Origin of the sequence: Spirulina subsalsa PCC 9445 (genome assembly GCF_000314005.1) — a bacterium.
In the GTDB taxonomy this organism is placed as follows: Bacteria; Cyanobacteriota; Cyanobacteriia; order Cyanobacteriales; family Spirulinaceae; genus Spirulina_A; species Spirulina_A subsalsa.
In genome coordinates, this window is the sequence record NZ_JH980292.1 from 2935652 (window position 1) to 2993322 (window position 57671).

The 57671-nt window shown below is 48.1% G+C and carries 41 protein-coding genes and 2 pseudogenes (2 of these 43 running past the window's edge); 16 read left to right on the top strand and 27 right to left on the bottom strand.

What is annotated here, in order from left to right; genetic code table 11:
• Window positions 1–549, bottom strand: the 5' portion of a protein-coding gene (locus tag SPI9445_RS25530) for a PRC-barrel domain-containing protein (RefSeq protein ID WP_017305269.1). It extends 225 nt beyond the left edge of the window; 549 of the gene's 774 nt are visible here — the first part of the coding sequence; it begins with the start codon at window positions 547–549; its stop codon lies off the left edge, out of view.
• 137 nt (window positions 550–686) lie between these two features.
• On the opposite strand from SPI9445_RS25530, the gene cobN reads away from it, so the two are divergent.
• Complete coding sequence (gene cobN, locus SPI9445_RS0113410; protein WP_017305270.1) at window positions 687–4430, top strand: cobaltochelatase subunit CobN; 3744 nt, start codon at window positions 687–689, stop codon at window positions 4428–4430.
• A 211-nt stretch (window positions 4431–4641) separates the two neighbouring features.
• Here cobN and SPI9445_RS0113415 read toward each other — a convergent pair whose 3' ends face one another.
• Together SPI9445_RS0113415 and SPI9445_RS0113420 are read right to left on the bottom strand one after the other, a co-directional pair.
• Window positions 4642–6168 (bottom strand): bifunctional ADP-dependent NAD(P)H-hydrate dehydratase/NAD(P)H-hydrate epimerase, encoded by a 1527-nt coding sequence (locus SPI9445_RS0113415; RefSeq protein WP_033374723.1) that lies wholly within the window; start codon window positions 6166–6168, stop codon window positions 4642–4644.
• A 50-nt stretch (window positions 6169–6218) separates the two neighbouring features.
• Entirely contained in the window at window positions 6219–7013 is a 795-nt protein-coding gene (locus SPI9445_RS0113420) for a hypothetical protein (protein ID WP_164674524.1), read from the bottom strand.
• A 128-nt stretch (window positions 7014–7141) separates the two neighbouring features.
• Here SPI9445_RS0113420 and mnmA point away from each other — a divergent pair, with 128 nt between their 5' ends.
• Window positions 7142–8197, top strand: a complete 1056-nt coding sequence (mnmA, locus tag SPI9445_RS0113425) for a tRNA 2-thiouridine(34) synthase MnmA (protein ID WP_017305273.1) — start codon at window positions 7142–7144, stop codon at window positions 8195–8197.
• 399 nt (window positions 8198–8596) lie between these two features.
• Here mnmA and SPI9445_RS0113430 read toward each other — a convergent pair whose 3' ends face one another.
• Window positions 8597–9325, bottom strand: a complete 729-nt coding sequence (locus SPI9445_RS0113430; protein ID WP_017305274.1) for a THxN family PEP-CTERM protein — start codon at window positions 9323–9325, stop codon at window positions 8597–8599.
• A gap of 61 nt (window positions 9326–9386) precedes the next feature.
• Window positions 9387–13238, bottom strand: coding sequence for a CHAT domain-containing protein (locus SPI9445_RS27650; RefSeq protein ID WP_017305275.1), 3852 nt, complete (start codon window positions 13236–13238; stop codon window positions 9387–9389).
• A gap of 290 nt (window positions 13239–13528) precedes the next feature.
• Here SPI9445_RS27650 and SPI9445_RS25540 point away from each other — a divergent pair.
• The 3 genes and pseudogenes from SPI9445_RS25540 to SPI9445_RS0113450 all read left to right on the top strand — a co-directional run.
• A pseudogene (locus SPI9445_RS25540) lies at window positions 13529–14071 on the top strand (Uma2 family endonuclease); the annotation flags it as partial.
• A gap of 119 nt (window positions 14072–14190) precedes the next feature.
• Window positions 14191–15375, top strand: coding sequence for an RNA-guided endonuclease InsQ/TnpB family protein (locus SPI9445_RS0113445; protein WP_017305277.1), 1185 nt, complete (start codon window positions 14191–14193; stop codon window positions 15373–15375).
• A gap of 61 nt (window positions 15376–15436) precedes the next feature.
• The gene (locus tag SPI9445_RS0113450) at window positions 15437–15694 is read left to right on the top strand and encodes a hypothetical protein (RefSeq protein WP_017305278.1); all 258 of its coding nucleotides are present in this window, start codon (window positions 15437–15439) and stop codon (window positions 15692–15694) included.
• 164 nt (window positions 15695–15858) lie between these two features.
• Here SPI9445_RS0113450 and gyrA read toward each other — a convergent pair whose 3' ends face one another.
• On the bottom strand, window positions 15859–18444 hold the full coding sequence (gene gyrA / locus SPI9445_RS0113455; RefSeq protein WP_026079775.1) for a DNA topoisomerase (ATP-hydrolyzing) subunit A: 2586 nt from the start codon (window positions 18442–18444) through the stop codon (window positions 15859–15861).
• 537 nt (window positions 18445–18981) lie between these two features.
• On the opposite strand from gyrA, the gene SPI9445_RS0113460 reads away from it, so the two are divergent.
• Window positions 18982–19878 (top strand): hypothetical protein, encoded by an 897-nt coding sequence (locus tag SPI9445_RS0113460; protein ID WP_017305280.1) that lies wholly within the window; start codon window positions 18982–18984, stop codon window positions 19876–19878.
• Between the two features lie 171 nt (window positions 19879–20049).
• On the opposite strand, the gene SPI9445_RS0113465 is transcribed toward SPI9445_RS0113460, so the two are convergent.
• The 7 genes from SPI9445_RS0113465 to SPI9445_RS0113495 all read right to left on the bottom strand — a co-directional run bounded on the left by SPI9445_RS0113465 (window position 20050) and on the right by SPI9445_RS0113495 (window position 27425).
• Window positions 20050–21120 carry a saccharopine dehydrogenase family protein gene (locus SPI9445_RS0113465; RefSeq protein WP_017305281.1) on the bottom strand — a complete coding sequence of 357 codons (1071 nt, stop codon included), beginning with the start codon at window positions 21118–21120 and terminating at the stop codon, window positions 20050–20052.
• The gene (locus SPI9445_RS25545; protein ID WP_017305282.1) at window positions 21120–21800 is read right to left on the bottom strand and encodes a DUF305 domain-containing protein; all 681 of its coding nucleotides are present in this window, start codon (window positions 21798–21800) and stop codon (window positions 21120–21122) included. The genes SPI9445_RS0113465 and SPI9445_RS25545 overlap by 1 nt, the downstream gene beginning before the upstream one ends.
• 163 nt (window positions 21801–21963) lie before the next feature.
• Window positions 21964–22350, bottom strand: coding sequence for a TMEM165/GDT1 family protein (locus tag SPI9445_RS0113475; protein ID WP_017305283.1), 387 nt, complete (start codon window positions 22348–22350; stop codon window positions 21964–21966).
• A 90-nt stretch (window positions 22351–22440) separates the two neighbouring features.
• Window positions 22441–22944 carry a DUF2062 domain-containing protein gene (locus SPI9445_RS0113480; RefSeq protein WP_202803694.1) on the bottom strand — a complete coding sequence of 168 codons (504 nt, stop codon included), beginning with the start codon at window positions 22942–22944 and terminating at the stop codon, window positions 22441–22443.
• Between the two features lie 109 nt (window positions 22945–23053).
• A complete protein-coding gene (locus SPI9445_RS0113485; protein WP_017305285.1) occupies window positions 23054–24160 on the bottom strand; it encodes a mechanosensitive ion channel family protein in 1107 nt (368 codons plus the stop codon).
• A gap of 5 nt (window positions 24161–24165) precedes the next feature.
• Window positions 24166–25263 carry a mechanosensitive ion channel family protein gene (locus SPI9445_RS0113490; protein WP_017305286.1) on the bottom strand — a complete coding sequence of 366 codons (1098 nt, stop codon included), beginning with the start codon at window positions 25261–25263 and terminating at the stop codon, window positions 24166–24168.
• An 893-nt stretch (window positions 25264–26156) separates the two neighbouring features.
• The gene (locus tag SPI9445_RS0113495; protein WP_026079777.1) at window positions 26157–27425 is read right to left on the bottom strand and encodes an aspartate aminotransferase family protein; all 1269 of its coding nucleotides are present in this window, start codon (window positions 27423–27425) and stop codon (window positions 26157–26159) included.
• A 115-nt stretch (window positions 27426–27540) separates the two neighbouring features.
• Between SPI9445_RS0113495 and SPI9445_RS0113500 the strand changes: the two genes are divergently transcribed.
• Window positions 27541–28596: a potassium channel family protein gene (locus tag SPI9445_RS0113500; protein ID WP_017305288.1), complete on the top strand. Its 1056-nt coding sequence runs from the start codon at window positions 27541–27543 to the stop codon at window positions 28594–28596.
• Here the strand turns inward: SPI9445_RS0113500 and SPI9445_RS0113505 are convergent.
• Window positions 28586–31720 (bottom strand): HEAT repeat domain-containing protein, encoded by a 3135-nt coding sequence (locus SPI9445_RS0113505; protein WP_017305289.1) that lies wholly within the window; start codon window positions 31718–31720, stop codon window positions 28586–28588. The two genes, SPI9445_RS0113500 and SPI9445_RS0113505, sit on opposite strands and share 11 nt — an antisense overlap.
• On the bottom strand, window positions 31701–32291 hold the full coding sequence (gene panD, locus SPI9445_RS25550) for an aspartate 1-decarboxylase (RefSeq protein ID WP_017305290.1): 591 nt from the start codon (window positions 32289–32291) through the stop codon (window positions 31701–31703). Before panD ends, SPI9445_RS0113505 begins: the two co-directional genes overlap by 20 nt.
• Before the next feature lie 73 nt (window positions 32292–32364).
• Here panD and SPI9445_RS0113515 point away from each other — a divergent pair, with 73 nt between their 5' ends.
• Complete coding sequence (locus tag SPI9445_RS0113515; RefSeq protein ID WP_017305291.1) at window positions 32365–33297, top strand: histone deacetylase family protein; 933 nt, start codon at window positions 32365–32367, stop codon at window positions 33295–33297.
• Window positions 33298–33534: 237 nt separating this feature from the next.
• The gene (locus tag SPI9445_RS31665) at window positions 33535–33660 is read left to right on the top strand and encodes a hypothetical protein (protein ID WP_017305292.1); all 126 of its coding nucleotides are present in this window, start codon (window positions 33535–33537) and stop codon (window positions 33658–33660) included.
• A gap of 137 nt (window positions 33661–33797) precedes the next feature.
• Here the strand turns inward: SPI9445_RS31665 and SPI9445_RS25555 are convergent, their stop codons facing one another.
• From SPI9445_RS25555 to SPI9445_RS0113540, 4 genes are all read right to left on the bottom strand, one after another.
• Complete coding sequence (locus tag SPI9445_RS25555) at window positions 33798–35672, bottom strand: adenylate/guanylate cyclase domain-containing protein (protein WP_017305293.1); 1875 nt, start codon at window positions 35670–35672, stop codon at window positions 33798–33800.
• A gap of 103 nt (window positions 35673–35775) precedes the next feature.
• Window positions 35776–39525, bottom strand: a complete 3750-nt coding sequence (locus SPI9445_RS28575) for a PAS domain S-box protein (RefSeq protein WP_017305294.1) — start codon at window positions 39523–39525, stop codon at window positions 35776–35778.
• Between the two features lie 151 nt (window positions 39526–39676).
• Complete coding sequence (locus SPI9445_RS0113535) at window positions 39677–40513, bottom strand: GGDEF domain-containing protein (RefSeq protein ID WP_026079778.1); 837 nt, start codon at window positions 40511–40513, stop codon at window positions 39677–39679.
• 406 nt (window positions 40514–40919) lie between these two features.
• Window positions 40920–41912 carry a ribose-phosphate pyrophosphokinase gene (locus SPI9445_RS0113540; RefSeq protein ID WP_026079779.1) on the bottom strand — a complete coding sequence of 331 codons (993 nt, stop codon included), beginning with the start codon at window positions 41910–41912 and terminating at the stop codon, window positions 40920–40922.
• Between the two features lie 78 nt (window positions 41913–41990).
• On the opposite strand from SPI9445_RS0113540, the gene SPI9445_RS0113545 reads away from it, so the two are divergent.
• The 3 genes from SPI9445_RS0113545 to SPI9445_RS0113555 all read left to right on the top strand — a co-directional run bounded on the left by SPI9445_RS0113545 (window position 41991) and on the right by SPI9445_RS0113555 (window position 45236).
• Window positions 41991–43943 carry a serine/threonine-protein kinase gene (locus SPI9445_RS0113545; RefSeq protein ID WP_017305297.1) on the top strand — a complete coding sequence of 651 codons (1953 nt, stop codon included), beginning with the start codon at window positions 41991–41993 and terminating at the stop codon, window positions 43941–43943.
• A gap of 8 nt (window positions 43944–43951) precedes the next feature.
• Entirely contained in the window at window positions 43952–44266 is a 315-nt protein-coding gene (locus SPI9445_RS0113550) for an aldo-keto reductase family protein (RefSeq protein WP_017305298.1), read from the top strand.
• A gap of 142 nt (window positions 44267–44408) precedes the next feature.
• Window positions 44409–45236 carry a Uma2 family endonuclease gene (locus SPI9445_RS0113555; protein WP_017305299.1) on the top strand — a complete coding sequence of 276 codons (828 nt, stop codon included), beginning with the start codon at window positions 44409–44411 and terminating at the stop codon, window positions 45234–45236.
• A gap of 24 nt (window positions 45237–45260) precedes the next feature.
• Here the strand turns inward: SPI9445_RS0113555 and SPI9445_RS0113560 are convergent, their stop codons facing one another.
• Both SPI9445_RS0113560 and SPI9445_RS0113565 read right to left on the bottom strand, forming a co-directional pair.
• The gene (locus tag SPI9445_RS0113560) at window positions 45261–45836 is read right to left on the bottom strand and encodes a Uma2 family endonuclease (RefSeq protein WP_017305300.1); all 576 of its coding nucleotides are present in this window, start codon (window positions 45834–45836) and stop codon (window positions 45261–45263) included.
• 194 nt (window positions 45837–46030) lie between these two features.
• A complete protein-coding gene (locus SPI9445_RS0113565; RefSeq protein ID WP_017305301.1) occupies window positions 46031–47344 on the bottom strand; it encodes a dihydroorotase in 1314 nt (437 codons plus the stop codon).
• A 220-nt stretch (window positions 47345–47564) separates the two neighbouring features.
• Here SPI9445_RS0113565 and SPI9445_RS0113570 point away from each other — a divergent pair, with 220 nt between their 5' ends.
• A complete protein-coding gene (locus SPI9445_RS0113570) occupies window positions 47565–48227 on the top strand; it encodes a dual OB domain-containing protein (RefSeq protein ID WP_017305302.1) in 663 nt (220 codons plus the stop codon).
• On the opposite strand, the gene SPI9445_RS0113575 is transcribed toward SPI9445_RS0113570, so the two are convergent.
• Window positions 48208–49923 (bottom strand): glycoside hydrolase family protein, encoded by a 1716-nt coding sequence (locus SPI9445_RS0113575; protein ID WP_017305303.1) that lies wholly within the window; start codon window positions 49921–49923, stop codon window positions 48208–48210. The genes SPI9445_RS0113570 and SPI9445_RS0113575 overlap by 20 nt on opposite strands.
• Before the next feature lie 444 nt (window positions 49924–50367).
• Between SPI9445_RS0113575 and SPI9445_RS0113580 the strand changes: the two genes are divergently transcribed.
• Together SPI9445_RS0113580 and SPI9445_RS0113585 are read left to right on the top strand one after the other, a co-directional pair.
• Window positions 50368–51276, top strand: coding sequence for an XDD3 family exosortase-dependent surface protein (locus tag SPI9445_RS0113580; protein WP_017305304.1), 909 nt, complete (start codon window positions 50368–50370; stop codon window positions 51274–51276).
• A gap of 191 nt (window positions 51277–51467) precedes the next feature.
• Window positions 51468–51974, top strand: coding sequence for a M67 family metallopeptidase (locus tag SPI9445_RS0113585; protein ID WP_017305305.1), 507 nt, complete (start codon window positions 51468–51470; stop codon window positions 51972–51974).
• A gap of 50 nt (window positions 51975–52024) precedes the next feature.
• On the opposite strand, the gene SPI9445_RS0113590 is transcribed toward SPI9445_RS0113585, so the two are convergent.
• The 5 genes and pseudogenes from SPI9445_RS0113590 to thrC form a co-directional block, all read right to left on the bottom strand.
• The gene (locus tag SPI9445_RS0113590) at window positions 52025–52819 is read right to left on the bottom strand and encodes a nuclear transport factor 2 family protein (protein ID WP_071525352.1); all 795 of its coding nucleotides are present in this window, start codon (window positions 52817–52819) and stop codon (window positions 52025–52027) included.
• Window positions 52820–52978: 159 nt separating this feature from the next.
• Window positions 52979–53143, bottom strand: a pseudogene (locus tag SPI9445_RS32130) (transposase); the annotation flags it as partial.
• 624 nt (window positions 53144–53767) lie between these two features.
• Window positions 53768–54199: a DUF2996 domain-containing protein gene (locus SPI9445_RS0113595; RefSeq protein WP_017305307.1), complete on the bottom strand. Its 432-nt coding sequence runs from the start codon at window positions 54197–54199 to the stop codon at window positions 53768–53770.
• A gap of 91 nt (window positions 54200–54290) precedes the next feature.
• Window positions 54291–54566: a MoaD/ThiS family protein gene (locus SPI9445_RS0113600; RefSeq protein ID WP_017305308.1), complete on the bottom strand. Its 276-nt coding sequence runs from the start codon at window positions 54564–54566 to the stop codon at window positions 54291–54293.
• 201 nt (window positions 54567–54767) lie between these two features.
• Entirely contained in the window at window positions 54768–56081 is a 1314-nt protein-coding gene (gene thrC, locus SPI9445_RS0113605) for a threonine synthase (protein WP_017305309.1), read from the bottom strand.
• 544 nt (window positions 56082–56625) lie between these two features.
• On the opposite strand from thrC, the gene SPI9445_RS0113615 reads away from it, so the two are divergent.
• Window positions 56626–57671: the 5' portion of a dolichyl-phosphate-mannose--protein mannosyltransferase gene (locus tag SPI9445_RS0113615; protein ID WP_017305311.1), read on the top strand. It continues 532 nt past the right edge of the window; the window shows 1046 of its 1578 coding nt (coding positions 1–1046); the start codon lies at window positions 56626–56628; the stop codon falls past the right edge of the window.

Consider the following 57671-nt stretch of genomic DNA (forward strand, 5'->3'; position numbering starts at 1 on the left):
ATCTTCCTGTAAAAACTGCATCGCCTGTTCAAATTTGCTTCCCAATCCTTCTTGATATTTTTCGGCTTTATCTAAGGCTGCTTGTAAAACCATCACGCGCTTATCTCCCACCCTCGATATACCGAGAGGAGATAAGATATGCACCCCTTCAAATAACGCCCCTTTCCAGCCCTCTTTAACAAATAAGTAGCCTTTGATGTCTCCCGTCTCTCGATGAAAGATAAAATCAACCAACTTCCCGATCTTATTGCCTTGAGAACTCCAGAGTTCATGACCAATGATTAACGAACATTTCCCGGGTTTTTGCTTGCTTTTTTCGCTACAATCAACTAGAATGCTATCTTCGCCAATGGTTTCAACTTGTGACCAAGGAATATATTTTTTTTGCTGATTTAAAAAGCCATGTCTACAGATTAAGCCATCCACAACATGACCTTGAGGGTCAATCCAAAACTGATCAAATGTACCGATTTTGACCGTAGTATTTCGATCTAAAATAAGTCGCTCAATCAGTTGGCTTTGCTGTATAATGATATCAAGTTTTTTCATGGATTTTAAGCTTTATTCTGTGAGACACTTTTTTTGTGAGATAAGTAGATTATCTAATCAATGAAATCACTAAAATAAATACAGGTTCTAGAGACTTCAAAAGTTTTAGAGAATTCACAAGGAGTGAATAACGAATTATGCACCGCATCGCTGCCACACCCGGAGGATGGAGTCCTGACACTGAGGGGGTGATTCTGATTGAACAAACCCCTGCCCCTATTATATTCCTTACCGCCGCCGATACAGATATTCAAACTTTGGGGGGGGCGATTGCTCATTTACCTGTAGGTTTTCCGGCAATCCGCGCTGTAAATATCCTGCAATTACAGCAACAATTGAGTATTGATCATTATGGGGAACAGGTGTTAAGTCAGGCCAAAGTGATCATTTTGCGCTTGTTAGGTGGACAATCCTATTGGTCTTATGGTTTGGAAGTGGTGCAAGATTGGGTTGAGCAAGAGGGGATTGAGTTATGGTTAATTCCGGGGGATGATCGTCCTGATCCGGAGTTAATGAGTCATTCTAGCGTATCTCTGGCAGATGTTAATCAACTCTGGAGTTATTTGTTAGCGGGTGGGGTGGATAATTTCGTGCAAGGTTTACAGTTTGTTGCGGATGTTTCTCTGGGAACAAACTATCAGCCTGATTTGCCAAAAACGGTCGAAAATGTGGGGATATATGCTCCTGTTTTGACTCACAATCATTTACCCAAGGTGGGGATTTTATTTTACCGTTCCCACTACCTCGCGGGGAATCTTGCCCCGATTGATGGATTGATTGAGGCTTTATCTCAACTGGAGTTATGTCCGGTAGCTGTATTTGTTTCCTCGTTACGAGATGAGTCGTTACATGGGAAATTATTGGGCTATTTGTCCGGGATTGAATTGTTATTGAATACTACTAGCTTTTCTCTGGCAAAAATGGGAGAAGCGGAACAGTTAGGGTTATGGAAACGCTTAAATGTTCCGGTGATGCAGGTGATTTTGAGTGGAGGAACGGAGGCACAATGGGAACAAAGTGATCAGGGATTAACGCCTCGGGATGTGGCCATGAATGTGGCACTGCCGGAGGTGGATGGACGGGTGATTACTCGGGCGATTTCGTTTAAGTCTGTGGCCAGTTGGAATGCTGATTTGGAAACGGATGTGGTGGTTTATCAGTCTCGATGCGATCGCCTGCAATTTGTCGCCCATTGTGCGAAACGTTGGGTAGACTTGAAACAAACCCCTCCCCAGAACCGCAAAATTGCCCTCATTTTAGCCAATTATCCCAACAAAGATGGTCGAATAGCCAATGGAGTGGGGTTAGATACTCCAGCCAGTTGTGTGGGCATTTTAAGGGCATTACAGGACGCTGGCTATGAGGTGGGGTGTCATCCCTTACCAACCTCTGGCGATGATCTCATTCAGCAACTGATTTCTTTTAGCACAAATGACCTCGAAAGTCAAGGGTTAAGACCGGTTCAACAAACCCTTTCTCGGGACGTTTATGAGGCTTATTTTGCCACCTTACCCCCATCAATACAAGGGGCTATTTTAGAACGGTGGGGGGCCATTCCCGACACTGATTTTTCCTTACCCGGTATCCAATGGGGCAATATTTTTGTGGGGATTCAACCCTCCCGAGGGTATGATTTAGACCCTAGTTTAAATTACCACGCCCCAGATTTAGAACCCACTCATCACTATTTAGCCTATTATTTTTGGCTGCGGGAGGTGTTCCAATCTCAGGCCATTGTTCATGTGGGGAAACATGGAAATTTAGAGTGGCTACCGGGGAAAAGTCTCGCCCTGTCAGAGACTTGTTATCCTGAAATTGCCCTAGGCACGATTCCCAATTTTTACCCCTTTATTGTCAACGATCCGGGGGAAGGTTCACAAGCTAAACGACGGGGACAAGCCATTATTTTAGACCATTTAACCCCTCCCCTGACTCGGGCAGAATTATATGGCCCCCTGCAACAATTAGAGGCCTTAATTGATGAATATTACGAAGCCCAAACTCTAGATCCTTCCCGCTTGAAGTTAATCGGCGATCGCATTACCCAATTAGTCCAGCAGGAAAATCTGGCGCAAGACTTGGGGATTGGGCAATTCAGCCCCGAGGATTTAGCTCAATTTCTCACCCTAGCCGATGGCTACCTCTGCGAATTAAAAGAAGCCCAAATCCGCGACGGACTGCATATTTTTGGACAATGCCCCCAAGGGGAACAACTGCGAGATTTAATGATTTCCATTGCCCGACATTCTAGCTTAGGCCGTAAGGGCTTAATTCCCGCCCTCGCCCAAGATTTGGGCTATGATTTCGACCCCTTCGCCGTTGAACCAACGGTCATTATTTACCACACCAATGGTAGCACAAAAGCGGGTAAAATAGTAGAAGAATTGGAACAAAAAGCCATTTTTTTGGTCGAGGAAATGCTGAATAATCCTCAGGCTCAATTCCCCGACTGGGTGGGGGAAAAAACCCAAATCGAACTAAACTGGATGGGAGGATTTCTTTACCCCAGTTTAAAAGAAACCGAGCAAGAAATTCAGAACTTACTGACTGGATTAAACGGCGAATATATCCCCAGTGGGGCATCAGGCGCCCCCACCCGAGGACGGCCGGAAGTATTACCCACCGGGCGTAACTTTTACTCCGTTGATATTCGGAGCATTCCCACCGAAACCGCTTGGGATGTCGGGCGAAAAGCGGCTGAATTAGTCATTGAACGTTACACCCAAGAAAATGGGGAATATCCCCAATCTTTAGCCCTTTCCGTGTGGGGAACATCTACCATGAGAACAGGGGGAGATGATATTGCTCAAGTGTTAGCATTATTAGGGGTGCGTCCAGTGTGGGATGGGTTATCCCGTCGGGTGGTAGACTTTGAAATCCTGCCCCTTTCCGTGTTAAATCGCCCTCGCGTCGATGTCACCTTACGGATTTCTGGCTTTTTCCGGGATGCCTTCCCCAATCTGATTGATCTGGTTTATCATGCGATCGCCGCCGTTGCCAACCTGTCCGAATCTCCAGAGGACAATCCCCTAGCCCATCAGGTGCAGCAGGAAACCCACTTTTGGCAAGAAAACGGCCTAGAAGTCGAACAGGCCCAAACTCGTGCCTTACATCGCATTTTCGGGTCAAAACCGGGAGCTTATGGAGCCGGATTGCAGGGGTTAATTGAATCTCAAAACTGGACGAGTGACGAAGACTTAGCCCGGGCTTATTTAAACTGGAGTAGTTACGCTTATTCGCCCCAAAAACTCGGCGATTCTGCTCCAGAAGCCTTTGCAAAACGACTGGCAAACTTACAGATTGTTCTGCACAATCAAGACAACCGAGAACATGATTTATTAGACTCCGATGATTACTACCAATTCCAAGGGGGATTAACAGCCGCCGTGCGGGCGATTACGGGGCAAAATCCTACAACGTATTTCGGTGATAATTCCCTGCCCAGTCATCCCAAAATTCGCCATTTAAAAGAAGAAATTGCCCGGGTGTATCGTTCCCGAGTGGTCAATCCCAAATGGATAGCGGGAGCCATGCGTCATGGCTATAAAGGGGCTTTTGAAATGGCCGCCACCGTCGATTATTTATTTGCCTATGATGCCACTGCCCAATGTGTAGAAGATTTTATGTATGAAGGGGTAGCCAAGGCTTATTTATTAGAGGAAAACGTTCAGGCTTTTATTCAGGCTAAAAACCCTTGGGCTTTACGGGATATGGCCGAACGTTTATTAGAAGCCAATCAACGGGGATTATGGCAATCTGCACCCGGAGAAGTATTGGAACAGTTGAAACTTTTGGCTAATCAAGCGGAGGGTGAGATTGAGTCCAATTTAGGTTTAACGTTTCAAGGGAATAGGGAACGGGGAACGGGGAATCGGGAATAGGGAATCGGGAATCTGTGTAGGGGCGCAATGCTTGCGCCCTAGGGAGTCGGGGGGAGGGGGAGAGAGGGAGACAAGGAATTAAGACTTATTACCTATTACCTCACCCCTGTTCCCTGTTCCCTGTTCCCCGTTCCCTAAAATAAAAGAGTTTTGGCTATTCCCCTGCCCCCCTGCTCCCTTGCTTCCCCCCTGTTCTCACAAACAGACTCATTCAGCCAGCCCCAGAGAGCAAAACCCGCCCTAAATACTGAGATAAGGTAAAGGCATCAACGCCCAATTCTGTACGCTCCCGGGCGGCTAAAATCCCCGCTTGGGCGTGCCACCAGGCCGCACCCGCTACCCGTTGCTCTAGAGGGCGTTCTAAGGCCGTGGTTTGGGCAATTAACCCCCCGATTAATCCCGTTAACACATCCCCACTCCCCCCTCTCGCCAGCGCTGGTGTACTCTCCCCAATCACCCATTGAGAACCGTGGGGGGCTGCAATACAAGTTCTCGCCCCTTTGAGCAAAACTATAGTACCACTTTGTTCTGCCGCTTGTTGCGTAGCACTTAAGGCATTTTGGGGAGGAATATCTGGAAACAAGCGCTTAAACTCGCCCAGATGGGGGGTGAGAATCGTCGGGGAAGTCCGTTGAGAAAGCATAGCTAGGGTATGGGATACCGCCAAGATATTTAAGCCATCAGCATCCAGAATCAGGGGGGATTGGGCGGCTAATACCCCTTGCACCGCGTTCTCCGCCTCCACACTCACGCCCGGACCACAGGCGATCGCGCTATAATCTTCTAAAGGGATATTGGGCAATTCTGCGATCGCACCCGTTTCCGTTTCCGGGCAATCCAAAATCAACGCCTCCGGTAACATACTAACCAAAATAGGCTTTAAAGAACTCGGAATGGCAATCGACAACATCCCCACTCCACTCGCCCTCGCCCCCAAACCACTCAACAGCGCCGCCCCCGCAAAGCGTTTAGACCCACAAATTAACAACAAATGCCCCTGTTTATACTTATGCGTCACCACCGGACGCGGCAACGGTAAACTCTCCACAAACACCTCTCGCGTCATCCGTTGAATCAGCACCGGATGGGGTAAAACCGCCTCAATATCCGCCCCCGGAATTCCAAACTCCACTAACTCCACCTCCCCCAAATGACCCAGCGCCGCATCCTGAAAACAGGCCATCTTCCACAGCCCCAAACACAGCGTCCGACTCGCCCGAATCGCCACCCCTAAAACCTCCCCCGTATCCGTATGAATCCCCGACGGTAAATCAATACTTAAAACAGGCTTTCCCCATTGATTAATCCGCTCAAACGTCGTCGCAATTTCCCCCCGTAATTCCCGAGTTAAACCAAAACCAAAAATCCCATCAATTAAAACATCACACTCATATAAACTCTCAATCTCCCGACTAATCGAAATCCCCAAACTTTGAACATACTTAAAATGACAATCCGTTAACTCTTTCTTCTTTTCAAACGGACAAAAACCTGCTATAATATAGCCCTTTAAATGTAACTCCCGCGCCACCACCAGCGCATCTCCCCCATTGTGTCCCGGCCCAATTAAAACCCCCACTTTGGGATAACGAGACAGAGGATAAAGCTCCACAAAACGCCTTGTAATTAACCCCGCCACCTTCTCCATCAAAGCCGGAACAGGCATCCCCGCTTCAAAAATTCGCCCCTCAATTTGGCGCATTTGGTCAGCCGTGACCATAATTGAATGAATATTCATAACATCTACTAAAAAAAACCATCCCCTTGTGGGTGGGGGAATTAACCACACTAGCGATTGTAAAATACTCGGGCATTCGTCAACCCTTCAGACTGTAAACGACTTTGCCAATATTGGGCTTCCTCCAAACGTCGAAAGAACCCCACCGCAATATGTAATCCTCGCGGTTGGTCACGAATCACCACAAAACGGTTTAAATCAACAATACGCCGCACATTTTGACAGAGACTTAAAACCTGTTCTTCCCCCGTCGGAATCACCACCAAATACCCCCGAGACGACAAATCCACCGTCGGGCTACTTCTGGAATCAGGACAGACCCGATAGGCGGGAGGAGTTGGCGGTACAACGACCGGAGGCAACACCCCAACAGGAGGCGGAAAACCTGCCCCCGTCTCATACACCACCCGGCTAAAATTCCTATCCTCCTCCAAAATCCTCACCCGTAACCCTTCCCGTTCCAACTCCCGCGTCCGATTCAAGGCATTATCCCCATAGGAAAAACGCCCCACTTGGATCATTTGATCTGATCGCAAAAACGCCTCTCGGTCTACCCGACGCGCCCTTTCCAACGACCAAGGCCCCTCATAGGGAACCTGCACCGAAAAGCGACTATTGGGGGATAAACGGGGCGGAAAATCAACATTATCGTAGGAATACCCCCCAAAAAATTGACTTTCCTCCACCACAGGCACAGACCCCGGAGATTGCTGGGGTATGGCCGGGGGAAAAAACGTAGGAATTTGAGCCAAAGTCGCCACCTGGAACGCCCCCCACCCCAAGAGGACTCCCGGCAAGAATCCAAGAGACTTAATCCATTGTGGCCATCTGAGACAGTTCTTCATACCCACCCTATAGACTGTGTTTCCAACAAATACGCCATAATAGTAAAGCGATTATTCTCATTTTAATTTTTTCTTCGCTTAGGTTGACTAACCGTTAACCCTTGTGTCCCGCATTCCCTAAACCTGTTATGAGCAAAGTAGTTGTCGGTTTATCGGGTGGTGTTGATAGTTCAACAGCCGCCGCCATCCTCCATCATCAAGGCCATCAAGTCGTTGGTTTAACCCTTTGGTTAATGAAAGGGAAAGGTCAATGCTGTTCCGAAGGCATGGTTGACGCGGCAATGATTTGTGAACAGTTAGAAGTCCCCCATCATGTGGTTGATAGTCGGGACTTGTTTCAAGAACATATTGTAGACTATCTGGTTTCGGGCTATGAATCGGGCGTTACACCCTTACCTTGTTCTCAATGTAATCGCACGGTCAAATTTGGTCCGATGTTGAATTATGCCCAAGCTGAGTTAGGAATTGATTACATTGCCACAGGCCACTATGCGCGCATTCGCTACGATGAAGCCAGTGGGCGTTATCAGTTGCTTTGTGCGGTGGATAAACACAAAGATCAGTCTTATTTTTTGTATGATCTCTGTCAAGAGTTTTTAGCTCATACTTTGTTTCCTTTGGGGGAAATGACTAAGGAAGAAACCCGGAAAATTGCCGCTCAATATAATCTAAAAACGGCCGATAAACCGGAAAGTCAGGATTTATGTTTGGTGGAGTCTCATGGCTCCATGCGGGATTTTTTAGACCGTTATATTGACCGCAAAATGGGAGATATCGTCAACAAAGAGGGTAAGGTTTTAGGACAACACCAAGGCATTCACCACTACACCATCGGACAACGGAAAGGGATTGGGATTGCTGCGCCAGAACCCTTGTATGTGATGGCTTTGGACCCGGTGATGAATCGGGTTGTGGTGGGCAGTCGGGAAGATGCCACCCAACCGGATTGTACGGTACAACGGCTCAATTGGCTGTCGATTCCGGCTCCGGAAACTCCCATCCGTTGTCAAGCGCGGGTTCGTTATCGCACTCCTCCGGTTCCTGTTGATGTGATTCCTTTAGGGGATGGTCGGGTTAAGGTGGTGTTTGATGAACCTCAGTTTGGGATTACTCCCGGACAAGCGGCGGTTTTTTATGATGGGGAATTGTTGTTAGGAGGGGGAATTATTGAACGGTCTGTGTGACTTGCTGACAGAAAAACAAAAATAACATCGAGCGAGAGTTAGCTATATTTTTCAAAGCATGGAGGCTTCAAATGGATTGTTATTTCGGTTTGAGTCTTGACTTTTGACTTGACAGGTGATATCCTTGACAATGGGAGTGGTTGCGTTTTTGAAAATGCTGCAACCACTCCAATTATGAAACATTTTTTCTAAAATAATCCTCTCAAAATACCTGCTCCCTGTCTAGCAAAATTTACATTTTTTAATATTTTTTTTTATAATCTTAGACTTCGCGGCCATCGTTCGCGTAGGGTAGCAAGCAAAGTCTAGATGCAGTAACCGGAATCGGGAGTTGATTAGTATTACCTATTACCTATTCCCTATTACCTATTCCCTTGTTGAGTCTAGCATCTAGTTTTCTCACCTAAAAACTCGTCGTTTAATCCCTACGCTTGCTAATACAATGAATAGCATTCCTAAGAGAGACGTGGGTTCAGGAACGGAGGTCGGATCTTTAATTACCCGAGCGACTAAAAAGGCGGAAGAGGCTTTATATTCTTCGGTAATGAAGGAAGAAACGGGCGCAAATCCGGTCATCGTGCTGCTAAATCCTAACAATTCCAAAGTATATTTAAACCCATCCTTATTAAGTGTCGTGCTGCTAAAAGGATTGGTGAAATCAATTTTATCATCACAAGGGGTGCTACTGATTTGAAAAGCTGGACAGAGGCCAGCAACATTGGGCGTTTCATCAATCGTAAAGGTGTAGTTAAAAGCATAATTCACCCCATCAATCGCCATTGAAAGTAACAAATCGACTTCAGAGGCTGCCGTTCCACCCCACACCGGAAAGTTAAAATGGGTCAGTTCTCCTAAAACAAAATTGCTCCCACTACTAATTAAACCTAAACTGGCAGTCGTCTGAAAACCTAACCCACTTTGACCGCTAAGAGTTGCGGGATCTCCCCAGCGAACTTGGTCTGTTCCGAGTCCGTTAAAAACACTGGTGCCTTGAAGATTAGCCCAAGTTCCAGTAATGTTGTCAATGGTAAAAGAAGCCGCTTGAAGAGCCGGGGCAAGAGCAATCGTTAGGGCAGCCGTCCCCGATAAAATGCTAAATGACTTAGCACCTTTTGAGAGTTGAACCATCGTGAGTTTTTTCCTCCTAAAATCGTTTTTTCGGGTCAAATAACACTAATTCTGGCACGACTTACCAAGGACTGCCAATTAGTGTAAAGGAACTCCAATAGTAAGGATGAGTGAGGTTCGCATCCCCTAAAGTGGCTAACTCTGGACTGAGGGGGAAACGAGTGTCACCCATAATTAACTCTCCGGCCTCAACTCGGGCTTCACCGCGTAACATGGCGAGTTGTGCTTGTTGTAGGGCTTCGGTTTTGGTTGATTGTTCTTGGAGAGCCTGATAAAAACTAGCCATTAAGGTGGCAGTTCCTTGATCACTCACATACCAAAGACTCCCTAAAGCGGTTCTAGCCCCTGATGCGACGGCGAGGCCAGCGAAACCTAATTCCGCATTGCGATCGCCCAGTGCCGTCTGACAAGCACTCAACACCAGCAAATCCACCGGAGGACGGTGTAATCCCAACTCTCGCAAATTGGGTAACGGCACCTTGCCATGATGTAACGCTAAATAGGACTCCGTAATCCGCCCCGGTTTAAACGCCCCATGTGTCCCCAAATGCACAATACCATAAGGCCGTTGAGCGCGAGTCGCCCGCAAATTTTCCACCGTGAACTGTTCATTGAGAAACTTAGACCCCTGCCATAACTTTTGGGTGATTAACTCCAACTCAAAAGGCACCCCCGGAAGTGGGAGTAACTCCACCTCCTCATCCCTGAGATTAAACTCAGATGCTCCCATCGCTAACACTTGGGTACCGCGCAAATCCCGATAGGTCGTATCCGTGAGCGCTAAACTGGGCATCATCCCTAGACTAAACCGCTCAATCAGGAACTGGTTGCCATCATGGAGAGCGGCAATAGGGAGCGATCGCAATCCCCCATCCATCACAAAAGCAATATTATCAATCTCCCGCGCCTCTAACTCCCGTTCCAACGGAGCAATCACCCACTGATATAACTGTTGGGCAGGTTCCATAAAAGCCCTCGGACGGCGAGCATTCGTCACCGTGCGGCGCAAGTGATCCGCCTGTTCCATCACCTGACCTCGCGTCACCCCAAACACCGTCCGAATAATTGGGCGACCTTGAGGCGTAATCAGAACCAGCCTCAACTCATCACTCTCCGACCCAAAAGGACTCTCCTGTTGATTTTGTGCCAAATCCCAAAATAGAGGATTCGCCGAGGCAAAAAGACGCTCCTCAGACAAATCCGGCGGGAATAAATTCGCCACCGAAGCCCCAAAACTCACATAAACCAAAGCCGGAGTAATATCAGCTTGACGCGCAATATTCGTTAAAACATCCTGAGCTTCCCCTAGTGTCACTTCAGGCACATCTTCAATCAACCCCTCAAAATACTCCTCAAACTCCGACGTAAAGCTACTATCGAGTTCCTCTTGAACCGTATCCAAAACCGAAGAACCATCCCCCATCACCTCATCAAAACTCTCCCCCTCCTCAAACCAATCATCCCCCTGTTCATCCCCCAACAACAGATCCTCACAGCCCACACAATCGCGGAAATCAAACGCTCCAGAGTCTTCTGGAACAGGGGCTTCCCCATCGGGGGGAGGTGTTGGAGAGCCTGGGGGAGGTGTTGGGGAGCCTGGGGGAGGTGTTGGGGAACCCGGAGGAGGCGGCAAGACCCCCAAAATATTACTCGACCCGAAAGCCACCCCATCACTGGCATTGAGACGAAATAAAATCAACTCACCCGATGCCGTCGAGAACGGCGTAAACTCCACCGCATCCCCCGGAGACAAAACCACCGAATCGCCAGTCACCGGAATTCCATTGACCCTTAACGTCCCTTGATCACTAAAATTACTCAACGTAATGCTAGTAATCAAATCACCATTCACATCACTAATTTGACCCAAGAGTTGAGTATAGCCAAAAGAAACCGACTGGCCTGATGTCAGGGGAACGCTGAGAGGTTGCACCGTCGGGGGACTATTCACTGAAGTAATCGTCACTTGAGGGTGAGGATTCACCGCTCCCCCACTTGGCAGCACTGGATAAGACCCCGAATTCACCTCTATGTCGGGAGAATCCCTCAAGAGAATACCGGACGCTAATCCATTGACTGTGGCATCATTCAGCACAAACGGCGCATTAGTTGACCCTCCATCATGGGTAATACTCACCGTAGAGCCTGCATCCGTTTCAATTGTATAATCAACCCCCACTCCTGTTCCCCGTACTGTCCCATTCGCCGCAATCGTCACGTTTCCTAATGCGTCAATGGAATTAAAGAGAATATTCCCGCCAAAAGAGCGGCTTTGTGTCGTCGTCAGCGTAACATCTCCCCCGTCATTAAAAGACAAATTTCCTAAAGTAATTTCTGCCCCTTCAATCGTGAGATCCGTTCCCACAAAATTCAAAGACTGGGACGGATCCATACTAAACACCCCATTCCCATCTCGATCCGCATCCGCACGGATAATTAAATTAGTCACACTACTGGTAAAACTTAGGGAAATCCCCGGGTCAACCGTGATGTCATTGGTCGCTTCTAAAATAACCGTGCCGAAGAACAGATCAGTTAGTGCCGTTGCGCTAATGGTAAACGTTGCCCCCGGCGAATCCCCCGCTAAAATTTGACCATCTGCTATTTCACCATCATTAGCTCCATCAAAGGCAACAATCCGAATATTCTCAGGATCCAGTAACAGTGTCCCCGCCAATCCATGAGCGGCCGTTAAATCGACCTTACCCCGGAACACTAAATCCTGTTTTCCCGACACCTCCACAAAACCCCCATCTCCTCCCTCGGCTCCCCCTCTCACCGTAATTTCCCCATAAAACCCGGTGAAATCATCCGCCCACAAAATCACCTTTCCCCCGTCTCCCGTAGTCAGCGCATCGGCACTAATCCGGGAATTCCCATTAACCAACGTCCGCCAAGCATTGGGAATCGTACCTTGTCCTCGATAATCTCCCCCCAAGAAAACATTCCCTCCTCCTAAGTCTCCCGAGGCGTTAATCGTGCCGTTAAATACCCCCACAATCGCCCCTAAACCGTAGATATTGCCCCCTGTAACCCCTGCCACAGACAATTCTCCCCCAAGGATAGTCAGGCCCGGTGTGCTAGGCAATAGGGTTGCTGTGGCGTTGAGGGTGACTTGATTATCCTGTACTGTTAACCCCGTTTCCACCGAGGCCCCGGTGAGTAGTTGGGGTAAATCTAAAGGGGTGATGGGTAAAATCTGGCCGTCACTGTTGCGGGGAGGGGTGATTTCTAAGCTTAACAGGTGTCCGGGTTGGGAGAGGGTGACAACACCTTGCTCTGGCACGGCACTAATGATAATGCTCCCTGCGGGGGCGCTTAATCCACCTGTGTTGATGACTTGTCCGCCTAAGAGGGTGAGGGTTTGTCCGGGATTGAGGGCTAATTCCCCTGCGTTGATAATACTGCCATTTGGGTTTAAATCAAAAGCAAATTGAAAGGGAGTTCCGGTTAAGTTGCTGTAGTCATTTTCACCCCAAGCATTGAACCAGTTATTATTACCAAATCCAATTCCTGTAGCGGTGGTGGCGAAAAAGTCTCCCGGAACGTTGAGTTGTGCTTGTGGACCAAAAATAATCCCGGCCGGGTTCATTAGGTACAAGTTGGCGTTACTACCTGTCACTTGCAGCAGGCCGTTAATCACGGAAGGATCTCCCCCAACGATGCGGCCAAGAATGTTCTGGTGTTGGGAATTACTCAGAAAGTCGGCGATTTGTTGGGAGTTGAGGCCAAATTGTTGGAAGCTGTGAAAGAGGTTTTTTCCATCTGAGGAAGGAGTGCCGCCTGTGATTTGGATCTGATTGCCGTTAGGGGTGATGAGGGTGCCGGTGCCGTCGTTGGCGGGGGTGATGGTTTGGGCAAAAAGGGGTTTTTGTTGGGGCAAATACATTAATAAGTTGACAAAAATTAACATTAATGGTATGTAAGAATTTCCCAACGAGTATCTAGAATTCTCTTTTTGAGATGTTGTATGGGTGCAGAATTTAAGCCAAGAAAATAACCAAGTCATTGGTATTTAGTCTCTCAATTAAGGTACAATGGATGTTGTAACTGCTAACAGTATTTAGTGATGAATGTTACCTGAATTAATTCTCTATTTTTTGCTATTTTTAAACAAAAAATAGAGTTTTGCACCGCAACTAAATCGCAGTATTATAATAGGAATAAACAGGTATAAACTGGAGCATGATGAGTGAATCTATGATGACTCAATCAATTGAGACAAAGCCTTTACCTGATCATACCCAGCTTCCTGATAAAGACGGCAATTTTGCGAAAAATTTCCAAGAGCATCCCCAAAGTATTATTCTCACGGATTCCCTCGGTCCGGTTTTGCAAGCTATTCATCCCGATGGACAATATACTATCGGGCAAGATAGCGGCATCTATTGGCGACAAACTGACCCACCGGAAAGAGGTTCAGAAGCTCCTGACTGGTTTTATGTTCCCAATGTCCCGCCTTTACTAAACGGTCAATTTCGCCGTTCTTATGTCCTTTGGCAAGAACATATTGCCCCCCTTGTGGCGATTGAATTTGCCAGTGGTAATGGGGCGGAAGAACGGGATAATACTCCCCTCTCTCGGACCAATCGAGATGTCATTAAACCGGGTAAGTTTTGGGTTTATGAGCAAGTGATGCGCATTCCCTATTATGGCATTTTTATTATGAGTCTGGGAACGTTGGAGGTTTATCACTGGAATAATGGTCACTATCAAGCTGTTACTCCTAATGAGCGGGGACATTATCTTGATCGTCGGAAGAAGACCCTCGATTTTATCGACGGGATGAATGACGACATATTACAACAGCATACCCCAAATTGTAAAATCCTGCTATAATCTTACTAGCAATGAGCAAGAATTGAATGCTTAACCTTACTTACAACTATAAGATAATTCCAACCAAAGAGCAGACAGAGAAGATCGAATTAAATTTAACTGTCTGCCAATCTGTTTGGAACTATGCTTTAGCCCAAAGAAAGCTTTGGTATAACAGTCGTAGTTGTCAGGTCAACGCTTGCTCTATTCGTTCTGAATATATTGTTGCTCCCTTTGAATATCCTAACTACCCTACTCAATCTGCCAATTTAACCCAAGCTAAAAAGACTAACGATTTCCTTAAGTCTGGTAATGCCCAAGCGATGCAGCAAACATTGCGGAAATTAGATCGGGCGTTTAACGACATGAAAAGCAAGGGACTAGGTTTTCCTCGCTTCAAAAGGAACATGAAGTCTTTTAATTTAGTTAGTAGCAGAATTGAAGTCAATGGTAACAAGCTAAAGATGCCTCTATTGGGGGAAGTTAAGTTTGTCAAGTCACGGGATATTCCAGAGGGTTTTAAGATCAAACAAGTTCAAGTAATCAAGAAAGCATCGGGTTACTATGTCAACTTAGCAATTGAGCTTGATGTTAATATCCCAACCCCAATACCTCATGGTCACGCTTTGGGGATTGATGTTGGGATTCAAAGTATGCTGGCAACTTCCGACGGTTTGATTCTTCCTAGACCGAAGTTTTTAGATAAAGCACTGCGTAAGATTAAATTACTACAAAGAAGGCTTAAAAATAAAAACAAAGGGTCTAATAAATGGCAGAAACTACAGCATCGGATCGCTCTATTACATGAGGCCGTAGCCAACAGAAGAAAGGATTACCACTTCAAGTTAGCCCATCAACTCTGTGATGGAGTCGGGATGGTATTTGTTGAAGATATTAACTTCACAGCTTGGAGTAGAGGACTATTCTGTAAGCAGTCTCTAGATATAGGTTTAGGTCAATTCTTTACTATCTTGCAATATGTTTGCTCTCAAACGGATACATATTTTGCCAAGGTCAATCCAGACTATACCTCTCAAGTTTGTCCTGAATGTGGAACCCATACAGGTCAGAAAGAACTCTCTCAAAGGGTTCACTCTTGCTCTGAATGTGGCTACACCGTGGATCGGGATGTTCCTGCTTCAATGATAGTAAAACAGCGTGGATTAACTGCGGTCGGTGCGCCCGTGGTCAAACAGCCCAGTCATGGCGTTCTGTCGGGGACTTCGGTCTAGATAAGAGTCTATATGGGAATCCCTCGCTTTCAGCGATGGGAGGTTCAAAGAGCCGTTAAATGTGTTTTTAGGGCTTTGGCAGGGGAACTATCAGAATCAAACCCAGTTATGGGCGAGATGGTGGGATGGGGAGGGGAATCTCTTGTTGACGGGGGAGGAAAGGGCGCGCATCGCGGAACAGCAGCGAGACGCGGCGGAACAGCGAGCTAGAGAACTGGAACAATCCCAAGTACAGGCGATTGCTCGTTTGTTGCAGCTAGGGTTAACCCCGGAACAAGTGGCTGAGGCGCTGAATGTTGATGTTTCAAGGGTCGTTTAGGGGAATTTTAAGGGAGAGGGGGAGAGGGGGAGCAGGGGAGCAGGGGAGAGGCAATCTCCCGACTCCCGACTCCCGATTCCCGACTCCCAATTCCCAATTCCCTGTTCCCTGTTCCCCGTTCCCTGTTCCCTGTTCTCTGGGTTTTAACTGGTCAAGATTGGGGTTTACTCTTCTTCTAAGGCTTCGGGGTTCTCGGTTTCGCTTTCTCCACTGGTGGGAACAATGGCAATGGCGGCGATCGCATCATCTTCATCCAAACGCTGCAAACGAACCCCCGTCGCCATCCGAGACTGGGGAGAAATGGCACTCACGGCCTGGCGGACGATAATCCCCCGATTGGTGATTAACATTAACTCACTGTCCTGATAGACGATTTTTAAGCCCACTAACTCATCCTGTGGCATACGGAAACGAATCGAGCGCAAACCAATCCCCGCCCGTCGTTGTAAGCGGAATTGATGCACCGGAATCCGTTTCCCGAAACCCCGTCGCGTCACTACCAACACCCAAGGCCCCTCGGTGACTTCGGTGATCACTTCCTCGCTCCCGTTGAGGTCTTCGCTAGTCTCCTCCTCCTCTTCGCTCTCACTATTGGCAATCTTCGCCGCAATTTGAGCCGGGAGAATGTCCATACTAATCAACTGGTCATTATTGCGCAGTTTCATGGACTTAACGCCCCGCGTCGCTCGTCCGAGGGGGCGCAGTTGTTCGTCCCCCACTTTAAAATGAATGGCCATCCCCTGCTGAGATCCCACAATGACGCTATCTTCCGAGGTGGCCAAGCGCACCCAGCGCAGTTGGTCGCCTTCGGCCAGGGAAATGGCGATTAAACCATTGGTGCGAATATTACTAAAGGCATCAAGGGGGGTTTTTTTGATGTAGCCTTTGCGGGTTAACATGACCAAAAACTGATCATCGGTAAACTCGCTCACGGCCACTAAAGAGGTGATCTTTTCATCCCGGGGGATGGGCAACATCTGGACAATCGGCACCCCTCGGGCGGTACGGGAGGCGGTGGGAATTTTGTAGGCATTGAGACAGTAGACTAAACCGCGATCGCTAAAAAATAACACCTTGTCATGGTCACAACAGGTCAAGAAATGTTCTACCCCGTCATCCTCCTTAATTTTCGCCCCCGCCCGTCCCCGTGTGGCGCGGTTTTGGGCTTCAAAGGTAGAAACGGGCATCCGTTTAATATAGCCCTGTTCCGTTAACAGAATCATGGCCGGCTCATTGGCAATTAAATCCCGCTCATCTAAATCCCCCTCTTGTAATAAAACCTCCGTCCGACGGGGGGACTCATGAATAGTTTTAATCTGGGTCGCCTCTTCGATAATAATGGCGTTAATCCGTTCTTTCCGTGCCAGAATGTCCTCAAGGTCGGTGATTTGGGCTAATAGTTGTTCGTGTTCGGCGGTAATTTTTTCCGCTTCCAAGGCCGTTAAACGGCGTAACTGCATCTGTAAGATTGCATCCGCTTGGACTTCCGATAAACCAAAACCCTCGATTAACTCCTGTTTCGCGCTGGCTGTATCGGCAGCCGCCCGGATGAGGCGAATCACCGCATCTAGATTTTCCAGGGCAATGAGTAACCCTTGTAAAATATGATCCCGTTCTTGGGCTTTGCGCAGTTCGTACTGGGTGCGTCGGGTAATGGCTTCCACGCGGAAATCGAGGAAGACCTCTAAAAAGCGTTTCAGGTCAAGGAGTTGGGGTTCTCCGTTCACGAGGGCTAACATATTGGCCCCGAAGTTGGTACGCAGGGGGGTTTGTTTGTAGAGATTATTTAACACCACCCTCGCCACCGCATCCCGCTTAAGTTCGATGACAATTCGCATTCCGTCGCGATCGCTTTCATCCCGGATATCTGCAATGCCATCAATGCGCTTATCATTGACCAACTCGGCAATTTTTTCAATCAGTGCCGCCTTATTGGTCTGATAGGGTAACTCTGTAACAATAATCGCCTCTCGGTCAGGACGGCCGCGCTGTTCGATTAACTCAATCTGGGCTACCCCTTGCATCGTAATGGAGCCGCGTCCGGAAAAGTAAGCGTCCCGGATGCCCGAAGTCCCCAGAATCTGCCCCCCCGTTGGGAAATCAGGCGCCTTAACATGGTGCATTAATTCCGCAATGCTAATTTCCGGGTTTTCGATTAAAGCAATCAAACCATCCACCAACTCCGCTAAATTGTGGGGGGGAATATTGGTCGCCATCCCTACGGCAATTCCCGAGGAACCATTTAATAACAGTTGGGGAATCCGCGAAGGCAAAACCACAGGTTCTTGTTGAGAACCGTCGAAATTATCGGCAAAATCAACAGTTTCCGACTCAATATCTCGCAGGAGTGCATTAACCGTCAGGCGATGTAAACGACACTCCGTATAACGCATGGCCGCCGGAGGATCATTGTCCACTGACCCGAAATTCCCATGTCCATCAATCAAGGGATCTCGCATGGAGAAGTTCTGCGCCATGCGTACTAGGGCATCATAAACCGCCGTATCCCCGTGGGGGTGGTATTTCCCTAACACCTCCCCCACCACCCGAGCGCATTTCCGAAACGGTCGATCTGGAGTTAACCCCAATTCATACATCGCGTAAAGAATGCGACGGTGAACGGGTTTGAGTCCGTCCCGCGCATCTGGCAACGCCCGTCCAACAATGACGCTCATGGCGTATTCCAGATATGACCGGGACATTTCGTTACTCAGGTCAGTAGGGACAATTCGCTCCTGCGAGGCAGTCATAAAATGAAAAACTCCATTAAATTGCTTATAAGGCAGATAAACAATAAAAAGCAGCCTAATTTGCCACTTTTTGCCTGAAGACCCGCCTAATTTTGCGTCTTGTGTTTAAATATTTTAACATGATTTCCCCCAGTTTGACGGGGTTAACCGCTTTTCGTCACCCGGATTTCAGGGGGCAATCGGAGCGGGAATTCTCAAGCTGAAGCGGCACCACAAGAGGACGTGATGGGGGACTATTAAATCAACATTAAGAAATGTTGCAAAACATGAGGATATAACGGAGACTCTCGTATATTTGAGGATGAAACTTAATAGTTTTTACGGATTTTAGAGTCCAAGGGTGTTCGTTACAGTCTAAAAATCCTGATCCATATCGTGGGATTCACTAGGGTAGCATTTTCCTTTTAAGTATATTTACTCTGAGGTCTGTCAAATTTCGTCACGTTTTGCTAAAACTTTTTGCTGAAACTTTTTGCCAGCAATAGGTTGCTCATTTGCGCTCCTATTTTTTGCTCAATTAAGGATTAAGTTAACTTCATGGTCAATTCTGCTCTCGCCCGCTTGCAAGGGCGTTCTAGTGCGGCGAAAAACCCTCTCAAGCGCTTGATGCACGGGGATATTACCCAACGTTTTGCTCGTTTTTCTTCAGTCCGCAAAACTTATAGCGTAATGCAATCAATCCGACAATATTGTTCTGGGGAGTTATATCCGCCTGAATTAAACATTGCAGAGTGTTCTGTTTTTGACTGGTCTAGTTTGACCAAACATATGGAAAATATGCACCGGGCGGGGGTTTCTTTGGGGCTACAATTGCCCAGCCAGATGGTGGAGGAAATTCAGGACTATGCTTTACATACCCCTTGCCGAGAACCTAATTATCACCGGGATTTTTATATTTCAGAAGTCCATAATGGTTACTTACCCGATGGTCATTCCGTCATCCGCGCTTTAGTAACAGATACCCCCAGCAAAACTTGTCCGGCTATTGCTCAACTGTTATCCGATCCCTTCCTGCTAACCATTGTTCGGAATTATCTCCACTACTACCCAACAGAAATTAGCTGGCATTTGACTTGGAGTATTGCCTCTCCTCTGCCTGATGAGGTGATTCGTCAACAGTATCCCCCGGCCAGTTTTCACTATGATATTGCCGGATATAATTTCATGACCGCTTACTTTTATATCACCGATGTAGAGGCCGATTCTGGCCCCCATGTGATGATTCGAGACTCTCGCAGGGATAAACCCTTGAAAATGCTAATTTCTGGCGGTCGTCAAAGTGATGAAGCGGTGTTAGGATATTATGGCAAGGACAAAGAAATGGTCATCACGGGTTCACGAGGATTCGGTTTTGTACAGGATCCCTCTTGTTTCCATAAAGTGAAACCTCCGAAGACTTCTCATCGTCTCTTGTTGCAAGTTCGCTATTCGTAGGGAACTCCTCTAGTGTTACGATTGAATCAATCAGGGTGTTCTCTCCTAGTCTTTTGATCCAGGGTGCATTTGCCTTTTCTCTGCTCTCCTTGCCTTGCCCTACAGTTGGCAACAAATGCTGTTAGAATTGGCCTGAAAAATTGTTACAAGATAATTGAGTGGGATTTTGCGCTAGGATAGCGTGATCCCGCGTTCTGCTAGAGTTTGTAAAAACCAATGGGTGGGAACAGCTTCCTCAACCGACCAAACGCCGGGTTTTTGGAGTGTTCCGGTGAGAATTCCCTGGACAATGCCCCCGGTTCCCTGTCCAGCGATTTGGGCGGTGTTGGGATGGGAGAGTTGCGATCGCACCCTACAAGGTTGATGATCCTTCCAGCCCTCCACTTCCACCTGAATAGCCACCCCCACCCCACTAAACCGATCGGTAAATTGGGTCATTTTGTAGGACACTTGGGCTAAAAATTCGCTGCCGTTGATTAGCCAAGACTTGGGGAAAACATGGGCAGTCGTCCAAGTTAAATGATTATAAAAATCGGGGTAAGAGCCGAACTTCGTAATCACATTTTGCACCGTCGGAAAGCTTTTCACTAAACTATGGGTTTCCGGCATATCGTACCAATACACACCGATAGAGCCACCGGGCGGGGGAAATGTGACCTTTTGGCGATCGCTATAAGGTTGAATCATTTGCCATTTTCCCCCTAACCACGCCTGAAACGGTTCTTTTAAGCCTAAAAACGTCGTGCGCATCACCGTTAAGCCAGCCCCTCCGGAACCCCCCACCCCATAATAAAGACGGATGGTTTCCGCCCGGTCCAACTGTTCCACCCCATAGCGGACTAAACTGTTAGACATTCCCGGAAAAATACCCGTACTCACAATGGCCGTTACCCCCGCTTGTTCGGCCTTGGGGTGATAAGGTAGCAGTTTCTGAACAAAACCGTAGGAATCGCTCACGTCCACATAATGCACCCCCTGCTCAACACAGTGTTTTAACACCGCTCCGGTGCGATGGTGAAAGGGGCCAGCACAGTGAACAACGAGGTGGTATTGTCCTAGGATTTGGCGTAACTGTTCCTCCTCTTCTATCTCTAATGGTATAGCGGGATAGGGGCAGTCTTTGGGGGGATGGTGACGGTAGGTGAGGGTAATCTGTGCCTCGGTAAAACGGGCAACATCGGCGGCCACATTGCCCCCAATGCGACCACATCCCCCTAAAATTAGCACCTGGGAATTACTCATTATTCTGCGCCATACCACTCCGTCAGCCATTGCCGCATTTGGCCAATTTCGGCCGCTTGAGAGTCAATAATCCCTTGAGCGAAAAGCTGCATCTCCGACCGTTCAGACTTGGCTTTTAAGTCCTCTGCCATCATTAAAGCGCCTTCGTGGTGAGGAATCATGGCTTGGATAAAACGCTTCTCAAACTCCTCATCGGCTTCTCCTAAGTCCATCTCCATGCGCATTGCACTGATTCGAGCGGCAGACATGGGAATCATTTCATTGGTTTGTGCATCCCAAGCCATTGGCGTTTCCGGTGCGTCAGGATACCAAGTCTGTCGCCATTCCTGCATCTGGCCAATTTCTTGAGTTTGTGCCTCGATAATTTCTGTCGCTAAGGCCAATAATTCGGGCTTTTGGGATTTGGCTAAGACTTCTTGAGCCATCATCACCGCCCCTTCATGGTGGGGAATCATGGCATCAATAAAGCGTAGATCAAAAGCGTCATCGGCCGGACCGAGATCCATGCTCTCATGATCCATATGGCTATGATCTATTTGATTTGTCTCGCTGGGAGCTTCCATGGCGGTTTGTTCTTCTGAGGGGGCTTCCTCCATTGAGGTGGGAGCAGAACTACAAGCCCCGAGGAGTCCGGCGATCGCTAAAGAACTTAAAAGCAGACTGTTAATCCGAAAAACCATACTTTCTCTCTGAATTCAACACTAAGCTCATCCTAGAGTCTCCCCCTTACAGGAGGGTCAAGGTTATGTCGAGAATCGGGGATCAGGGGAGAGGGAAAGACGAGGAATTAAGACTTATTACCCATTACCTATTACCTATTCCCTGTTCCCCGTTCCCTGTTCCCTAAAGTTGTACAACATCACTCAGCAGTAAAACCGAGACGACTAAGAGAATAGTAGCGGCCGCTAAGTCCATTGTTTTGGGGGAAACGCGCTTGGCTAACCACCACCCCAAGAGACAACCGATTAAACTGGTGGCAATGAGTGCGATCGCTGCTCCCCCGAACACAATCCAAGGGGCTTGAGATTCCGCACTCATCAACAAAGTAGCCAACTGGGTTTTATCCCCCATCTCAGCCAACAGAATCGTGATAAATGTGGCGTTAAACGTTGCCCAGAAGCCCATAGAACGCCTTGTAATGGGTTTTAGGTCATTTTGATTCAAATTAGCTTTTTCTCGGCTAATGAGCGCCTCTGGATGCTTCTCTGTTAAAGGTTCAGTCGCAGTCACAATTGTCTTTGTCCTATCAGGGTTTGATGGTGATTTCATTGTGTCAAGGCAAGAGGCAAAAGGCAAGAGGGAACAGTAATCTACTTACCGTCACCCCCGTTCATCAAGGTAATATTTCCGGTGTTTGCGGTGAGAGGCTCGGAGGCGATAAAATAGCCGCACCGTAATACTATAACTCGCACAAGATACGACGACACCCATCACGAAACAGCCAAAAAACAAGCGTCCTGCCACATCTCCCCCCAGATCTAACAACTGTTCGAGAGACTGACCGCTAATTTGACTGAAATCCATCGGTTCCCCCCCCAATAACCAACGGCCAATCCGGTAATTCATGGCAAATAGGGGAACATAGGTGAGGGGATTACTCACCCAAGTTCCCGCAGCGGCCGCAATTTTATTCCCTTGAACAAGAGTCGCTAGGAGTAAACCGATCAGAGTTTGTAGACCGAAAAGGGGGAAGAATCCAGAAAAGACACCCACGGCCACTCCTCTTGCGATCGCCTCGGGACTCCCCTGTAACCGGGCCAAGCGATAATACCAATACCGACCGCGACGCATCCACCAAGGTTGTAAGCGTTTAGTAGGTTTCATAAAGGGTTTGAACTCGGAGGAAGACTGCTGCATCGCTATGTTTAACCTTTGTTAGGGAAATCTAAAAATATTATGATCTAGCCTAGCGAAAATTCCCCCCATTCCACAGTTAGATTGTGACAGGGGATTCAATGTAGACCGTAGGATCTTGGGTGACGAACTCTAAACCATACCCAGCTAACTGTTTAGAAATATTTTCATTAGCTAGTTCAAGTAGACGCTTGCGTAATTGAATAGAATCTTCATTAGACCCGAGAATAAAAAAGGTCACTCTGGCACGAGTTCCGGGTTTTCCCTCAACTGAAACCAGACTAATTTTTGTACTACCGGGATCAATCCCTGTGATGCTATCTGTAGCCGCCTTAATAATTTGTTCTACCATAGCCTGTTCTTGCTCTTTTAGGAAGCGTAAAAAGTCCAAATAGAGCAAAACCATCACCTTTTTCCCCCTTGTGATATTTTCAATCTCCCAGTCCGCCAGTTTAGAATTGGGAATAATCATCAGGGTACTTTTCGCGGCCGTGCGGATTTTCGTGGATCTCAGACCAATAGACTCCACCCGGCCATAAATCCCATTAGGAAGGCGAATATATTCCCCGCGACTAAAAGGACGATCCAGATAAATCACCACGGTTCCGATCATTTGGGATAATGCGTTATTGGCCGCCAAACCAATGGCCCCAGCAATAAACCCCAAACTGGCCAGCAGTCCAAATAAATCAATGTTGCGAGTGCGTGCAAAGGCGATCGCGGCAAAAACCCCAATTAAAATATTCACCACCAGTTCAAAAGGTAACACCAACTCATCCGCCTCTAACCCCACACGCTGCATAAAACTAATCCCATATCCCCGCATCAATTGACGAAATAACCGCGACAGTAACCACGCCACACTGATAGTAACCGCCAACTCCAGAAAGGGGAGAATAAAATTATAAACCGGGCGATATTCTTCCAACCAAACGAGGGAAAGATTGATTAAAATTAAAGCCGTTGCCGTTTTTAATTCTCCCTGCAACGGTTGAGTCAGTGTCTCATAAATTTCTCGTCCCTGTTTCGGCAAAAAACGATAAAAAACAAGCCGCAACAGTTTAGGTCCAATATTCCCTAAGAGGATAGAGAGAAAAGCAAAAACGAGAAAGATCAAATAACTCGGTATATCTGATCCTTCCAGGTTGGGGATAAAGTTAACGAAAAAATTGTAAATTTCACTCATGACCTCTAGATTGTAATCGGTGAATCAACATTAATCGTGCGTTCTTCTAAGGCAAAGCCAATGCCGTATTCTTTTAATTGTTTGGCGATATTTTGATTCGCAATATCCAGTAACTGGCGACGTAAATCCATTGAAACCTCCCCAGACCCTAAAATGAAGAAACTAATCTGAGCTTGAGTAATCGCAACTTCTCCCTCTTGATAGGTATCGCTAAAATCAACCCCGGTACTACGGGGGTCAATACCAAAAATATCCCGGGTACTTTCGACAATAATTTGTCGAATAAAAGCCTTTTCTGCTGATTCAATTTTGCGGTCAAAAGTAAGATAGAGTAACGAAATGACTTTTTTCGCCCCGGTAAAATTTTCAATACTCACCTGGGTTAACTGACTATTCGGGACAACGACTAAAGTTCCTTTACCAGAGGTACGGATTCGAGTGGAGCGTAATCCGATAGATTCTACCCGTCCAAAAATACCATCAGGTAAACCAATATAATCGTCAACAACAAAGGGACGATCTAAAAAAATTACAATTCCTCCTAATAATTGTTCGAGGGTTTTCTGCGCAGCAAAAGCAACAGCTAATCCCCCAACACCTAAACTTGCTAAAAGTCCTAAAATATTTAACTCGTGGGTTTGAGAAAAAATAATAGTAATGACAAAAAAAACTAAGCCATTAGCGGATATTTTGGCTAATATCAATAACTCACTATTAATTTTTCTCCGATTTTGAATCGCAATATCCAGCAAATAAATATCAAAAAATCTGCCAAAAATACGAGATACTAGCCACCCCATAATCAAGGCAGTGATTAACCCCAAGAAGGTTTCTCCATAATCCCAGATAGGTTTAAGGGGGAGGGTTAATAAAATAATATCACTGGCGAGCAGGAAGAAAATGATCAAAAGGATATTTTGATCAGGAGCAACAATTTGTTGATAGGTGGTTTTCCATTGGGGGGAAAAAAGGTTTCTCAGTTGTTTGTTGATGCTATTGGCAATCAACAGGAGAACGAATAAGAGTAAAAGGGCAGCGAGGGCGAGTAAAGTGTAACTGATCAGGGAGCTACTCAGGGTAATTTCTGGTATTTTTTCTAACATCGTGTCAATTAGTGAGCAGTGAAGTTAAGGCTTTCCACCTAATGCGTTCAAAGGCAACTACAAACGAAGAATTGTTATAGTCAAGTTAAGGGTTTACACCTAATGCGTTCAAGGGCAACTACAAACGAAGAATTGTTATAGTCAAGTTAAGGCTTTACACCTAATGCGTTCAAGGGCAACTACAAACGAAGAATTGTTATAGTCAAGTTAAGGGTTTACATCTAATGCGCTCAAGGGCAACTACAAACGAAGAATTGAGACTGGAATCCTACGAACTGACCTTTTATAGACCTTAGCACCAAATAACCTCGCTAGGGAGGTGATGGGGAAGGATAAATAAGGATAAATAAGGATAAATGAGGAGAACTGGCGACTGTCTTGGTGCAGAGAATTCGCTAAAATGCCAGTAATAGTTAGGGCTTGCTGTTCACTTCGTGACGCTCCGCGTTCGCGTTCGCGTTCGCGAAGCGTTGCGTAGCAAAGCGTTGCGTAGCAATATAACTCTACTCCGGGTGGGAAACAGGGAACGGGAAGGAACAGGGGGAATCGGAAAAAGGCAAGCCTTTTTGATGATTTATCCCTAAAACCTTGCAGTTTCTCGCTGTTAGAAGTCAAGGGAACAGGGAACAGGGGAAATTCAGGTTTTTGCCCTCAAGTCTATTTAATTTGGTATAAACGGCTGAAAGTCCTAGTAACCCTCCTTAGAGGGATATTCAGCAGACCCTAGTTAGGTGGGCTAGGGAACCGGGAACAGGGGAGAGGGGGAGTGGATAATGATTGCCTATTGCCTATTCCCGACTCCCAATTCCCTTAATTTCTAACGTTGGACTGTAACTTATGAATGCTCCGCCACCTGCGTTTCGCGAGGTGGGGGTGTCTACAAGGATTTAGACCTACAAACGCGACAAAGCCCGCTCTAATTTATCCGTTGCCTCCTCGATTTCCTCCGCCGAAACAATCAGAGGAGGCACAAAACGCACCACTTGGGGACCTGCCGGAACCAATAATAAACCTTCCTCCATTGCCGCTTTAATAATCTCAATCGAAGAAACACTAGCCGTTGTTTGGAGTTCAATCCCGTTGATTAACCCCCATCCTCGCACCTCAGCAAACAGATGAGGCGTTTTGTGGGTCAGCGCCCGGAGATTTTTCCGCAACTGTTCTCCCCGCGCCTGGACATTTTGTATAATATTGTCCGCTAACAAAGTTTTCCCCACCGCCAAACCGACCGCACAAGCGAAAGGATTGCCCCCAAAGGTACTGGCATGATTTCCCGGTTCAAACAGATTACAGCTGTTTTTGCACATCATCGCCCCAATGGGAATCCCTCCGGCTAAACCCTTGGCACTGGTGAAAATATCCGGTTCAATGCCTAGATTTTCGTATCCCCAGAGTTTCCCGGTGCGTCCCATGCCCACTTGTACCTCGTCTAAAATGAGCAGTAAACCCACCTCATCGCAAATTTTGCGCACCCGCAGGAAATAATCTAAATCCCCCGGACGGACACCCCCCTCACCCTGTAAGGGTTCTAACATAATCGCCCCGACGCGACGGTTGCCCTCGTCGAGTTCCCCAATGGCATTTTCCAGCGCCTCAATGTCGTTATAGGGGACATACTCAAACCCCGGCATCAGGGGGTCAAAATCCTTTTGATATTTCGGTTGTCCTGTGGCGGTAATGGTGGCTAAGGTGCGACCGTGAAAACTGGCTTTCGCCGTCAAAATAACTGGGTACTGAATCTCTTGGACAACATGGGCATATTTGCGCGCCAATTTAATCGCCGCTTCGTTGGCCTCTGCCCCGGAATTACAGAAAAATACCTGATCGGCACAGGAATGATTTACAATCCATTCGGCCAGTTCTCCTTGTTCCCGAATGTAGTAGAGGTTAGAAACATGATGGAGTTTTTGGATTTGCTCCGTAACGGCTTGTACCATAGCCGGATGAGCATGGCCGAGGGTACAAGTGGCAATCCCGGCGACAAAATCTAAATAACTTTTTCCGTCAGTATCCCAGACGCGACAGCCTTCTCCCCGTTCTAGGGCAATGGGAAAGCGTCCGTAGGTGTTCATAACGTAGGTATTGAAGCGGTCTATCTCGAAGGGAGAATTTCCGGTAGAAGTGGGTACAGCAGGAGAAGGAATAAGAGTTTCTGGACTCACGGGCTAACTCCGTATTTTCATAATAATTTGGGTCTTTACCAAATGTTAAACGGAATCCTGCTGAGATTTGGGATTTTAGATTTTAGATTTTAGATTTCGGGGATAGAACGACCTGATGGCTCGGATTAGGAGGCAGGAAAAGCGGTTATGGCAGGAATTGTTAGGCGGAATCCTCGGGCTGGGGGGGGTTTTCTGTTTAGGGATCTTTTGGTACTGGTATGTTGAGGGCTGGTCTTTAACGGAAGCGGCCTATATGACGATGATTACCTTGGCTACGGTGGGGTTTTCGGAGGTTCGACCCTTAGATGATCGCTCTCGTCTGTTTACGATGGTATTAATTCTATTGGGGATTATCTCCATTGGTTATATTGTTAACCGCTTTACGGAAGCCATTATCCAAGGCTATTTTCAAGAAAGAATTCGCGAGAGGCAGAAGAGACGCTTGATTGAGAGTTTCCAAGATCATTATATTATCTGTGGCTATGGGCGGATGGGTCATCAAGTTGCCCTGGAGTTTGCGGCGGAAAAAATTCCTTTTGTGATTGTAGATAGTGACCCAGAGTCGGTATCGGAAGCCCAACATGATGGTCACATGGCGGTACAAGGGGATGCGACGCTGGATGATTGTTTGCTGGATGTGCGCATTGATCGGGCGGCTTGTTTGGTGGCGGCTTTGCCTTCGGATGCGGAAAATCTCTATACGGTGCTGTCGGCTAAAACGTTGAATCCTCAACTGCGCACGATTGCCCGGGCGAATAATCAGGAGGCGGTTCTGAAGTTGAAGCGGGCGGGGGCGGATGCGGTGGTGTCGCCCTATATTACGGGGGGGCGACGGCTGGCGGCGGCGGCGTTACGGCCTCGGGTGATGGATTTTGTGGATGGGATTATTACGGGGGTTAATCGTTCGTTATATCTCGATGAGTTTTTGTTATCTTCTAATTCGGGGGGCTGTGTGGGGCAAACCCTGAGTGATACCAATTTACGGGCTTTGTCGGGGGCGTTGGTTTTGGCGATTCGGCGGGAGGATGGAACGTTAATCGGGGGGCCGACGGGGGACACGCGCTTGATGGAGGGGGATTTATTGATTTGTATGGGGACGGCGGAACAGTTGCGGACGTTGCGGCACTTGTTGGGGGGGACTCGTCCTTCTGGTCGGTGGTCTAAGGCTTGAGGATTTGGGTGAAACTTAATAGGAGACGGGGACAGGTGTTAATGGCCTGCTCGAATTTTTGCCGGGAGAGGAAGAGGACGGTGCAGGGGGTGGTGGCGATTGCTGCGCAACGCTGCGCGGATGCAAATTGTCGAGGAATGCCTGCTTTTTGGGGGGCGGGACTGTCATCAAACAGACTCATCTCACAAAAGGTTTGCCCCGGTGTAATCACCCTTTCTAGCACCCCAAACCCTTCTCCAACCCGCATTTCCACCCGCCCTGATTCTACGAGATATAGGCCGGGTTTGGAACTGTGGGAGGTGTAAATAATGCTGCTGGGGGTGTAACTTTTTTGATCCAAAATGGGGTTAATGGCGAGGAGTTCCTCTAAAAAGAGGTGGCGGAAAAAGGGGGTTTCTTTGAGGAAGAAGATTTGATGCAGAAACCAGTCATTCTCTGGCAGGTTTTCTTGATAGCCCAAGGTTAGGGAGTGGGCTAAACGCTGAATCAGAGGATCTGGGTCGGTGAGGTATGATGTGGGGAGCAGGTGACGGTATTGGGGCAGGTCTTGGGAGATGACAAATAAACCCCCAACCCGAATCCAACGATCCCGAGTGTCTAAGACCTCTTTCAGTAGGATTTCGGGTTCTAGTAAACGGTCGGAACGGGAGGGGAGATGATTTTCCAACAGGGGGACGAGGGGCAGGACAAAACGACGGTGTTTGAGGGAGAGTAGGGTTTCGACGGCATTGGCGCGTAAACGGGGGTCGGGGCTGTGGAGAATTTGCCGAATATCCCGCAGGGTACCTTCTCGATCTAAACAGGAGAGGAGGTATAAAACCCGGTGGAGGAGTCGTTGTTGATAGTCTTGAAGGATGACGGCTAATTGTTCCCACATGGGGGCATCTAGGGGCATTTGGGCTAACCAGCGCTCGGTTTGTTGTAGCAGTTGGTAGCGGGGTTTAAAGGACTGATAGAGGAGGTGGGTGGCTTGGGGGGTGCGTACTTTGGCGACACTGGCGATCGCGGCTTCTCGCACTTCGGGACGGGTGGCGTTTAGGTAAATATTGGCTACTTTTAACCCATCATTGCCATAACTGGCTAAGGCACTGGCCGCCCACATTCGCACATTTAAATCCTCGTTGTTGAGTCCGGTGGCAATGGCCAGGAGTAAATCGGGATGACGGATGATGCCGAGGAGTTTTAGTGCGATCGCCCGCACCAAACTATCAGACTCCGCCAAATAGGATTCCGCCCACTTCCCTAATGCCAAATCCCCCGGCCGCGCCAAGGTTGTTAAGGCTTCTAAACCCTGTCTAGTAATCTCTGTGGGGGTATCGGCTAATAACGTTTGCAGCAGGGGGACAAATTGGCGGTTCCCGGTTCGGCGAATAGTACGGATAATGGTCTGTTGGGTCGCGGTTTCTAAGGGAGAGAGCCACATTTCCTGACAGATTTGTTGCAATTGGGCATCCCCACGCCCCACCGACGCAACACACACCAAGGCGCGGATTTGGGGGTTCACGGTGTCTAGCAATTGCTCTAATTCCGACCGAGAAAAGGGATACTGACTGGCAATCAGGGCTTCTAGGGCTAAAAGGCACAAGTCGGGTTTTTCCCCCCTCAGCAAGGCCTGCACATACTGCACTATGTCCGGGCGGCGACTCTGACTTAAATAGGTTACTAGGACTTGACGGATTCTCTCATCTGTGGTATGCAGGAGGGGTTCAACGAGGGGCAGAAACTGCTGGCTGGCTTCAGCCCAGGTTGCCAATTCTAAGCCCAAAATCTGATCACTGCGTTCTTGACTCCTTAAGAGGTTTTGAATTTCTTCCCGGTAGGAACCAGGTAAACGCAGGCCTTCCTGCACATCTTTGACCTTGACGACTCCAGTTCTTAACATGGTGAGTAAGGATTGCAGGTAACTTTTGCCCATGTGATAACGCAGGACAAAAAACGCTCCACTTAACACTAATCCCCCATAGCCCACCTGTAAGGGGGTTAAAAACAGTTGGGACAGTTGCAATAAAACCCCGGCCGTCGCTAATCCCAAGGCGAAAAATAACCCATTGCCAATCACTCGCACTCGCCCCACCAAAGCATAAGGCACCGCATTATAATTCAGGGACTGGATGGGTTGATTTAAACTGTCTTCAATGCCGTTAGTGTTTAAATTGGCAAAGACGGCCGTTCCTAAATTCCCTTGCCAGACTAATCCTCCAAAACTGGCTAAGGTGGTGAGGGGGTAAATTAAACTAATCCCTGTGACCCCTAATAGGCGAATTAAGGGCTTCGTCACGAGGGCTAATAACACCAAGGGTAAAACACTATTCACCACCCGCACTATGCCTAAAAAACGGGTTAAATCTTGGTCATCGGCAAAGGTTTGAGAGTAGATGCTGTAATACTCAAATTCAGCCAAACTGTAGAGCAAAATGAATAAAAAGGTACTACTACAGAGAAAGGAAATAATCGGATATTGACGCAAGAGGTCGGGCAACTGGTTTAAACTCTTGAGTAGGGATTCTGGGGACTGAAGGTGGCAGACTTCGAGGGGGGTTTCTGTTTTCTCTAGATAGAACAGTTGACCGATCATGATCCCGTAACAGAGGGGTAGGTAGAGTAACACATCTTGGGGGGATACCCATGAGACTAACCCACTGAGTAGGGCCCCGCCCAATAAACCGCCCACCGCGTTGGCCATGCGCAAAATGGGGGTGTAGCGCTTCCAGTCCAAACTGGTGAAATAATCGGAGACTAAACTGGGGAATAAAACCTCGGTCATGAGAATCCACTGCACATACAGCCCAATGTGGATGAGGTAATAAATGGGCAAAGTGTCCAGAGGCAGGAGAAACCAAGCGAGGAGACTAAAGGCAATAGCTACCCCTAATAATAGACGGCAGAGTTTGGGGCGGCTGGTGGTATCGACAATTTGGGAGAGTCCCCCGTAGATGGGGATGGACAGGATTCCCATGAGGACATAGGACAGGGGCAAATAGGCAGCCCCGGCACGATGGAGAAAGAGGGAAGTCCCCAAAGTTAAGGCAATAACGCCAAAGGTGGTGCTTGAAACGGCTAAGAACAACAGGTGAAGGAGGCCCCGTTGTTGAATCGTCGCTCGCTCAAAACTGGGTTGAATCATAGGGAGGTGGCGGGTCTAGAAAAGAAAAATTCGGGGAGGGTGGGGATTCTATCCCTCGATCTAACATTTCGTCGGGGTCGTTGTCGATGGGTGGACGAGGGGGAGGAGGGGGGAGGGTTTCAATGTCGGTGGGAATGGCGGCTTTGAGAACCGATTCACTCTGAAAATCCAGCCTTTCCTGCTCAAAATTGGGGATGACTTGCTGGACTAATAATTCTTCACATTGGTTTTGAGCGTTGGCAATTAATACGGTGGCTTGATGGCCGGTTTTGATGACTTCGGCGCGATCGCGCTGGGCAAAGGCCACAATAATCACCCGATCTCCCACGGAACACAAATGACTGGCGGCTCCGTTAATCTCGATACACCCGGATTCAGCTTCCCCCGGCAAGACATAGGTGCTAAAACGATGACCATTTTGGGAATTATAAATCTGAACCTCTTCTAGGGGGAAAATTCCCACCTGTTCCATTAAACGCCGATCAATGGTAACACTCCCCATATATTCAGGATTGGCGCGAGTAATCCGCACTTGATGGAGTTTGGCGTGCATTAAACGAATGGTCGTCATAGAAAACCTCCCAGAAATCCGTGATAATAAATCATTAATCCTCAATTTCTCCTAGCCCTCATTCCATTGCCCTATGTTCCCCATTATTTATTCTGAACGCTTTCTTGACCATGATACGGGGTCTTTTCACCCGGAACGTCCTGCCCGCTTAACGGCTATTGTAGAAGCTTTAAAAGCGGCTTCTTTTGCCCATCAGTTAACGTGGTATCAACCGACTCCCTTAAATGAACGGAATGTTCTCCCTTGGGTGCAACAAGTCCATACTCCAGATTATCTTGAAGAGGTGCAGGCGATCGCAGGCCGACGGGGAGGGGGGATTTTAGATCCCGATACTCCGGTTTCTCAGGGGAGTTATGAGATCGCCCTTTTAGCGGTCAGTGGGTGGTTAGATGGGGTGGATCTCGTCTTAGCGCACAATCGCCCGGCCTTTGTTGTAGCACGTCCTCCGGGTCATCATGCCGAACCGGAGCGCGGGATGGGGTTTTGTTTGCTCTCCAATGCGGCGATCGCGGCTCATTATGCTCTAGAACAGCCCAACATTCAACGGGTGGCTATTTTTGATTGGGATGTTCACCACGGCAACGGCACCCAATACGCCATAGAAACGGATCCCCACATTGCCTATTGTTCCCTGCATCAGTCTCCGTTTTACCCCGGCACGGGACAAGCCTATGAGCGAGGAATGTATAAAAATGTCTTAAATTTGCCCTTGCGCGCTGGCTCCACGGTGACTGACTATGAGGGGGTGATTAAGCAGCAAGTCATCCCGTTTTTCCAACATTTTCAACCGGATTTAATTCTAGTCAGTGCGGGGTATGATGCCAATGCAGATGATCCTCTGGCGGGGATGAAGTTACAACCGGAGGATTATGGTCAGTTTACCCGCTTATTACTTCCCCTGACCCCTCGTCTCTTATTTGGTTTAGAAGGGGGCTATGATCTAGAGAGTTTAGGTCAGTCTGTGGTGGAAACCGTCGGCAGTTGTCTGTCCCTAGGGTATGAATAAGTTTAGGTAAGGTGACTGTTCCACTACCTCCCGAGTACACTCTCAGAATTACGGGAAAATAGCGGGAGCATGAAAGCCTCCATCTTTTAAGTGGGGGATGAAATGCGACACGAGCGGTTTTAACCGCCGTGATGTTAATTTCTTTCCAACGATGTGATAGCCTAGGTTGGCGCAGCCTGCGCGAAGCGCATAGATTTAAGAGTCAAGAACTTAGTCAAGAATCATTACCCAGATTCGATGAGCAAACAGTACCCCAATCAAGGCGATCGCATCTGGCAATATTTCTGCCAATATTCTTGGGCGATTGCCCTTATCTTAGGTATTCTGGCAGCCTTCTGTTTTCCTCCCCCAGCCAATTTTTAAATTAGGGCTTGCTGAATAAGTCCGAGAGTTGGGGAGTCGGGAGTCGGGAGTTGATTAGTATTCCCCATTCCCTATTACCTATTCCCTATTCCCTCTCCCCTGCTCCCCAATTAGAATCATAATTAAGCAAACCCCCCTTAAGAAACCATTGCTCCTCGTCCTAATAACCAATAGGTTTTCATGTTCCCTTTCCCCTTCACAACAATAGAACCGCGTTCCTCTAAAATGAACTGGTCTTTCAAGCGCTCATAAGTAACAGCAGTCACCTGAATTTTACCCGGTTCTCCCAAAGATTCCATCCGCGAAGCCACATTAACCGCATCCCCCCACAAATCATAACTAAACTTACGAATTCCAATCACCCCCGCTACCACAGATCCCGTATTAATGCCGATGCGCAATTGGAAAGGTTTTCCATCCTTTCGCTTAAACTTAGCAATTTCCTGCTGCATATCTAACGCCATTTCTGCCATAGCCTCTGTATGATCCTGACAAGGAGTTGGTAATCCACCCACCACCATATAAGCATCACCAATGGTCTTAATTTTTTCCAGATGATACCGTTCAGCTAGATGATCAAAACGGGAGAAAATTTGATTGAGAACACTAACCAACTCAATAGGAGGCGTTTGAGCAGAAAAAGGAGTAAATCCGACAATATCAGCAAAAAGAATCGTTACTTCTGCAAATTGTTCAGCTAAAGATCCCTCAAATTGTTTAAGTCGAGTGGCAATTTTCTGAGGTAATATATTGAGTAATAATCGTTCTGATTTTTCCTGTTCCAAGCGCAAAGCTTCTTCAGTTTTCTTTCGTGCGGTTAAGTCAGTCCCCACGGAGAGAATCTGAAAATATTCCCCCTGACTATTCACCAAGGGTTTATGAGTCCAAGATAGCCAAACACGCTCCCCATTTTTACAAATACTTTCATTTTCATGGGATTTATAAGATTCAGGATTTTGACAAATATCGGTGATCAGTGCCGCTAAATCTTCGCCTGAACTGCCTTGAGAAGGGACAATACTCCCCACAACAGGACGACCTAAAATTTCCTGTTCTGTATAACCAAAAAAATTCTGACCGTATTCATTTAAAAAGCGAATATATCCGTTTTTATCCCAACGTAAAATAATACAATTAGCCGTTTGCACTAAATCCCGATATTGAATTTCACTGGCTCGTAATGCCACTTCTGCCTGTTGACGATCGGTAATATCCCGCGCTACCCAAATCACCCCATGATCTGGCATTGGGGAGATAGTTGCAGAAAACCAATAAATTTTGTCTTCACAGGTTAATTCATAATCAAGGGTAATACTTTCTTGGGTTTCACAGACTCGGGTGAGTTGTTCTGTCCAAAGTTGACTATATTCATCTTCGCGTAAAAACTGCATAATTGTTTCATCAATTAACAGGGTTTGCTCTAAATTGTGGGTAGCATGGGTGGGGATCACTTCCACTCCGGCAATCTTGCTCTCTTCTAAAGTTAAAATAATGACAATATCCGTCATAGCGTTAAAGATTGCCCGCATTTTTCCTTCTGAAGTCAGCAATTTGTTTTCTAGGAGTCGCCGCTCTTGAATTTCTTGTTGAAATTTTTCATTCTGTTCTTGTAAAGTTTGCTGTAAAAACCGTAACGTTAAATGGGTTTCAATGCGAGCTAAAACTTCTTCAGCTTGGAACGGTTTTGTGATATAATCAACCCCACCCGCTTGGAAGGCTTGAACTTTATTGTTGACCTCATCTAAGGCACTAATAAAAATAATGGGAATGTCTTTAGTCCGGTCTTGTTGTTTCAGATGTTTGCAGACTTGATAACCATTCATCTGGGGCATATTAACATCGAGTAGAATCAAATCTGGGGGCATGGCGGCGGCTGAACGGATGGCCATAGCCCCACTTAATGCTGTCCGCACTGCATACCCTTTATCTAACAACAACTGAGAAAGTAGCCGCAAATTATCGGGTGTGTCGTCCACTATAAAAATACTGGGATGCACCGGAAAAACTGTCATAAGGGTAGGCAAACCTAGGAGTAGACAAAAGGAACAGATTTAGCAAAAATCTAGCGAAACAAGACAGGATTCCAGAAGGCTAAACTTTATAAAGCATGGTGTATTAAGGAGTATCTAAAACCTGTTGTGTAAGATTCACAATGGTTTCAAATTCAAAGTTATTGCCCCATTGTTTTAAACCCTCAGCTAAGTTATAATAAGTAGGAGAGAGTTTAGCTAAGATGGGTAAGAGTTGTTCTACACTACACTGCATGGCAGCGAGATGTAATTCTTCAACCCAAGCCCGATCTAAGGTTAATAAATCTGCTTGTATGGTTTCTAGTGTGGGGACAGAAGCCCCTGCTCTCGGGTTGGTGATTTGGGTTACTTCCTCAGAGGAAGCATAAATATATTGCACCCCTAGATACTGTGCCATTTTATCTAACAGCATGGACTCCTGAAAGGGTTTGCGGACAAAATCATCACATCCGGCGGCTAGTACTTCGGCGCGTTGTTCTTCAAAGGCGCTGGCGGTGACGGCGATAATCACGGTGTGGTGGGGGTGATTTTCTTCAAGACGGCGGATCTGTTTGGTGGCTTCTAAACCGTCTAAAATGGGCATTCTAATATCCATCCAAATGAGATGGGGGTGCCAGGTTTGCCAGCAATGAATCGCTTCTTGACCATTTTCGGCGGCTTGGAGTTGAAAACCGAGTTTTTGTAGGAGAGTAACGAGGAGTTGCCGACTTTCTAGACGATCTTCGACGACCAGAATACGATAGGGGGGTTGCTGGGGGGCTAAATGGATGACTTGACGGGGAGGATTGGAGGAGGGAGAGGGGAGGGGAGAGCCTAGTCGCACAGGGATTTGAAAGCTGAAGGTGGAGCCCTGGCCGAGTTGACTTTGTACGGTGAGTTCTCCCCCGAGGAGTTGGACAAATTGACGACTGATGGCGAGTCCTAAACCTGTGCCTTGTTGGGATTTGCGCCCGCTTTCGGTTTGCCCAAAGGGGGAAAAGAGCAGGGTGAGTTCTTCGGGGGAAATGCCTAGGCCGGTATCCTGTACGGTGAATTTGAGGATGGGGGGATGGTTGGTGAGACGGGTGGTGGTGAGGGCGACTTGTCCGCTTTCGGTGAATTTTAGACCGTTGCTGAGGAGGTTAAGCAGGACTTGACGGAGTTTGCTTTCGTCGGTGTGGATGTATTGGGGGAGGTTGTCGTCACGCTGGAATTGCAATTGTAGGCCTTTGGTTTGGGCTTTGATTTGCATGAGGTCTTCTAAGGAGTCTAACAGACGGTATAAGTCAAAGTGATCTTCATGGAACATGACTCGTCCGGCCTCAATTTTGGACATTTCTAGGACATCGTTAATGAGGGTGAGCAAGTGTTCTCCACTGCGGTTAATGATGCTGAGATATTCTTGTTGTTCGGGTTTTAGTTGGCTAATGCGACTGAGGAGTTGGGTAAAGCCAAGGATGGCGTTGAGGGGGGTGCGGAGTTCGTGGCTCATGTTGGCGAGAAAGGCGCTTTTGGCGCGGTTGGCAGTGTCGGCGGCTTCTCGGGCTTGAATGAGGGCTAATTCTTGCTGTTTGGATTCGGTGACATCGACTTGCACGCCTGTCCAGAGGATGGAGCCGTTGGGGAGTTGTTTGGGTTGGGCGAGGGAACGAACCCATTTTTCCCCACCGTGATGGGGATATATGCGGGTGAAGAGGTCGTAAGGGGTTAAATGGTTTTGGGAGTAGGCGATCGCATTTAAGAGGGTTTCTCGGTCTTCTGGGGCGATTCTTTCCCACAGGGCGCTGGTTTCTAGGGCTTCTTGGGGGGTGATGCCATAGAGTTCCTGTACCCCGTCACTAATAAAGGTCCATTGGTGGTGTTCGGAACCTTGACTGATGGCTTCAAAGACCATGCCCGGTACACTGGCGGTAATGGCTCGTAATTGGCGCTCACTGTGGCGTAATTCTGCCTCCATCTGTCGCCGTTGTTTAATTTGCTGCTGAAGTTGCTGATTTTGCCGATCCAGTTTCGCCCGTTGGTGTTTTTCCTGTTGTAACAGTTGGGCGTGAGCAATGGCAATCCCGACCTGTGCCGCGACAGCTTCTAAGAGTTCCATTTCATCGGGAGTCCAACTCCGGGGGTGAGCGCATTGTTGCAAGGTAATTAAACCATTGGGTGCGCCCTGATAGGACGTGCGCACACTTAACAACGATTGGGTATCGGGGGGAAACAACCCCGGCAGCGAAATCTGATCGGATGCGATCGCCCGATCTTCCCTTAAGGCTGCTTCCACATAGCCATAATCGGCGATCGCAATCATAGCCTCAGAACAAGAGTAACCCCCCTCCACATACTCCGCTACCTGACGCAACTGAGGAGGATCTCCCGGCACATATAACCGTAAATTACAGCGACTGACCTCAAAAGCCTGCCCCACCTGATTCACTGTAATTTGAAAGATTTCCTTCGGGTCTAAAGAAGAACGAATGCGTTGAGTAATTTCACCCAATAATACAGCCCGGCGCATTTGTTGCTGTAGCGCCACCTCCGACTGTTTCGCTAAGGTAATATCGCGAAAATTCCACACCCGCCCCACAATTAAATCCCCTAAACGTTGGGGTTGGGAATACCGTTCCAAAATCCGTCCATCTTTAAACACTAAAACATCATAACTATGAACTTCTGGCTGACTATAAATTTCTATAACCCGTGTTATAAATCCCTGGGGATCTTCCAATTGATCCGCTAATTTAAAAGTCCGTTGACGAGGATTTGGTAAAGTAAAATCCCCCTCCTGCAACTTCCACATTTCTAAAAATTTTTTATTATAACTAATAATTTCTCCCATCCGATCCACCGCTAAAACCCCATCGGCAATGGATTCAAAAATTGCCCGCAATAACGACAAAGAACGCTCTAAAGCCTCCTCCGCATTCTTCCGTTCTGTAATATCCTCTAATACCCCCACAATGCCTAAAGGTTGACCCTCGCTGTCATAAAGCGGAATTTTGCTAATATCCAGCCAAACCTTTTTCCCTTGGACTCCTTCCCGGTATTTCGTGGCAATGCTATGTAACTTTGGCTGTTTTTGTTCAATGATTTTCTGGTCTTCTTGGCGGAATAGTTTGGCGACTTCAGGATCCGGGATAATATCCTCATCACTTAAGCCCACCACCGCTTCAGGATTATCAAAACCTGCCGCCGTTGCCCACTTTGTATTGCAACCTAAAAATCTAGAACTCGCGTCTTTCCAAAAAACTTGTTGAGGAATTTTTTCCAGAATTAATCTTAAATAACTAATCGTTTTCTCAAGCTGTACTTTAACTCGATAAAAATTAAATGTTGTGACTTTTTCATGATAAACTCTAAAATGTTCCTGACAGCGAATATGTATTTTTTCTGAAACTAAATCCTCTCCATAAAATAGGTCACTTACATCATAACGGCATAACCAATTAATTGGTAATGCGGCCAGATCTTTTTCGCGGACATAAAGCACAATACGCAAAAAGGGGTTATGAATATCTTTGCGAATATGACGAATTAAATTGAGACTATCTTGAGGGGTAATTCCAGTATAATCAATCCAAAGAGCAAACCCATTAGCATCTTCCTGCAATCGTTCTACAACATCAGGAACAGAATAGAGAACAACCGCTTGGAACTTATGGCCATAAAGCGTCTTTAAGTTGGTGCTAGAGAGACATCCTCGGGAAAAAATGCTAGGTTTCCGTCGGCTTTTTTCCTGCTTACCTAAACTAGGCTTTGCAGCAGATTGAGATTCTCTAAAATACTGTAAGGCAAGCGTCAAGCTTTGAATAAACTGGGGATCTCGCCCCAAAATCAACACATTCCAAACCTGAGAACTAGACATCTTTGCACCCCCAAGGAGGCTATGTTTTGGCAATCCTACTAATGCTAATGACTGGTGCGGAGAGGGATAATTTTGTAACTTGTTATTGCCTCAAATTTCAATCGATCGATTCATCGAAGTTTCTCTTATCCTCAGTACATCAACACGAATGTTAACTAGAACTTCCTGAAGCAAGAGTTGCCACAATAGTACAATTTCGTCCAGCCGCTTTGGCTTGATATAATGCCGTATCGGCGGCAATCACTAATTCATCTACTGTTGTTCCGTGTTCAGGAAAACAAGCCACTCCAAAGGAAATACTAATCTGGTTTAAATCTTGTTCCCCATAGGACAAATTCAAGCGATGAATGCCTTGCCGGAGAGCTTCAGCAATTCCCACCGTATCGGTTAAAGATGTCCCCGGTAACAGTAACAGAATTTCCTCCCCGCCATACCGATAAACACTATCGACATCTCGGACATTTTTCTGTAGAAACTCACAGACTTCTTTTAACACAATATCCCCGGCTTTGTGACCAAATTCTGTGTTAAAGGTACGGAAAAAATCAATATCGCCTAAAACTACACCAACGGATTGTTTCCAATGGCGCGCCCCCTGCAAAATATTTTCAAAATTTTGATCCAAATAACGCCGATTAAACAAGCCTGTTAGGGGATCTCGAATACTCTCATTATGGAGTAATTGTTCCACTAAATCCCCGTGTTCTGTAGTGGTTTCCAGCAAAATTTGCAAATCAGAAATATCTCGCGTGACCATCCCGATTAAAAATTGCAATGCCCGCATGGTTTTGAGGCGATTACTAATTTCTTCTTGTAAACGCTCATTAGTGGCGTGTAACTCTGCTTCGATAAAATCAGCATGGCTGGTGACATTTTCTAGCAGCATTTTTAAATCGGCGTTTTCTTGTTCTAGAATTGTCACCTGCGCACAGAGTCTTTGAATTTCAAGCTCTAACCTTGCTTGAGAAGGGGGGTTAGTGGTCATCATCACTTCCGGGGCCATGAGCAAAAAGCAAACTCTAGAGGGTCGTTAAATCAATGATAACCTGATTTTCAGGCTGAGTCTTGTCGGTGTGAGCAAGAACACTTAGTCAGGTCTTGTAACCCTATTTACAGTGATCCGTACAAGTGATCTGTAACGGTGGCGGATTATGAATACGGAGAGGGAGCCAGGAAGTTAATAATTGATCTAGCAATTTCCCTACTGGCGAGGTACAGAGTCTCTACCTTGAGGGAACAGGGAACAGAGCGTCTAACAAAGGTCTACCTCATGAGTCACGAAAATGCCATAGTTACCAGAGAATAAAAAGTTAACCTTTTACGCTTTGGCCTGATAAGAGTTTAGGAGTACAGCATCCCCGTACCTTTTGGTCGGGGATTGTCAAACGAACGCTTTAACGGAACATACTACTTACAGAACTGTCTTCGTGAATCCGCCAAATGGTTTCGCCAATTAAATTGGCCACAGATAAGACCGTTAACTGTTTAAAACGATTTTCTTCTAAGATGGGGATGGTATTGGTAACAATAACCTCTTCTAGGACTCCACTGGAGAGCCGTTCAATGGCGGGGGGAGAAAAGACCGCATGGGTGGCACAGGCGTAAACTTGCCGCGCTCCCACTTCTCGCAGTAGTTTTGCCCCTTCACAAATGGTTCCGGCTGTATCAATCATGTCATCAACGAGGACGGCGGTTTTCCCTTTTACGTCTCCGATGACGTTTAATACTTCGGCGACGTTGTGGGCTTGACGGCGTTTATCAATGATGGCTAAGGGGGCATCGTTGAGCTTTTTGGCGAAGGAACGAGCGCGAGCTACACCCCCAACGTCCGGGGAGACGACGACTAAATCCGGGAGTTGTTTACTGGCGAGATAACTGAGTAGAACAGGTGAACCGTAAACGTGATCAAAGGGGATGTCAAAGTAGCCTTGAATTTGGGCGGAGTGTAAATCCATGCCGACAATGCGATTGGCTCCGGCTTGGGTCATCAAGTTGGCCACGAGTTTGGCGGTGATGGATTCCCGTCCGGCGGTTTTGCGGTCGGCTCTAGCGTAGCAGTAGTAAGGAATGACGGCGGTCACTTGTCGGGCGGAAGCGCGGCGACAAGCGTCAATGATGATCAACAGTTCCATGAGATGATCATTGACGGGGTAGGAGCAGGGCTGAATGATGTAAACGTCACAGCCTCGGATGGATTCTTGGATTTGAATGTAGAGTTCCCCGTCAGCAAAGCGTTTTCGGATCATGGGTCCGAGTTCTAACCCGAGGTAGCGGGCGATTTCTTGGGCTAGGGGGATGTTGGACGAACCGGAAAATAACCGGAGGCGGTTATTATCGGATAGGGGGGTCAGCATTTGCTGAAGATTGATCGTTGCAGTACGGCTCACGGCAGACTCTTGAACCTCATTTCAGGGCAATCTTATCATCTCGATAAGATGGATTAGACAGTTACTAAGGATTATGTAATGTCCTCGGCGGACGGACTATTTTCTATTCTAAATGAAAAAGCGATTGTACTCTCTGCGGTTTATTTTGTTATGCAGTCTCCTCTTGAAGCTCAAACGGTTCTCAATCAACGGTATCGTGTCTTACGGGTCTTAGGTCAAGGCGGTTTCGGTCGTACTTATCTGGCACAGGATGAGGGGCGATTCAATGAATTGTGTGCGATTAAGGAATTATTTCCCAATCAAAGTGATCCTGATGCGATCGCCAAATCTAAGGAATTGTTCCAACGGGAAGCCAGTACCCTGTACAAAATCCAGCACCACCAGATCCCCCGTTTTCAAGCGACGTTTGGGGAAAATGGACGCTTGTTTATTGTGCAGGACTATGTGGAGGGGAAAACCCTTCAGGAGTTGTGGGAGTTGCGACGACGGGAGGGGAAACGGTTTGAGGAGGAGGAAGTCCGGCGACTGGTGGAGCAGTTGTTACCTGTTTTGGGTTATTTACACGACCAGGGGATTATTCACCGGGATTTGTCGCCGGGGAATGTGATTTTGAGAGAGCGCGATCGCCTTCCGGTGTTGATTGATTTTGGGGTGGTGAAGGAGTTGGCCAGTCGTATTCGTTCCGCCGATCCCCAAACCGCTTTAACGACGGTGGGTAAGGTGGGGTACGCCCCCCCGGAACAAATCCAAACGGGTCAAGTTTACCCCAACAGTGACCTGTACGGGTTAGCGGTGACGGCGGTGGTGTTATTGACCGGGAAACCGCCGAATGAGTTGTTTGATGGGGTGAATTTGCGCTGGCAATGGCAACGGGAAGTTCAGGTGAGCAAACCCTTTGCCCAGGTGTTGAATCGGATGTTAAGTTATCGACCCGGCGATCGCTTTTCGTCGGTGGAGGCCGTACAAAGTGCCTTAGCCGAAGCCCCACAGCCCCCACAAACTGGGAGCGCGCCCACAATGGCCCCCGTGTCCCAAGTGGCGACTATTGCCGTGGGGGGGGCGCCCTCGCGTCCTACGCCTTCTCCCCCTCCTGCTCGTCCGGATCCAGTGATTCCCCGACCTCAAACCGACTCCCCTTTCAGCAGTTCCGCCGCCGTTGTGGGGTTAACGGTCTTAATTGGTGCGATCGCCGGATTGACCACGTGGGGCATTGTGATGGTCTTCAATCGTCCCTCAGTTCCCCCTCCCGTTACTGAAACCCCCAGCCCTTCCCCCACCGAAACCCCCAGCCCTGAACCCTCCCCGGAAACCATCGAGCAAGCGGTTCAATTACGGGCGGGTGAGGTCTTCTCCGAACGAGGACAACTGTCAGAAAATATGACCTTAAATTACCGTTTACGGGGGGAAAATAACCAACGCCTAACAGCCTTTGTCGAAAGTAACGGCGTGTGGTTTAGCGTTTTGAATGCTCAAGGGGAACTGATCGCCCCCAACGCCCGACGGGTGCAAAGTTGGCAAGGCTCCCTCCCCACCACCGGGGATTATACCGTGCAGTTAACCCCCATTCCGGGGGCAACCGAGCGGAATTATCGGGTGGAACTCCGGTTAGAAGCCGCCCCTGCCCCGACCCCCACACCTACCCCTACACCCACACCTACCCCCACCCCCACACCTACCCCTACACCCACACCTACCCCTACCCCCCAAGAACCCACCTACAACAGCCAAACCTTAGAAATTCCTGCCACTTCGGAGGGGATTCCCCTGGCGGTGCGCGGTGAAACCAGTCCCACCACAATTAAGCGCTATTTGGTGGAAGTAGAGGCAAATCAGGTCTTAAAGGTGGAAGTGATGCGCGGGGGTGTTACCTTGCAGATTCGCCGTCCTGATGGCAATTTAATCCCCGATGCCGAGGGGATTGTGTCCTGGGAGGGACAAGTTCCTACAGGGGGATTGTATCAAGTGGATGTAATAGCCTCCGAGTCCGCCAACTTCCTGCTGAACATCGGAGTGCAAGCCATGACAGAATAGTTGGGAAAATGCACCCTCTCTTCTCGTCTGTATTACCCGTAGCCCAAAGGCAAAATGTGGGGGTGATTGCGATGAAAGTTCCAGCTTATGGGCGTTTATTTAAACCGGGTGTTTTACGGGGCATGGGGGAAGCCTTCGGGTATAGTCTCTCCCAGGCCGGAGTACATTGTGCCGTAATTGCGGCCGAGTCCATTCCTCAGTTAGAGGAAAATGTAGCTGTTGCCCGGGCTTTTCAGCCCTTATCCGAGGTTGCTTTACGCGAAATTCAAAACAAAACTGCCCAGAGTTGGCAAAATAGCACGTTTTTCCGGGCTTGGAGTTAGCTAGACCTGCATATCCGTTACTTGGCGATCTTGCCTCTAGGTTTTTCCCAGAAAACTAAACCTTAAAGAATAAGTATTCTTGTCCTAAAGGTTTGCTAGACTAAAAAAGACGATTCCCCCTCACCCAGAGGAGATAATTGATATGACCATTTCCTTGGATTGTGAGATTCTCTACCCCGACAGTGATGGTCAGCCCATGGCAGACAATACCTTACAATTTCGCTGGATTGTCCTAATTAAAGAAAACCTAGACCTACTTTTTGCTGACCAGCCTGATGTTTTCGTAGCCGGGGACTTACTCTGGTATCCCGTAGAAGGTCACCCAGAAATCCGCGTCGCTCCCGATGCTCTCGTAGCATTTGGCCGCCCCAAAGGAGAGCGAGGGTCTTATAAACAGTGGGAAGAGGATAATATTGCTCCCCAAGTCGTGTTTGAAATTCTATCTCCCGGCAATCGTTCAGGGGAAATGAGCAAAAAGCAGCAATTCTATGATGATTATGGAGTAGAAGAATATTATATTTACAACCCAGACCGGAACAATTTACAGGGATTTTGCCGTACAGAGTCGGGATTAAGAGCGATAGAAGAAATCCAAAACTGGACAAGTCCCCGTCTAGGGATTCGGTTTGTTTTAAGTGCGACCATTTTGGAACTGTATCGTCCCGATGGGCGAGGATTCTTGAGCTTTTTGGAGTTGGAACAACGAGCCGAACAAGCTAACCAGAGGGCCCAACAAGAACGCCAACGAGCCGAACAAGAACGCCAACGAGCCGAACAGGAGCGCCAACGAGCCGAACAAGCTGACCAACAGGCAGAACTCGAACGCCAACAGGCCGAACAGGAGCGGCAAAGGGCGGAACTCGAACGCCAACGAGCCGAACAAGCTGACCAACGGGCAGAACAAGAACGCCAACGGGCCGAGCGATTGGCCGCACAACTGAGAGCGTTAGGCATTGACCCTGAAAGCTAAATTCTGGAGTTTGCCATTCTTCCCCTAAAGCCCCATTTTGAGCCATTGAACAATCTGTTCTGCGGTGAGATTTAATTCAATCCCGGCTAAGGTGGGGAGGGAGTTTTGGGCGCTGATGATGACGGGAGGGCGATCGCACCAAAACACCAAAATACTCCGATCATCGGGATCTACAAACCATCCCAGTTGACTCCCCTGCTCCATACAGTACAGAATTTTGGCAATCACTTGATTGACTTTTTGTTCAGGGGAGAGAATCTCAATCACCCAATCGGGGGGGATTTCAAACCGATCGGGGACTTCTCCATCCGGCAGAAAGGGGATGTTGTGCCACTGGAACACCGCGATATCTGGGACAAAAGAGCGATCGCCAAAGGTACAGCGCAACTCTGGAAACGCATAGGCAATCTTATCCCGTTTGGCAACCTGATTAATCGCATTACAGACTTCATATTGTAAACAGCTATGTCTTCCTTTCGGCATGGGTTTTTGACTCACTTCTCCAGCAAAAAATTCACAAGCAGGTTCAGTTTCTGGTAATGCCAAAAACTCCGTTAGGGTCAGTTTTTGGGTTTGTTGCTTTTCAGTAGCAATGGTCATATTTTTTGAGCCTCCCGTTATTTTTTTGTTGACTCATCTTTAAATCACGTATTGTCACTAGAAAATAGGTCATAGGTATATTTAAGCCCGCATTTCTCCCCATATTTCCCCCCCTTCCAAAGGGGGGCTGGGCGGGATAATATTTCCCCCCTTCCAAAGGGGGGCTAGGGGGGATAATATTTCCCCCTCCGACTCTAACCAAAACTCAACGCCTTTCCTCGCACTTCCGTATGAAGCACCCCCTGTTCATAGGCCACCTGACCCCCGACAATGGTATATTGTGGCCAACCTGTGAGCATCCAGCCCTCAAAAGGACTCCACCCACACTTAGAAACCACCTCCTCCCGCAAAACCGGGCGTTCTCGCTCCAAATCCACCAAAATCACATCCCCATCATAGCCCACCTCAATTAAGCCCTTGTTGGGGATGTTATAGCCCTTAGCCACAGCCGTAGACATCCAATTGACCACCTGTGCATAGGTACAGCGCCCCCGTTTGGCTTGGGTTAACATCAACGGCAAAGAAGTTTCAACCCCCGGCATCCCCGAAGGTGATAAAGGATAGGGTTTCGCCTTCTCCTCCAAGGTATGGGGGGCGTGGTCTGTGGCAATAAAATCAATCACCCCATCTAATAAAGCCCGCCATAATACCTCATTATCCCATTCCGTTCGTAGGGGGGGATTCATTTGGGCTAAGGTGCCGATTTTCCCATAAGCACTTTCATTTAATAACAAATGTTGTGGCGTAACTTCTGCTGTCACCCAACTGGGTTTTTCCTGCCGCAAAAATTCCGCCTCAATCCCCGTGGAAAGATGCAAAATATGTAAACGGCGCTGGTATTTCTTCGACAATTTCAACGCCAACTGAGTCGCATTTAAAGCCGCTTGGGGGTCTTGAATTTTCGAGTGAACGGCTGGGTCGGAAAAATCGGTGAATTGCTGACGGCGCTCATTAATCCGTCCTTGGTCTTCCGCATGAACGGCAATTAACCGCGTTCCGGTGGCAAAAATGGGTTCTATTTCGGCCTCGGTACTCACTAATAAAGCCCCATGAGCAGACCCCATAAATATCTTAATCCCACAGCTAGGGTTTGCCTCTCGCAGGTCGGGTAAATTTTCTGGAGTTGCACCCATAAAAAACCCGTAGTTAACCAGACATTTCTGGGCAGCCCGTTGTAATTTATCATCGAGGGCGGCCTGGGTGGTCGTTAGGGGGCGGGTGTTGGGCATTTCGAGAAAAGATGTCACCCCACCCCGCGCACAGGCACAACTGGCTGTAAAAAGGTCTTCTTTGTGTTCGAGGCCCGGTTCCCGGAAATGGACTTGGGGGTCAATTACACCGGGCAAAAGGGTTAAACCTGCTGCCTCAATGATTTTCTCGCCATTTTGGGGTTCTAGTTCAGGGGCAATGGCGCTGATTTTGCCTTGTTCAATGCGTAAATCTCCCCGCAAGAAATCCTGATTGGGGAGCAAAATCTGAGCTTGACGGATGAGTAAATTAGCAGTCATCGTAATTGGGGGGAATGTTCGTCCTGTTGCCTCAGTGTAGGACGAGTGGGCTGTATCGAATCAGACGTTAATCAAATCTGTGGTAAGATTTGGAACAGAATCCAAGCCAAAGGTTAGTCCTTGGCTTTCTGGTCTGAGGGCAAATCCTGATAGAAAATGAAAATCAGGATATTGCTCGATATTTTCTAATTTTACCCTGTTTTTAATACCCCTTGAACCAATGACTCGAATTGTTTGTCTAGCCAATTCTTGGAAACATGGAGAACGCTGCATTGCGGGAATTGATACGTTTAAAAAACAGTGGATTCGTCCCATTTCTGATTTAGAAAAAGGGAAAATTTCCAAGGCTATGCGTCAAATTAATGGCATTGAACCCGCTTTATTAGAGGTTTTGGATATTCCCTTAGCGGTAACGCCGAGTGAGGAGGATTGGGAGCGGGAAAACCGGGTGCTGTTAGCGGGAAAATGGAAACGATTAGGTCAGGTTTCGGTTGATTTTCTCAAGCCTTTCTGTGAAAATGAAGGGTATATTCTGCACAATGATCAACGATATGTTACAATGGAATATTTGCAATCTTTACCCTTGGAAGAACGCCAGACGTTGCAGTTAGTGGAAGCGGTGGATTTTCGGGTGCGTTCAACGGGCAAACGGTTTGAGGGGGTGGAGAAGTGGTCGGGGACGGTGATCACGGTCGGGGGACAGGAAATGACGGGGATGATTACGGATCCGGTGTTGAATCGGCGGTTGAGTTTGGGGGATAGCCCGCCTTCTCGTTGTTTGGTGACGTTTAGCCTCAGTTGGCCTTGGGTGCCGGGGGGGTGGAAGGAAGACGGGAATCCCTGTTGGAAGTTAATCGCGGGGGTTATCCCCTGCTCTGCATAATACGATACATCCCCAATAGGCTAGAAATATTGTGCTGGATGTAGTCGATGCGGATTTCAAATTCGGTGATGCCTTTACGGAATGCGCCGAGGACTTTTGGGGGGCGGGGTAGGTAGAGGGCGGTTTCGGGGTAATACTGGGTGTGGAGTTGGAAGGTGATGCCTAGCTGTAGGGCTTCAAAAATCAAGTCTGCGGCTTCTGGATTGCCGGAGTCTTGGGCGAGGTGGTAGGCGGCACAGAGTCCCTCCATACGGACGGCGGTGGGGATGGTGAGGGGGGGATAGTAAAAACTACCTAACCAGTCGATGTCGAGAGGGTCGCGGTTTTGGGCTTGAGCGATCGCATCGGCAATTCGTCCGGCATGGGTTAGGTAGAGGGCTTGGGGGCGTTCGGGAAAGAGTTCCTGGAGGGCGTAAAGCAGCCAGTGATCATGGGGGAGGAGTTCGTCGGGGACGGGTTCCCGTTTCTTAATGAGGGTGGTGGCGGCGGTTTCGGCACTGTCTAACCAACTGGTATCACCCGTCAAACGATAGAGGCGCAACAGGGAGAGGATGGCCTCGGCGGGGTAGTATTGGGAGACAAATTGACTGTCGGTGCCGTCGGGATAGGCTTGTTTATGGAGGGTAAAGGTGCCGTCGGGTTGTTGCAAGCTACGGATGCGTTTGCCGAGTTCTAAAATAATGGGAACGTAGGGTTTATCTTGGGTGAGTTCGGTATATTTGGCGAGGGCAATGATGGTTAAGGCGTTGCCCCCTAGTTTGGCATAACCTTCTTCTACGATACAGGTTCCTACGCCGGGGGAGGGGGCGGGGTGCATGGATTGAAGGAGGTAGGAGATGGCGGAAAGACAGACTTCGAGTAGTTCTTGGTCTTGGGTGACTTCGTAGAGTTCGAGGAGGGCGTAAATGGTTCCGGCATGGCGCAGGATGTTGTATTCTGCGGGGGTTTGGTCGGACTGGGGAAGGTAACGATAGAGAAATTGTCCCTCGGTGTTGAGGGAGGCTTTTAAGTAGTTGCCTCCGTTGATGGCGGTTTCTAGGATTTGGTCGGGGGAGAGGGTTTGATAGTTAAAGATGCGATGCCCCCGAAAGAGGGGTTTTATGGTTTTACTGTCGCTGAAGAAACTCTGAGATTCAAATTGATAAAATTTGATTTCTTTGGCCTGCTGAATGCGTTCGTAGGCGGCTAGTTGTTGGGGGTAGGGTTGCAAGTATTTTTTTATACGTTGGGGTTGTAAGTGTAATTCGGGATTAACGAGGTTGTGGAGGTGGAGGTGTTCGGGGAGAAAGGCAATTTGGGAGTCGGCATCAAAGGCTAAACCGTAGAGGCTCCGTTCAAGGGGGATGGGGAGGTCAGAGTTTAAACGATGCACTGGGACGACTTTCTGCACGATGTCGAGTTTGACCCAGAGAATAGAGGGGGGAAGGTGGGGACGCAGTTGGGCGATCGCATTTTCCACGGCCTGGCTAATCCCTCGCCCCCCTCCCCAAGCACATTGGGCGGTTGTTTCGCCATCACTCACGGATATAGCCACCAGACGAGGACTTTGGTCTGTGTTGAGGTGGGCGGGAAAATTCAGGGGTTCTTGGGGGTTTTGTAAGGTTGCCCCAATGGAATAGGCGATCGCTTCAAGATCCATTGCTGCCAAAACCAATAGGTTTTGAATATCCCCAAACCAAACTTTTTGTTGCGTCATGGTTATCCCGTTCAACCCTTTACCAATTTCCAATTTATCTTACATCTCTTCTTTGAGGGGTCAGGACAAAAGCCCCCCTCTGAGCTTAGGGCGGGCTGAATCACAATAGGGAACAGGGGAGATGGGCTATGTCAGTAAAAATACTGTTATTTGCAAAACTAAATATTTTGTTTGTTCTCCCTATAAATGCTTAAATATTTTCCACAGTCTACAGTAAAAGCTATATATATCAAGGCTTTTGGGGCTAAACAATTAGTATCTGAAGTAAAATAAACGGCGTTTAAAATTCTGCGGTTCTCTGTAAAGATTAAATAAAGATTGGCTATTTTTTATACAAAGTCACTACGGGATCGGTTAAATTAGAGGATAGGAAGGAATAGGAATCATCAGGGGTAATCATCTACAACCCAATTATTGTGCTTAGAGAACAGGGGACCAGGGACGATGATGACTCAACTTCTCGCCAAACCGTTACAAATTGCTACTGTGAGCGCTGTTTTGCTGGCGATCGCAACTTCTGCCACCCAAGCCGCCTCCCTCACTTGGAACTACGCTGCGGACTCCTCCTCGGATGGGATTAGTGCCTTGGGGGTGGGTTCCCTCAGTGAAAATGAGATGTTTGGGTTAGCCTATGCTCAAGACTCGGAAAACATTTACTTTGCCTTTAATAGCAATCTCTCCTTAGGGGGTAGCAATCCTTGGGGAGATTTCTTCTTAAACTTCAACTACTGGCAAAACCCCAGCATTGACAGTTCCTTGACCAATGGCAACCTATTAGCGGTTCACTTCGACGCAGACAATCAATCCGGGGCAACGCAAGGATTAGGGCTTTATCAACTCAACCCGAACGACAGTCTGCTCTTTACTGCCGACTTTGCCAACTATGACGAGTACAATCAACCCGTGTGGGAGTCTGGCGGTCAAGTTACGAATATTACAGGTTTAGGGATTGGAGAATCTCAGAATTATCTCGGCGCTTATGGTCGTTCCGTTATGGGTAGCGGGACTAAAATAGGCGACATTCAGCTTTTCGAGCAGAACCAACTCACCTTACTGGGTTTAGATTTTTCTAGACAACCTCTTGGCAGTTCTATCTTTGGCTTTAGTTTTGCTCGTTCTCTCTTACCGGATGGGAATTTAGATTGGATTGGTCATGTAATGGCACAATCTGGAGCCGACACAATGGGCATAATCGGGCAATTTCAACCGGGTTCTGCCTTTCCTCCACCTCCCAATCTCGATCCCACTCCTTCCCCTAATCCAGATCCGAATCCTCAATCCGTGCCGGAACCTTCCGCTTTAATGGCTATGGTGGTTGCTCTAGTGGGATTTTGCACTCGTAAATCTCGCTAGGGAATCGAGAAAATGCGGTTGATGCCCCTACGAACCTAATACAATGTAGGGGTTTAGGGCATAAACCCTTTTAGCCTAGGGGACGAAACCTAAACAGAGTTTTGACAGCCAATACAGTCCACCTTGTTTCCGCAAAGTGATCAGCGCGTGATATTGGATAGTTATTTTTTCTTTTTTTTGGATTATGGGATATGGCGATCGCACTTTCTCCTGAACATCAGCAAATCCTCTACCAGCACGCCGAAGAAACCTATCCTCAAGAGTGTTGTGGGGTGTTGGTGGGTCGGTTTCTCCCGACACCTCAAGGGGAAGATAGGGGGGATGCCCTCGGACTTAAACAGGTGATTACCGTGTTTCCCACGGAGAATCAGTGGAATAGGGAAATTGCCCAAGCCTTGGGAGATGTGGCGGGAATGCCGGAACGAGATGCCACCCCAGAACATAATTTCAGCATTGCCCCAGAGGATTTATTGCGCATTCAAAAAAGGGCGCGCGATCGCCATTTAATCATTGTCGGCTTCTATCATTCCCACCCCAACGCCCCCGCCCGCCCTTCTGCCTTTGATCAGGCGATCGCTTGGAGTGACTATTCCTATCTCATCCTCTCAGTACAACAGGGCAAGACCACAGAACTCACCAGTTGGGTTTTAGATGAAAGGGGGGAGTTTAGGCCCGAAGTGATAGATCAGCAACTGTGAACCCATATCCTAGGGAGAATTCATAAATTCCCCCCACCAAAATCTACGGGTTAATTTTCAACCCGTAACCGTTGGGTAATAATCGTCATGCCATCATGGCGGACAAGAATAGCTGATAACCAATGGGGTTCCGTTTGTTGGGGAGCGCGTCCCACTTTAAACAACCCTCCCGCTTGTAACAGTTCTAGATCAAAATCTCCCGGATTTAAATAGCGATCGCCTGTCACCTTCTCATTCATTGCTCCCCCTAATAGGAGTTCACCCCCCAGAGGTTCCTGGACAATCACATCAAAATTAAATCGTTCCCCCGGTTTCACCCGTTCCGGTAAGCGGACATCCACTTGTGGGGGATTCTCCCCGACTAACATTTCCGTGCGTTCCGAGAGGATATCTTGTCGGACAATTTGCTGATTGCGGACATATTGGCGCGATCGCACCGTTGAGGTCATTTTCACCGAACGACTGGCCAACGGTTGAGTTCCCCGGATTTCCGTCACCGTCTCCGCCACCCAAAGATCCCCCTCTTGCCCCCAAGACTCCAGCCGCGTGGTATAGTTCACCTCAGCAAACCGTTCCCACAACTGGTTAAGGCCTCGGAAAAACGCCTCACGTCCCACATCATCCGATGTCGCAAAATCCGCACTGAAAAAATTCTCAATCGTCTCTAAATCTTGCTGATTGGCGGCCGTTTCCAGAGACTCCAACAAACTCGTTAACTCACGCGGAGCCGAATTTACCGACTGCGCTTGTGCCACTGTCGCCACTCCCACCGTCAGACTCGCACTTAACAGCGCCGAACAGATGGCCGGCCAAAACCCTCGTCGTTTCATCAAACCTTGCTTCATCCCAATTACTCCAAAACGACCCAGCCAACCCCAAACCAGCACCCGCAAAAGCAGAACCTTAAACTCTGTCCCCTCGGAACTTGTAGGGCTGTTGGCTCTTTGATTGTGACATCCTCCCGACACCGACCCTACGGGTACGGTGCGGGCTTCCCCATATCACTATGAGGCTTTCCTGCTTCTACGGGAGGCTCTAGATGTCTTTTTAGGGACATCCCCGATCACCTCTTCCTCTACAGGCAGCTTGACCCCCAGTCCAAGGGCTGCAAGTCCACGCTGCTCGACTATCATCGCCGCAGCAACGTCCCTATCAGTTACAAACCCACATAGTTGAGGTTTAACACGAATAGTAGCTTATTGACATCAACCTATTATATAGCCAACCTACCTGAGTCGTGCAAAAAAAGCTCGCCTACAATCCAGATAGGACAATAGCCTAGAGTTCACGTCTCATTAGGACTAGCTATACAATATGTAGGGCTTGCTGAATAAGTCCGAGAGTTGGGGAATCGGGAGTCGGGAGTCGGGAATAGGCAATCGTGCCAGTTTTAGATGATCTATTCCCTGTTAAGAGTTCCCTGTTCCCTTGTTGAGCCTAGCATCTGGTGTTATTCAGCAGACCCTATGTAGGGATAAATTGTCACTCCCTAGTAAATGATTGTTGGTTAATTTTCGGGGCATCGAACCCCTCAATTAACCGTCTTTCATCCCGACACTGACATTTGCTACGCAACGCTTTGCGTTCACTTCGTGACGCTTTGCTACGCAACGCTTCGCGAACGTGAACGCGAACGTACAGTGCGGGGCTTCCCGACGATGAGCTAACACCCGTTTGGGGAATCGTCCGCTCTAGGGTTTAGGGTATGGCGGAGAGGGGGAATTGAGGTCAGGATGGGTTGTTGGGTTTCGCTCTCGCTCCACCCAACCTACACATAACGAACCGAGTTGGGTTTAATTTCGCCCGACCCACTTTTCCCCATTGAGGCGTTGGAGCGTGTACAACACCATCAAATCTAAGGTAACTTTCCGTTCATCAATCATAAAAGATTCTAAGGTGCTGGGGGGTTTGCCATAGGTGCTGGAAGAAAAACCCTTAGCTCCGGTGATACTTTCATCAAAATAGTAGAGGTTAAACTGGCGATCGCCTTTTTGCCATCTTCCCTCAACCTGCCAGCAAGACTCCTGAACCCCAAAGCTTTTGGGGAGAGGCTTATTCTCAAAAGCCAATTCGACATCTTCGATGCCTTCTTTAGCAAAAGCCGCTTGTAAGGCTGGGGTAAAGTGTTGTTCCATAAACTCCCCAAAAGGTTTATCTTCAACGGCGGGGGGTTTTTCCTTCTTCGGAGGTTTCTTCGCGGCTGCCTTTTCTGTCTCTTCTGCCATAATCTTTAATTCTGAGGATAGGTTTGCTTGCAACTCCTGACTATTCTACAAAGATCAGGGGGTGAGCGAAAACCCACCCCCCAGATAGAATCTAACCACCCGCCACAGCAGGCACAATGCTAACTTCATCCCCATCACTCAGAGGCGTGTCCATATTCTCCAAAAAGCGAATATCTTCACTGTTGACGTAGAAGTTAAGGAAGCGGCGAATTTTCCCGGTTTCATCACAGATGCGGTCTTTGATGCCGGAGTGGTCTTTTTCTAAGACCTCAATCAATTCTGTGATGTTGCTTGCTGTAGTTTCAATAACAGCTTGATTGTTGGTGAATTTTTGCAGAGTCGTTGGAACTAATACTTTTATGGCCATCGTTCTTGTTAATTAAGAGAATTAAGAATTGTAGGTTGAGTCAAACGCAATGCAACCCAGCATTTTACTATGAGTCGCTGACCCGTGAAAACAAATCCCTATTCCCCCATATTCCCCCCATATTCCCCCCCCTTCCAAAGGGGGGCTAGGGGGGATAAATCCAGTCCTCCCCTTCCAAAGGGGGGCTAGGGGGGATAGTCCTTAAACTAACACCTGCTGCCAATCTAAACGCTCAAGGGTTTGGGCGCGTTCCCAAGCCCGCTCGAAACTGTCCAGTTTAGCCTCAATGGTGAGGGGTTCGCTGATGTAACCTTGAACCGCTTCTTGAGTCTTTAAGCCGTTGCCCGTGATGTAAACAACGGTGGTTTCATCAGGGTCAATTTTGCCCGCTTCCACCAGTTTTTTCAACACCGCAATGGTGGTTCCGCCTGCGGTTTCGGTGAAAATCCCCTCGGTTTCGGCTAAGAGTTTGATTCCCTCAATGATTTCTGCATCGGTAGCGGATTCAATATTCCCGCCCGTTTTGTGGGCGAGTTCAAGGGCATATACTCCATCGGCGGGGTTGCCAATGGCGATGGATTTGGCGATGGTGTTGGGTTTAACGGGGGCGATAAAATCCCGGCCGTCTTTGAAGGCTTGGGCAACGGGGGAACAGCCCTCCGCTTGAGCGCCACTACAACGCACGGGTTTATCTTCGACTAAACCCACTTTGACGAATTCTTGGAATCCTTTGTAGATTTTGGTGAAGAGGGAACCGGAGGCGATGGGGGCAACGATATGATCCGGGAGTTGCCAGCCTAGTTGTTCGGCGACTTCAAAGCCGAGGGTTTTGGAGCCTTCGGAGTAGTAGGGGCGGAGGTTGATGTTGACAAAGCCCCAGCCGTAGGTGTTGGCGACTTCCGAACAAAGGCGATTCACCTGGTCATAATTGCCTTTAACGGCCATGACGGTGGGGTTATAAATCAGGGTCCCGAGGACTTTTCCGGCTTCGAGATCCGAGGGGATGAAGACACAACATTCTAGGCCGGCGTGGGCGGCGATCGCGGCTGTGGAGTTGGCGAGGTTTCCGGTACTGGCACAGGAGACGGTGGAGAAACCAAATTCTCTAGCGCGGGAGAGGGCGACGGAAACGACTCGATCTTTAAAACTCAGGGTGGGCATATTTACCGCGTCGTTCTTAATGTAGAGGTTCTTAAGACCGAGGCGACGGGCTAAACGAGTAGATTTAACGAGGGGAGTCATACCTGTGCCGACATCAATCACGTTGTCGGTGGCGACGGGCAGAAAAGGACGATAGCGCCAGATGGAATTCGGGCCGGCGGCGATGGTTTCCCGGCTGACTTGATGGCGGATTTTGTCGTAGTCGTAAGCAACTTCTAAGGGCGCAAAGGTTTCTTCGCAGATGTTGATGGGCAACAAATCGTATTCGGTGCCGCCTTCTTTCGATACCAGTTTGGTGAAGGTGGCGGAATCGGAAGTGATGATGGGGTCTTGGGTTGCGATCGCCTGAGTCATATAATCTGCCTCTCTCTAATCAATCTCGTCAATTTCGATTGATAGTAGCACAGGTTACTTTTCACGTCAAACAATCCCGACTTTTTTTGTCGGGATTGTTTGACAGGGAATAGGCAAGAGGCAATAATGATCAATTCCCCCTTTCCCCCCTTCCAAAGGGGGGAACAAGACGGGGGGAAAATACGGAAGTCCCCCTTTAGAAGGGGGATTTAGGGGGATTCTACTCAACGAGGGGAAAAACTCACCTCTTCTCACTGCGTTAAGGTATCCCCCCTAGCCCCCCTTGGGAAGGGGGGGAAATAGGGGAAGGCAATCCGGAAGTCCCCCTTGGGAAGGGGGGGACTGGAATAGCCGCCCTTTGGAAGGAGGGGACAAGAAATAATTCACCCATCCCGACTCTTTGGGGATCCAGAAAAAACCACGGGGATCCAGTTCTTGCTATGGTGATTGCAGCTAACATGGTGTCAGCGTTAGTTGGGTGTGCTGATAAAGTATTGATGATCAAGAGGGCGACAGTCTGAACCTCGCGGAGCTATAGCTGGCAATGAATTTAGAGAAACAGCCCTTAACGATTCCTTGGTTTAAACTCGCCCTGACGAGTATTTTGGTTTTCTCCTTGGTATTGCGGTTTTGGCGGATTGAACAATTTAATACCTTGGTCTTTGATGAGGTGTATTATCCCGTCTTTGCCAATCGCTACTTAATCGGGGAACCTGTCTATAATGCTCATCCCCCCCTCAGTCAACTGATTATTGCAGTGGGAATGTGGCTAGGCTCCCATTTACCCTTTGGTCAGGATGTCACCAACAGTTTAACGGGCTCCATTCGTTCAACCTTTAGTTACCGTTGGTTAAATGCCCTGACTGGATCTTTTATTCCTGTGGTGATGGGTGCGATCGCCTATCAAATCACCCTTCAACGCTCCTATGGCCTCCTTGTCGCCCTGTTTGCCGCCCTTGATGGCTTATTTCTTGTCGAGTCCCGCTATGGCCTCAATAACGTTTACCTCGTCTTATTTGGCTTACTCGGTCATCTCTTTTGCCTCCTAGCCCTCCACAGTCCCCCCCAGTCTCGTCGTCGTCCCAGTCCTCGACGCTTTCGCCATTACCAACGGGGACGCTTTCGCTGGATTCGCCGCATCAGTGACCGCGTTTCCGTCGCTTGGAGTGAACGCCGTCCCCTCACCCGTCGTCAGCATCTCGCCTTATCCGGTGTATTCTGTGGCTTATCGGCAGCCATCAAGTGGAATGGTTTAGCCTTCCTCCTCGGACTTTATTTAATTTGGTTTCTCGCTTGGTTATTACGTTGGAGTCGAGGCCGTGCCGAACAAAATTATTCCCTCTACTCCTCCCACAGTCTCCCCCTCAACGGTGCTACCCCCCTGCAAAACCTCACCCAACTGAACCTACTTCACATCCTCTTTTATTGGCTCTTAATTCCTGCCGTCACCTATGCCCTGACTTGGATTCCCCACTTAATCATGAATCCTCAGCCCGGTTTCTGGGAAATGCACAGCAAGATCCTCCGATTTCATCAAGAAGTCGGTAGCGGCCCGGATATTCACCCCTACTGTTCCCCTTGGTATAGTTG

Excerpts from the sequence above, each read along its gene's own strand:
- SPI9445_RS25555 (WP_017305293.1), bottom strand. The coding sequence starts at position 35,672 with ATGACAGTTTTTCCGGTGCATCCCAGTATTTTTATAGTGGACGACACA.
- SPI9445_RS0113460 (WP_017305280.1), top strand. The coding sequence starts at position 18,982 with ATGGTCAATTCTGCTCTCGCCCGCTTGCAAGGGCGTTCTAGTGCGGCG.
- SPI9445_RS0113480 (WP_202803694.1), bottom strand. The coding sequence starts at position 22,944 with ATGAAACCTACTAAACGCTTACAACCTTGGTGGATGCGTCGCGGTCGG.
- SPI9445_RS0113500 (WP_017305288.1), top strand. The coding sequence starts at position 27,541 with ATGGCTCGGATTAGGAGGCAGGAAAAGCGGTTATGGCAGGAATTGTTA.
- SPI9445_RS0113555 (WP_017305299.1), top strand. The coding sequence starts at position 44,409 with ATGACCATTTCCTTGGATTGTGAGATTCTCTACCCCGACAGTGATGGT.
- SPI9445_RS0113535 (WP_026079778.1), bottom strand. The coding sequence starts at position 40,513 with ATGATGACCACTAACCCCCCTTCTCAAGCAAGGTTAGAGCTTGAAATT.
- thrC (WP_017305309.1), bottom strand. The coding sequence starts at position 56,081 with ATGACTCAGGCGATCGCAACCCAAGACCCCATCATCACTTCCGATTCC.
- SPI9445_RS28575 (WP_017305294.1), bottom strand. The coding sequence starts at position 39,525 with ATGTCTAGTTCTCAGGTTTGGAATGTGTTGATTTTGGGGCGAGATCCC.
- SPI9445_RS0113445 (WP_017305277.1), top strand. The coding sequence starts at position 14,191 with ATGCTTAACCTTACTTACAACTATAAGATAATTCCAACCAAAGAGCAG.
- SPI9445_RS27650 (WP_017305275.1), bottom strand. The coding sequence starts at position 13,238 with ATGTTAATTTTTGTCAACTTATTAATGTATTTGCCCCAACAAAAACCC.
- SPI9445_RS0113570 (WP_017305302.1), top strand. The coding sequence starts at position 47,565 with ATGACTCGAATTGTTTGTCTAGCCAATTCTTGGAAACATGGAGAACGC.
- gyrA (WP_026079775.1), bottom strand. The coding sequence starts at position 18,444 with ATGACTGCCTCGCAGGAGCGAATTGTCCCTACTGACCTGAGTAACGAA.
- SPI9445_RS0113550 (WP_017305298.1), top strand. The coding sequence starts at position 43,952 with ATGCACCCTCTCTTCTCGTCTGTATTACCCGTAGCCCAAAGGCAAAAT.
- SPI9445_RS0113595 (WP_017305307.1), bottom strand. The coding sequence starts at position 54,199 with ATGGCAGAAGAGACAGAAAAGGCAGCCGCGAAGAAACCTCCGAAGAAG.
- SPI9445_RS0113600 (WP_017305308.1), bottom strand. The coding sequence starts at position 54,566 with ATGGCCATAAAAGTATTAGTTCCAACGACTCTGCAAAAATTCACCAAC.
- SPI9445_RS0113505 (WP_017305289.1), bottom strand. The coding sequence starts at position 31,720 with ATGATTCAACCCAGTTTTGAGCGAGCGACGATTCAACAACGGGGCCTC.
- SPI9445_RS0113415 (WP_033374723.1), bottom strand. The coding sequence starts at position 6,168 with ATGAATATTCATTCAATTATGGTCACGGCTGACCAAATGCGCCAAATT.
- SPI9445_RS0113485 (WP_017305285.1), bottom strand. The coding sequence starts at position 24,160 with ATGAGTGAAATTTACAATTTTTTCGTTAACTTTATCCCCAACCTGGAA.
- SPI9445_RS0113590 (WP_071525352.1), bottom strand. The coding sequence starts at position 52,819 with ATGAAGCAAGGTTTGATGAAACGACGAGGGTTTTGGCCGGCCATCTGT.
- cobN (WP_017305270.1), top strand. The coding sequence starts at position 687 with ATGCACCGCATCGCTGCCACACCCGGAGGATGGAGTCCTGACACTGAG.
- SPI9445_RS0113515 (WP_017305291.1), top strand. The coding sequence starts at position 32,365 with ATGTTCCCCATTATTTATTCTGAACGCTTTCTTGACCATGATACGGGG.
- SPI9445_RS31665 (WP_017305292.1), top strand. The coding sequence starts at position 33,535 with ATGAGCAAACAGTACCCCAATCAAGGCGATCGCATCTGGCAATATTTC.
- SPI9445_RS0113430 (WP_017305274.1), bottom strand. The coding sequence starts at position 9,325 with ATGGTTCAACTCTCAAAAGGTGCTAAGTCATTTAGCATTTTATCGGGG.
- SPI9445_RS25545 (WP_017305282.1), bottom strand. The coding sequence starts at position 21,800 with ATGGTTTTTCGGATTAACAGTCTGCTTTTAAGTTCTTTAGCGATCGCC.
- SPI9445_RS0113490 (WP_017305286.1), bottom strand. The coding sequence starts at position 25,263 with ATGTTAGAAAAAATACCAGAAATTACCCTGAGTAGCTCCCTGATCAGT.
- SPI9445_RS0113545 (WP_017305297.1), top strand. The coding sequence starts at position 41,991 with ATGTCCTCGGCGGACGGACTATTTTCTATTCTAAATGAAAAAGCGATT.
- mnmA (WP_017305273.1), top strand. The coding sequence starts at position 7,142 with ATGAGCAAAGTAGTTGTCGGTTTATCGGGTGGTGTTGATAGTTCAACA.
- panD (WP_017305290.1), bottom strand. The coding sequence starts at position 32,291 with ATGACGACCATTCGTTTAATGCACGCCAAACTCCATCAAGTGCGGATT.
- SPI9445_RS0113580 (WP_017305304.1), top strand. The coding sequence starts at position 50,368 with ATGATGACTCAACTTCTCGCCAAACCGTTACAAATTGCTACTGTGAGC.
- SPI9445_RS0113465 (WP_017305281.1), bottom strand. The coding sequence starts at position 21,120 with ATGAGTAATTCCCAGGTGCTAATTTTAGGGGGATGTGGTCGCATTGGG.
- SPI9445_RS0113560 (WP_017305300.1), bottom strand. The coding sequence starts at position 45,836 with ATGACCATTGCTACTGAAAAGCAACAAACCCAAAAACTGACCCTAACG.
- SPI9445_RS0113565 (WP_017305301.1), bottom strand. The coding sequence starts at position 47,344 with ATGACTGCTAATTTACTCATCCGTCAAGCTCAGATTTTGCTCCCCAAT.
- SPI9445_RS0113575 (WP_017305303.1), bottom strand. The coding sequence starts at position 49,923 with ATGACGCAACAAAAAGTTTGGTTTGGGGATATTCAAAACCTATTGGTT.
- SPI9445_RS0113585 (WP_017305305.1), top strand. The coding sequence starts at position 51,468 with ATGGCGATCGCACTTTCTCCTGAACATCAGCAAATCCTCTACCAGCAC.
- SPI9445_RS0113420 (WP_164674524.1), bottom strand. The coding sequence starts at position 7,013 with ATGAAGAACTGTCTCAGATGGCCACAATGGATTAAGTCTCTTGGATTC.